We start from the raw sequence: 57,671 nt of genomic DNA, 5'->3' as shown, positions 1-57,671 counted from the left end.
TAAGTGACTTTCGGACATCTACACTTGAAGTCTTGGAGTACTTGCAAGGAGCAGGGCATACGAGAATAGGGTATATCGGCGGTGTTGAGTACCTTAATGGCACCGAGAAAATTAAGGATGAGAGAGAACAGACTTTCTTTGAATATATGTCCATGCGCAATTTATATAATCCTTCTTTTCTTCATACAGGTAAATTTACAGCAGAGGATGGGTATCGCCTTATGAAAGAGGCGCTTTCTATGTCCGAACGTCCCACAGCATACTTAGTTGGAAGTGATTCCATGGCGGTAGGATGCTTAAGAGCACTTCATGAAAAGATGGTAAGGGTTCCTGAGGAAATCTCCATTGTAAGTTTTAACGATATCCCTACTTCAGCATTCCTTCATCCACCATTAACTACGGTAAAAGTTCATACTGAGTTTATGGGTGAGACAGCGGTTGAACTTCTTTTAGAACGGATGAATACAAAGCGCTCCATTTCAAAAAAAGTGGTTGTTCCGACAAAATTGATGTTACGTGATAGTGTGAAGAACATAATAGAATAGATAGGAAGCCCACTGAATCGATCATGCAAAAAAACGATTCAGTGGGCTTTTTGTACTTTTAGGCGTGGAAATTCCTGGCGTGCATTTTTCCTTTGCATGGTAAATCACCCAGTAACCCATACTACACATACATAATAATTTGGCAGGGTGTGTTTGGAAAATGGAAAAACCGTTGTACATTCGCCTTCATCATCGGATTCAAGCTCGACCTGAGAAATTAGTAAGGTTGGAGGATATTGCACAGTTAGTAGCAGAGGAAGAAATCATTAATAAAGTTAGCGGATTAGAAATTTACAAGCTATCAGCCAAAGATAAATCGATAAAGGTGTTAGATGTGATGAAAGTCATGGAAAAGCTGCACCAATTAGATTCTAGCCTTGATATTCAAACATTTGGTCCTGCCCAAACAATTGTAGAAATTCCATACAAGTCAAAACAATTCCGACCGATGTTTTTCCTTGCTGTTTGGCTCCTATTATTTCTTGGTGCAGCGCTTGCCATCATGAATTTTCATGAGGATGTAAGTATGAGAGTCGTGCATCAAAAGATCTTCAAAACCATTACAGGTTTGGATGATGAAAAACCATTATTACTGCAAATCCCGTACTCTATCGGTTTGGGATTAGGAATGGTTTTGTTTTTTAATCATGTGTTTAGAAAAAGGATAAATGAAGAGCCAAGTCCCCTTGAAGTAGAAATGTTCAATTATCAACAAGACTTAGATCAATATGTCATCATGCATGAACAAAAGGAGAATTCAAAAAAAATTGATGACCATTAACATCATTTTTGTTGTGTTTTTAGGATTGGCAGGGGGGCTGGCTGTTGGTTCAGGGTTTGTTGCATTCTTAGCAGTGTTAGGTATCATCCCAAGGCTCACACAGCTTACCAAAACAGTGAAATTTCTGCATAGCTACGAATGGGGAGTGATTGGAGGGGCACTTTTTGGAAGCTGGATTAGTTTAAATCATGTTACATTTCATTTTCCCTCCTTTCTAGCTATCCCTATCGGTTTGTTTTGCGGCGTTTTTATTGGTCTCCTTGCAGCAGCTTTAACAGAAGTGCTCAACGTTTTACCGATTTTGGCAAAACGAATTGGAGTGGATGGTCAAATGGCAATTCTACTGATGGCCATCGTTTTCGGGAAAATTATTGGTTCTTTATATCACTGGCTCGTGTTTGTCAATTTGTAAAAGAAAGGAGCTGATTAGAGATTGGGAGCGAAAATGAAAAGAAATTATCAACAAAGCATCAAAAAGTTTCAACCGAAGCCTCCTTATCTTATTAATTGTATAAAGGCATTCGTAGTTGGCGGATTTATTTGTTTGATAGGGCAAGGAATCCAAAATTTTTATATGTTTGCCTTTGATTTTTCTGAAGAAAACGTCGGAAATCCAACAGTTGCAACTTTAATTCTTATCTCTGCCTTATTAACTGGCTTAGGAGTTTACGACAAACTCGGTCAATTTGCTGGTGCTGGCTCGGCCGTTCCGGTAACTGGCTTTGCTAACTCGATGACAAGTGCAGCATTAGAGCACCGAAGTGAAGGTTTGGTTTTAGGTGCTGCCACAAATATGTTCAAGCTTGCAGGTAGTGTCATTGTGTTTGGTGTTGTTGCTGCTTATGTTGTCGGTATTTTTCGGTATCTTATTCATCAAATTTTTGGTTAGGAGGACTCTTTATGCGGTTAGTTGGAAAGCAAAGCTGGGTGTTTGAAAATCCCGTTTATATCAATTCCAGTGGAACAGCAGTTGGACCGAAAGAAGCGGAAGGACCATTAGGCCAGCTTTTTGATAAAACCTATAAAGAGCTTCATTGCGGGGAGGATAATTGGGAGCTTGCTGAAAGAAGACTGATGGAGCAGTCTATTAACGAATGCTTGTCTAAAATGAACTTAGAATATCGTGACATCGATTTTTTTTTAGCAGGAGATCTGTTGAATCAAAATGTCACCGCCAATTATGTGGCAAGGCACCATCAAATTCCTTTTCTTTGTATGTTTGGAGCATGCTCCACCTCCATGGAAACGTTAGCCGTTGGAGCAGCAATGGTTGATGGAGGCTTTGCAAATAGAGTTCTTGCATCTACTAGCAGCCATAATGCCACGGCAGAAAGACAATTTCGTTACCCTACGGAATACGGCGGACAAAAACCAGCATCCGCAACCTATACTGTCACGGGTTCCGGTACCGCACTCCTAAGTAGGGAGCCTAGTCCCATTAGAATAACCTCAGCCACCATTGGTAGGGTGATTGATCTTGGCATCACCAACCCTTTTGATATGGGGGCAGCTATGGCACCAGCCGCGGCTGATACCATTCAAGCCCATTTTCAGGATTTACAGGAGCATCCTGACAGCTACGATTTAATTGTTACAGGTGACCTCTCAGGTGTCGGCAGCCCTATTGTAAAAGAACTGCTCAAAGAAGAAGGGTATGATATTTCCATTAAACACAGCGATTGTGGATTGATGATATACAGGCAAGATCAAAAAGTATTTGCTGGAGGCAGCGGCTGTGGTTGCTGTGCAGTTGTCACCTATGCACATTTACTAAATGAGCTGAGAACAGGCTTTATGAAAAAAATATTAGTAGTAGCAACTGGTGCCCTTTTAAGTCCAACCATGATTCAACAAAAAGAATCCATCCCAACCATTGCTCATGGGGTGGTGCTAGAAAGGGTGGAAACTTAAATGGAATACTTAATCGCATTTTTAGTTGGTGGATTAATTTGTGTGATTGGACAGGTTTTACTGGATGTTGCCAAATTGACACCAGCTCACGTTATGAGCTCCTTTGTAGTAGCAGGAGCAATCCTAGATGGATTTGGGTTATATGACAAGCTAATCGATTTTGCTGGAGCAGGAGCCACGGTTCCTATCACTAGCTTTGGACATTCTCTCTTACACGGTGCCATGCATCAGTCAGAAAAACATGGTTTTATTGGAATAGGAATGGGGATTTTTGAACTAACTTCAGCTGGTATTTCAGCAAGCATTCTATTTGCTTTTCTAGTGGCGCTTATTTTTAAGCCGAAAGGATAGGTCTTCATGATAAAAAAACGGGTCATCTTAGTTACAGATGGAGATGTTTATGCAAAAAAAACCATCCAATATGTTGCCACTCGTTATGGCGGGAGATGCATATCAGCTTCTTTTGGGAATCCAACCAGTTTAGGTGGAGAGGAGTTGGTTAAGCTTATCCTGCAAGCGAAAAGTGAACCTGTTTTTGTCATGTTTGATGATAGTGGTTTTTTAGGAGAGGGAGCGGGAGAAAAAGCTTTACGGTATGTCGCAACCCATCCTCAAATGGAGGTGCTCGGTGTTATTGCTGTTGCATCAAAGACACACCAGTCAGAGTGGACAAAAGTCCATCTGACCATTGACAGAGAGCTACATGTATCTTCCCATGGTGTTGATAAAAGTGGAATACAAGAGATGGATATAGGAAGAATAAACGGTGATACGGTCTATTGTCTGGATGAGCTTCATTTTCCTCTCATTGTCGGGATAGGTGACATTGGAAAAATGGCCAGAAGAGATGATGTGAAAATGGGAGCCCCCATTACATGTAAAGCAGTAGAAATTATTTTAGAAAGGAATGGGTATGATGTCTCACAATGGAATGGAAAAAACGCCGATATCACCGAAATTGACGAATAACGAAAAATTCTTTAAAGACCATGTTGGCCTTGATGTAAGCTTTGACCTTGGAGTTCGTAAAATTACCATTCTCAGTAGAGAGCTGAACATTTACTATGTGAATGGACTTTGCGACACGATGTACATTATTGAGCTGATGGAAGAGCTTTTGCACATAAATGATGTGGAACGAAAAACCTATAAGGTGAAGGAAATTGTTCAAAATCGTCTAGTGAATCAGCAGGTTCAATCCGTTGAATACTTGGATGAAGTAGTAGATCAGGTTTTAAGTGGCTTGATTGTTATCCTTCTTGAGGGAGAGGATAGTGGTTTTGTAATAGACACTCGTTCCTATCCTGGCAGAAACCCTGAGGAGCCTGATACAGAAAAAGTAGTCCGTGGGGCGCGCGATGGGTATGTTGAAAACATCATTGTGAACACAGCTCTTACTCGACGGAGAATTAGGGATGAACGTCTCCGTTATGAAATTTTTCAAGTTGGTGAGCGTTCTAAAACAGATATCTGTTTAGCATACATAAAGGATGTTGCAGATCCTGATCTTGTAGATGTTGTCCGAAAAGAAGCCAAGAACATTTCCATTGATGGTTTGACGATGGCTGATAAAACCGTGGAAGAGTTTATTGTAAAGCAAGGGCTTAATCCTTATCCGCTTGTAAGATATACAGAACGACCAGATATTGCTGCTACCCATTTACTAGAAGGTCATGTCATTATCATGGTCGATACCTCACCAAGTGTCATTATCACTCCCACCACATTTTTTCATCATATTCAGCATGTGGAGGAGTACAGACAGTCTCCGGCAGTTGGAACTTTCGTCCGTTGGGTACGTTTTTGTGGAATACTCGCTTCCTTGTTTCTCTTGCCGTTATGGTTTTTGATGATTTTAGAACCAAGTCTCCTTCCAGAACAGATCGCCTTTATTGGACCAAATGAAGAGTCCAACATTCCAGTTGTCTTTCAAATTTTCTTAGCGGACATAGGAATAGAATTTTTACGACTAGCTGCCATTCATACTCCAACAGCCCTTTCTACCGCTATGGGCTTGATCGCGGCAGTTTTAATCGGACAAATTGCCATTGATGTGGGCTTGTTTGTTCCAGAAGTGATTCTTTATGTTTCTGTTGCAGCCATAGGTTCTTTTACCACTCCAAGTTATGAGCTGAGTGTGGCAAATAAAATAGTCCGGCTTCTACTCCTAGTATCAGTTGCGTTATTTAAGGTTCCAGGACTAGTGATTGGAGTGACTGTCTACATTTTATTTTTAGCTGGTACGAGGTCGTTAAACACACCATATTTATGGCCATTCATTCCATTTAGTCCCAAAGCATTATTTATGATATTAATCAGGAGAAGTACTCCTGGAGCGAAATTGCGACCAAGCATTGTACACCCAAGGAATAGATTCCGTCAGCCACAATAACAATAGTGTGAATATTCACTTGATAGAGAAATGCAGTTGTGGTAAGTTTAGTTTAATCAAGTACAGAATAAAAGCACACAACAGCAGCTAAATATTCTTGTTTAGCTGTTGCTTGTAGTTGTGATAGGTACGCCTTTTTTTAAAAGCAGGGCTTATACACATTCGGAAAGTTTCCTTTTGGAATATGGTATCAGTAGAGCTACATACAAATAAATCGTAAGAGGGGAAAAGGCAAATGTTTTTTCATGGAACAAGCAGAGTAAATACTAAAGGACATCTGGAAATTGGGGGAGTGGATACTGTAGAGCTTGCTAAGCAATATGGGACACCACTCTACATTTATGACATTGCACTTTTTCGAGAGCGGGCAAGAGATTTTCAAAAAACTTTCAAGAATCTTGGCGTGAAAGCTCAAGTTGCATATGCGAGCAAAGCGTTTTCATCTGTAGCTATGTTTCAGCTTGTAAAAGAGGAAGGATTATCGCTTGATGTTGTGTCTGGTGGAGAGCTATACACAGCACTAGTAGCTGATTTTCCAGCAGAGCGAATTCATTTTCATGGAAACAACAAGAGTTTGGAAGAGCTAGAAATGGCCGTGAAAAATAAAATTGGTTGTGTGGTAGTGGACAACTTCTTAGAGCTGTCCATGCTGCAGGACGTTTGTGAAGAGTTTGGCTATGTGATGCCAATTTTGCTTCGTGTTACCCCGGGGATAAATGCGCATACTCATGATTATATTTTAACAGGCCAAGAGGATTCTAAATTTGGATTCGACCTACAAAGTGGTCAAGCTAGTGAAGCGATGAAACTTGCAATGACTGCCTCCCATTTAGATCTTTTAGGTATTCATTGCCATATCGGATCGCAAATCTTTGAAACCACTGGATTTAAGCTTGCAGCAGGGAAGCTTTTTGACACCTTAAAAGGGTGGAAGGAAACAGATGGCTTTGAAGCAAGAGTAGTAAACCTTGGTGGTGGATTTGGCATTCGTTATACAGAGGAAGACAACCCTCTTCCAGCTACTGTGTATGTAGAAGAGATAATTTCAGATGTGCAGGATTTTGTTACGGAGCATGAATTGAAGATGCCGGAAATTTGGATTGAGCCAGGGCGCTCCTTAGTCGGAGATGCCGGCACAACAATTTATTCTGTCGGCTCTAAAAAAGAAATACCCAATGTTCGTCACTACTTAGCGGTAGATGGTGGAATGACCGATAATATCCGACCGGCACTTTATCAAGCAAAATACGAGGCTGTGTTAGCAAATCGTGTGCACGATAAGGCTGATGATACCGTCTCTATCGCAGGAAAGTGCTGTGAATCAGGAGATATGCTTATTTGGGATCTCCCATTGCCTAAAGCAAATCATGAGGATTTCTTGGCAGTATTTTGTACAGGAGCATACGGATATGCGATGGCCAATAACTATAACCGAATCACAAGACCAGCAGTTGTGTTTGTAGAGGACGGGGAGGAACAATTGGTTATTCGCAGAGAGACTTTTGAAGACTTGGTGCGATTAGATATTCCTTATGAGAGTAAGAGTAAAGTTGGTAAATAAATATTTCGTACGCCGCTGGTAGAATGAGGACTGGCGGTTTTTTTTGTGGGGCGGAAAGAGGTGTTGAAGGGGAAGTTTTCGTGCGAAAAATGGTGACATGGTGGGTCTTGAAGGCGAAGATGTTCGACAAAAATGGTGACATAGTGGGAGAAGAGGTGATGAAGAGGAAGATATCGGACAAAAATGGTGTCATGGTGTGAAAAGAGGTCTTGAAGGCGAAGATATCGGTTCAACCCCCTAAGTTTGGACACATACTACTATTTACTAGGGTTATCTCATTATTTTAATCTTCTACCGCGCTTGCGCTTGGTTGCCCCGAGAAGAAAGGTTAAAGTGAATCGCTTTAACCTTTCTTCTCGGGGTAAACGTTACATCGTTAGCTCTACTGGATCCATGGATTTTGCCAACCATTTGGCATAATACTCACTTGGACTGTAGTCGTTTAAACTGCCGTGATACCTTCTATTATTATAAAATTCAATATAAGCATCCACAGTATTAAACGCATGATCAAAAGTTATAAATTCGTTTTTCTGATAACATTCTCTTTCAAGCACACTATGAAAAGACTCTATATAAGCGTTCATATTTGGTGATTTTGGTGGAATTCGTTCGTGTTCGAATTTATCCTCACTAAACTGTTGGAAATGGTTGCTGATAAACTGAGGGCCATTATCTGAACGAATAATGAGTCTACTTTCCCCTTGTCCAACTTCTTCAGCTGATGTCATTTTGACACCACGTTTCATCATAGCTTTCATCAACATCTTGGTAACTTTAGTCGCTTCACACGTCTTCCCAAGATAGTACCCCACAATCTTTCGATCAAACACATCTATTGCGCTCACAAGATAGAAAAAACGGCGAGAATTCATCACATATCCATATTTAATATCTACTTGCCACAACTGATTAGGACCTGTAATCTTACGATTCTTTGCGAGTCTGCGTAGGTGTTTCTGCTTCTTTTCCCTTTGAGGCATCAAGATATCAAGCTCTTTACATAGACGATACACTTTCTTTTTGTTGATAATGAGATGATGTTTTCTTCTTAAAGCTTTTGTTAACTTCCTATATCCGTATATCTCTTCTTCCCCTTCGATAAGCTGCATGAGATACACTTTGATTGACGTATCTTTTACTTTCTTTTTCGTCTTTCTGTTCAGGGAATAGCCAGGTATAGGTCTTCCCCCTGTAGGAACCTTAGCTTTTGGTGGATTGGCCAAACGGTAATAATAAGTAGAACGAGTAATGGAAGCATACTTTAATACACGGCTGGCAGGGAATCCCTCGTCAATCCACTCTTTAGCGAAAGTTATTTGTTCCGAAAGGTTGGTAAGTTTTTTTTTACCATTTGGCGAAGCATCGCTACCTCTAGTTCTTTTTCACCTAAAAGTTTCATGGCATGGTCATACTTCTTTTGAAGTTCTTGAGTAGAAGTAGACTCTGAAAGTGGCCTAACACCGTCTTTTTCCATCTCTGCTTCTATTTCATCGCGATACTGTCTTATCCAATTACCTAGAGTAGAACTGCTCACTCCAGTTTTCCTAGCGATAAAAGCAGTATTCCCAGATTCAAGTGCCATTCTCACATATTGCTTTTTTACATCTTCCATCGGTCCATTACGTTTACTCATTTGGACTCCTCCTTTGATACTTCTATGATAATATCTTTTGAAGTAGGTGTCCAAATCAGTTAGGGGGCTAAATAGATATCGGACAAAAATGGCGGCTTGGTGTGAAAAGAGGTCTTGAAGAGGAAGATATCGGACAAAAATGGTGACTTGGTGTGAAAAGAGGTCTTGAAGGCGAAGATATCGGACAAAAATGGTGTCTTGGTATGAAAAGAGGCCTTGAAGAAGAAGATATCGGACAAAAATGGCGACTTGGTGGGAAAAGAGGTCTTGAAGAAGAAGATATCGGACAAAAATGGCGACTTGGTGGGAAAAGAGGTCTTGAAGGCGAAGATATCGGACAAAAATGGTGTCATGGTGTGAAAAGAAGTCTTGAAGGCGAAGATATCAGACAAAAATGATGACATGGTGGGAAAAGAGGTCTTGAAGGCGAAGATATCGGACAAAAATGGTGTCTTGGTATGAAAAGAGGTCTTGAAGAAGAAGATATCGGACAAAAAATAGTGTCTTGTTGGGAAAAGAAGTCTTGAAGGCGAAGATGTCGGACAAAACGAGAGGCGAATGCAAATTCCTCGGACAAAACGATAGCTGCAAGGAATAGAGACTTCAAAGCTTAAAATAAAGGCCAGTAGTAACTACCACAACCGAAAAGTCTCCTCTCCACCCATCTTACTTCCTTTTCATTCAAGAATCATGTATGATAAAAGCTGGTTCATTTTAATAAAAAGGAGTGTTTTGAACATGGCAAAAACAGGTTACATACTAATGCAAAATGGCGAAAAAATTGAATTCGAATTATACCCAAATGAAGCGCCAAACACAGTGGCAAACTTTGAGAAACTAGCAAACGAAGGCTTCTACAACGGTGTAACTTTTCACCGTGTAATCCCTGGCTTTGTAAGTCAAGGTGGAGACCCAACTGGTACAGGTGCTGGCGGAAGCGGCACAACTATTAAGTGTGAAACAGAAGGAAACCCTCGTAAGCACGAAGCTGGAGCATTTTCAATGGCACATGCAGGTAAAGACACTGGTTCAAGCCAATTCTTTATTGTGCATCAGCCACAGCCACACTTAGATGGTGTTCACACTGTTTTTGGAAAAGTGACTTCTGGTCTTGAAACAGCTAGAAACATGAAAAACGGAGACACGATGGAAAAAGTGGAAGTAATGGATGCTTAATTAGCTCTATTATGAGAGAGCAGAGATGCTCTCTTATTTTTTTGGTAATTTTCAAGCGAAAGAAGGGTACCACCTATGAATAAAAAGAATTTAATTTTACTGGGATCTTTACTTGGTGCTTCCTTAATATGGGGCATTATTTACTGGTATTTTATTGTTTAAAATTTCTCTTTTGTAGAAGATATGCTAAGATAATAATGATAGATAAAAACTACATATAATGTCCTTCGGGGGTGGGTGAAATTCCCTACCGGCGGTGATGAAGCTATTGCTTCTTAGTCCGTGACCCGCAATTTTCGAATCGAAAATTGCGGTGGATCTGGTGAAACTCCAGGGCCGACAGTGAAAGTCTGGATGGGAGAAGGATTTAATTGCAAAACAGTGAAAATTTCCGTAACGGACACTGTTTATTTTCCTATACGCAATTTTAATCCACCAAACCTCTGAGGAACCATATTCTCAGAGGTTTTTTATATGTAAATCTTAAGGAAAGGGGGGAACGATCCTTTGAATGATCAGTACTATATGGACTTCGCAATTGACCTTGCAAAGCGGGTAAGTGGGCAAACCTCGCCCAATCCAGTTGTTGGTGCGGTAATAGTAAAACATGGGGAGATCGTTGGTTTTGGTGCTCATTTGAAAGCAGGAGAAGCGCATGCTGAGGTGCAGGCGATAAAAATGGCTGGATTAGAAAAAACCTCAGGTGCTACAGTATATGTCACGCTCGAGCCATGCAGCCATTTTGGCAAAACTCCACCATGCTCCAATCTTTTAATAGAGTCGAGAGTAAAACGCGTGGTGATTGCTTCGGTTGACCCGAATCCACTTGTCGCAGGAGAGGGGATTAAAAAGCTTCAGGATGCTGGTATTGAGACAGTAGTGGGAGTTTGTCAGGAAAAGGCGTTGGCCTTAAATGAGGTGTTTTTTCATTACATAAAAACAAACACACCCTTTGTTACATTAAAAACAGCAGCAAGCCTCGATGGAAAAACTGCCACTTATTCTGGTGAAAGCAAGTGGATAACTGGACCTGATGCTAGACTTGATGTTCATCATTACCGCCATAAGCATGATGCAATCCTTGTTGGAGTCGAGACTGTAATAAAAGACAACCCAAGTCTGACTACAAGACTGCCAAGCGGTGGGAAAAATCCAATAAGGGTTATCCTTGATACAAGTCTTAGAATTCCTATCCACTCAAATGTGCTAACAGATGGGCAAGCTGATACTTGGATCATTACAGGATGTAATCCAGACAATGAAAAATTAAAAGTATTAAAGGAACATAACAGCGTCCAAATTCACTCGTTGCCAACGGAAACAATTAATGTAAACGAGATGCTCAACTTGCTTGGAGAGCTAGGTGTAACATCATTGTTTGTAGAAGGTGGGGCAACAGTGAATGGAAGCTTTCTGAAAGCGAATGCTATGAATCAAGTTATCACGTATCTTGCTCCAAAGCTTATCGGTGGAAAGGAAGCACCAACTATGATTGCTGGTAAGGGCTTTGAAACTATGTCTGAGGTGTTAAACCTAGAGGTGAAAGAATTTTCTAAAATTGGTGAGGACTTAAAAATCGTTTCCGTCCCAAAAAAAGGGGAGGAGTAAGGCGAAATGTTTACTGGAATTATAGAAGAAATAGGAACTATTAAACAGATTATCCGCGGGGACCAAGCGATCATCCTGGAAGTGGAGGCAAAAAAAATACTGGAAGATGTAAAGCTTGGCGATAGCATTGCTGTTAACGGAGTGTGCTTAACGGTAACTTCATTCACCGTTAGCAAGTTTACGGTCGATGTGATGCCAGAAACAGTGAAAGCAACGTCACTAGCTTTCCTAAAAACTGGAAGTAACGTGAATCTAGAGAGAGCTATGCTTGCTAACGGAAGATTTGGGGGCCATTTTGTTAGTGGTCATGTAGATGGAACTGGCAAAATCATAGATAAAAAGCATGTTTCGAATGCGGTTTATTACACAATAGCTGTAGACGAAAACTTAACCAGATATCTAATGTATAAGGGATCGGTGACGGTAGACGGTACAAGTCTGACTATTTTTGGTTCAGCTGATGATTCATTTACCATTTCTCTCATACCTCACACCTTAAATGAAACCATTTTAGGTGAAAAAGGGAAAGGCGATATAGTTAATTTAGAAGTAGATATGTTGGCAAAATATATGGATCATTTGTTAAAACAGCAAAATAACACACCAGCTAAAAAGTCTGGTTTAACCTCGTCATTTTTAGAAGAGCACGGATACAAATAAGGGCGGTGAGAACATTGGATTCTATTTTTAATACAATTGAGGAAGCTTTATCTGAATTAAGGCAGGGAAACGTAATCATTGTATGTGATGATGAAGACAGAGAAAATGAAGGGGATTTTGTTGCACTGGCTGAAAAGGCAACACCAGAAGTGGTGAATTTTATGGCAACACATGGCAGAGGGTTAATTTGTGTTCCTGTTCAGGAAGAGACTGCTGATAGGCTGGAACTAGTGCCGATGGTAAATCACAATACAGACTCTCATGGTACAGCTTTTACTGTAAGTATCGATCACATCTCTACGACGACTGGTATCTCCGCCTTTGAACGATCTAAGACCATCCTCGAGCTATTATCATCAACTGCAAAGGCTGGGGATTTTAAGCGTCCTGGACATATTTTTCCTCTAGTAGCGAAAAAAGGTGGAGTCCTTCGCAGAGCTGGACATACAGAGGCTGCAGTAGATCTTGCACAAATGAGTGGCTCTTTCCCTGCTGGAGTAATCTGTGAAATTATGAACGAAGATGGTTCGATGGCAAGAGTACCTGAGCTATGCAAAATTGCCGAAAAGTTTGACCTAAAGATGATTACGATTAAAGACCTTATTCAGTATCGAAACAGAAAAGATAAGCTTGTACAAAGAGAAGTGGAAATCAAGCTGCCGACTGAGTTTGGAGAATTTAGAGCATTTGGGTATTCGAATGTTGTTGATGGTAAGGAGCATATTGCTTTGGTGAAAGGGGAAATCACAGCTGACACTCCAACCATTGTTCGGGTCCATTCTGAATGTTTAACAGGCGATGTTTTCGGTTCGAATCGCTGTGATTGTGGTCCGCAGCTTCATGCAGCGCTTGCGCAGATTGAAAAGGCTGGAAGTGGCGTTCTTCTTTATATGAGGCAGGAAGGACGGGGCATTGGCTTGTTAAACAAAATGCGGGCATACAAGCTGCAGGAAGAAGGCTTTGATACAGTGGAGGCGAATGAGAAGCTAGGCTTTGGGCCAGACCTAAGAGATTATGGAATTGGGGCACAAATTTTGCGGGACCTTGGAATCTCAAAAATGAAGCTGTTAACCAATAACCCGCGTAAAATCACGGGGTTAAAAGGCTATGACCTTGAAGTGGTGGACAGAATTCCACTGCAAATGCCTACCAAAGAAGCAAATGAGCATTACTTAAAAACAAAAAGTACGAAGCTTGGACATATGCTTCACTTTTAAAGGAGGAGACAAAATGGCAAAGATTTATGAAGGAAATTTAGTTGGAACAGGACTGAAGGTAGGAATAGTAGTTGGGAGATTTAATGAATTTATTACAGGAAAGCTACTAGGTGGTGCAGAGGATGCTCTTAGACGACATGGAGTAGAGGAAGACAATGTAGAGGTTGCATGGGTACCTGGAGCATTTGAAATTCCACTTGTTGCAAAAAGAATGGCGGACTCTGGAAAATACGACGCAGTCATCACACTTGGTACTGTTATTCGTGGATCCACGCCTCACTTCGATTATGTATGTAATGAAGCTGCAAAAGGGGTTTCCCAAGCTTCCATGACTTCAGGCATTCCCGTTATCTTTGGTGTATTAACAACAGAAACGATTGAACAGGCAATTGAAAGAGCTGGAACAAAGGCAGGAAATAAGGGTTGGGAAGCTGCTGTGGCTGCAATAGAAATGGCAAACCTTTTGCGTGAATTTTAAGATTTGTTTTAAAAGGGTGTACTTTACTACTCTGATTGGATAGAATGTATATTTAAGAGCATGGAAATCTTTCAATTTGGAACGTTTCAATACGGTTTCCTTATACTATTACTGTTGAAAGTTTTTCAATAATGAGGGGTTAAATATGTTAATTCGTTATAAGAAGAGCTTGGAAAAAATTGCGATGGGCCTCATGTCTTTTATGCCAACGGAAAAAGATTTGAAGAAGCTACAGCAATCCATGAAAGACTACGAAGAGAAAGAAAACTGGCAGCTATTCTTCTGGAAGGAAGAGGACATTATTGGCCTGATTGGCATTGAACTGGAGTCTGAAAGCTTTACTATTCAGCATATTAGTGTAATGCCTTCACATCGAGGGCAGGGATTCGGTAAAAAAATGGTGATTGCTCTCACAGAAACCTATCCAAACAAAGCAGTAAAAACGACGCAATATACAACAGCGTTTATTGAAAAATGTGATTTAGATGCAGAAGCTTGTCAAGAATAAAGTAAAAACGACGTGCCCATGTTACATGGTTCACGTCGTTTTTTTATTCCACATTTCTGTTTTTTTTCAAGGCTAATTGTCGCTGTCGTTCATGAATGACATCCGTTCGGTCACGAAGAGAGTGCCGGTGAATCAAGCTTTCATCCGCAAGGTTACTCTTAGTGCCCCAAACGAAATTCTTGTTAGTTGCCAGTCTCTCGCAGCTTATTTGAAGCTCGGAACTCGAAATTGGCAGATTCATGCTCGTATAAGGCTTCATTTGTTGGATAGCTTTTATTCTTTCATCCAATAAATTAATAAGTTTACAGCTATCAAGCCCGAGTGCCTCTAACTTACCTGTTGTTTTTTTGGTGATTGCCCTAGCATTTAACAGCATTTTCTTGGCACCATTGAAATTGCTCCTTCGATGATGATACAATCCCACTGCAATTTGTATAAGGCCAACCCAATGGATTTCCCGTTCCTCCACCGCTTTTTCCTTCCAATATTCCTCAAGTACTTCATGGCATTCAAAGTAATCCCGATCACAATGAAAATGATACAAATAATCAAGGTAAGCTTTTGGGTACATAATAATCCCCCTCTCTTTTAACTTTTGCTAACAATATTTTAACATAATCGTGAAAAGTCTATAAAATAATGCCCGAATACTCTATACTATTTTATAGTTTGATGAATATGTTAGGTGGATGAATGATCGTGCAGGAATATAATGTGAAAATTGAGGCCTTTGAAGGTCCATTGGATTTATTGTTACATTTGATTAATAGACTTGAAATTGACATATATGATATCCCAGTTTCTCAAATAACAGAGCAGTATTTAATCTATATACATACCATGAAAGAGCTTCAACTAGATGTAGCTAGTGAATATCTGGTTATGGCAGCAACGCTTATTGAAATTAAAAGTAAGATGCTGTTGCCAAAGCATGAAGAGATGATAGAAGATGACGGAGAGTTCGGAGATTATGAAGAGGATCCTAGAGAAGAATTGATGAAGCGGTTAATAGAGTATCGAAAATATAAAGAAGCAGCTGATGATTTGAAAGAGTTGGAAGAGGAGCGAAGTCAGCTGTTCACGAAGGCTCCAAGTGATTTGAGTGGACTTATGAAGGAGGTAGCTCCTGAGGAAATACAGCTAGATGTGTCTTTGTATGATATGCTAGGAGCCCTTCAAAAACTGATGCGCAGAAAAAAATTTCAAAAACCCCTTCAAACTAGGATAACAAGACAAGAAATACCGATTGAACGGAGAATGGAAGAGCTGCTATCTGATTTGAAAATGCATAGAGGCAGAAAACATTTCTATGACCTTTTTCCAGATTCAACAAGAGAATACATTGTCGTTACTTTTTTAGCTGTATTGGAACTGTTGAAAAAAAATCACATCCAACTTGATCAGGAAAATAATTTTTCAGATATCTATGTTAGCTACAAAGAGGGAGGAGATGAAGAGCTTGGATATTATTAATTGGACAGCCATTATTGAAAGCCTGCTTTTTGCAGCAGGAGACGAAGGATTATCCCTTAAACAGCTCTCTCTTGTTCTGGAAGTAGATGAGTCTGTAGTCCTGGATATTCTTACTGAACTAAAAAAGGATTATGAAAATAGTAACAGGGGAATAACCATAATAGAACTAGCAGGAGCCTATCAACTGACAACGAAAAAAGAGCATGCGTTGTATTTAAAAAGGCTGGTGGAATCCCCAAGTACACAAACCTTATCACAAGCTGCTCTTGAAACGTTGGCGATAGTAGCCTATAAACAACCGATTACTAGAACAGAAGTGGAAAGTATTCGCGGGGTAAAAAGTGAACGGCCTCTGCAAACCTTATCTGCCAAAGCACTCATTAAAGAGGTTGGTCGGGCAGAAGGGACAGGAAGAGCAATCCTTTATGGAACAACTAAGGAATTTCTCGATTACTTTGGTTTAAAAGATATTAAAGAGCTTCCTCCTTTATCAGATTCTCTAGAAGATGGAGATGATGAGGCTGATTTGTTTTTTGAAAAGTTTCAAGAAACCTTTGAATCTTAAGACTATTTCGTAAGGTTATGGTAAAATAGTAAGAAATACTTGAACCAAAGTTGGCTAACAGGTTGTCAGAAGGAGTGACCTTATTGAGAATAGTAGAAGCAAAAGGGTATGAATTAGAAAAAGCACAATCTAATACATCGGAGGACTTTTTTAACCGCTCTGAGGTAACCTTTGAAATGGACGGCAAAAAGAAAACCTTCCACGTCTTATATATTCGCTACTTTGACGAGACATTTGGGGAGTTTATTCCTTCTCTGTCTGGAAAAGTAAATCCCTTATTTAACATGGGAGAATTCTCTATTTTCTTTCGAGACATTGTTGCCGTAACATGCTTAATAAAGAATCCTGCTTTCCGCGACAGAAAACGCCTCTACATAAATACGAAGGAAGAGCTGGCTCGTTTTTTTGAAGGAGTTTCCATGCAAAAGCTGCAAGAGTTGCTGGAATCTCTTCATACAAAAGGAGAGGTTCATCTAAAGGATCCATTGCAGTTTTTAGAACCATCTTCCGCCTAATTCAATGTAGAATGGTAATACTTTCGACAAGGCTAACGTATTCTAGTAGCAAGCAAAAGATGAAAATATTTAATAGTTGGAGGTTCATATTTCAAATGGCAAATACGATTGTAAAATCTCAAACAGAACAAGTGGAAAGTTTTTTAGGAACAACGGTAAATCAACTGAACCAATTCTTGAATGAGACGACTTTATCCTCCCTAATGGAAGGGTCCTCTTGTAAAAAGGATTATGTAGAGCTATTGTTGTTGAATATTCGCAGACTTACTGTGTTTTGTGATGAGGGCTTAAATGCTTGTCAGGTGATACTTAAGGGTGAACCATTCCGAAAATCTGCTGCAGAAAAAGTGTTGTATACCATTTATCATCAATGCATCGAGGAGTTTTTTGCACCAAGAAACGATGCTTGGTATGAAGATAGCCGTTCCGCTTATACTGGAAAAAACTCTATTCAATTCCATCATGCGCCACCTGAATCCTTAAAGACCATCATTCGTGGACTAGAAGGAGAGTTTCAGGCAATTCGAGAAGAACTAGAATATTACGAAACAGATTATCGTACAAAAATTATCCAAAGTAATTGATGTAAAAAGCACCATTCTTATTATAAGAATGGTGCTTCTTTTTTTGTCCTTTTCTATTTTTTTTCAGCATAAGATATTACGATGAAGGAAAAGGGGGAGGAACTGAATCATGATCAATAAAAATCAACAAATTTTTAAGGAGTATTTATTGGAAGTAGAAGAATGGTGTCTGGATCTATTAACAAAAGCCAAGCCTAGTGCCTTAAAAAATCGACAACACTGGATAGATGAAATTAGAAATATTTTACGAAGCACTCAAGAGCTTCTGCAAGCAGCCTTTATTCATGAATCTGATGTCCATGAGCTGGAGAAGTGGATGAAGGATGCAGTCGAAAGAATGAATAATAGTAACATACGACCGAGTAATGGCAGAGTTCCAATTGGACAGCACACCCTTCCCCCACTACCTTATCCATACAATGCACTGGAGCCTTATATAAGTAGTGAAATTATGGAACTGCATCACCTCAAGCATCATCAAAGCTATGTGGATGGCTTAAATAAAGCCGAACGAAAAATGCTGGAGGCAAGAGAGACTGGCAACTTTGATATTATTAAGCATTGGGAGAGAGAAGCAGCTTTCCATGGATCAGGCCATTATTTACACACCATGTTTTGGGGCAATATGTCACCAAGTGGCGGAGGAAAACCTAGTGGTAGCTTCATGAAGCAAATCGTTCAGGACTTTGGCAGCTATGATAAGTTTAAGCAGCATTTTACGGAAGCGGCGGATAAGGTGGAAGGAGTTGGCTGGGCATTGCTTGTATGGTCACCACGCTCCCACCGTTTAGAAATCTTACAAACAGAAAAGCAACAGCTCTTTACTCAATGGGACACCATTCCCTTACTTGGGTTGGATGTTTGGGAACATGCCTACTATCTTCAATACAAAAACAATCGCAGAGATTATATTAATAAATGGTGGAATATTGTGAACTGGAAAGACGTCGAAAAGCGTTTTCAGGAGGCAAGTAAATTAAAATGGAAGCCATGGTAAAGGGAGAGAGTCTGGACTCTTTCTTTTTTTTGTGCTTTAGCCTTACCAAAAACCATTCATATTTTGGCCAAGCATCTGCATAGACTTGTACAAAAATAGGTAAGGGATGGGATTGGATGGCGCGAGAACAGATAAAGATTAGTATCATCATAGTGATGGTGCTGTTTATAAATATCACTTTACCTTCCTCTCTAAACGCAGAACCCATAGGTGTGAGTGCGCGAAATGCGGTTTTGATTGAACAGGAAAGCGGCAGAATTATCTATGAAAAAAATGCACATGACAAAGAAAGAATAGCAAGTATCACGAAAGTTATGACCGCAATCCTTGCAGTAGAATCCGGGAAAATGGATAGTATTGTCACCGTAAGCGAACGGGCAATAAAGGCAGAAGGGTCCTCCATTTACTTAAAGCCTGGAGAAAAGATAAAGCTAGAGCATCTAGTCTACGGTTTGATGCTCCGTTCTGGGAATGATTCTGCAGTAGCGATTGCGGAACATGTAGGTGGTAGTTTAGAAGGCTTTGTTTTTATGATGAATGAAAAAGCAGCGGAACTAGGTATGACAAACACAGTTTTTGCGAATCCTCATGGATTGGATGATCATGAAGAGCATTATTCGACCGCTTATGATATGGCGCTCATCACAAGATACGCCATGCAAAACGAGAAATTTAGGGAGATAGCAGGCACGAAAGTATATCGCGCACCAGCGGCTCCAGGGGAATCATGGGATAGAAGCTGGACCAATAAGCACAGGCTTGTTACAGGAATGTATGATTATGCGACAGGAGGTAAGACCGGCTATACAAAACGTGCAAAAAGGACCCTCATCACTACTGCCTCTAAAGAAGGACTGGATGTCATTGCAGTTACTTTAAATGGACCGGATGATTGGAAAGACCATATTTTTATGTTTAATCGCGCATTTGTAGATTATAAGCTCTATGACGTGGCAGAAAAAGGTAAGCTACAAGACATAACAGATAAGTTCTACAAAAACAAAGTCAGTCTTGCCCGAGATATAAAATATCCAATGACGATGAAAGAAAGAGAAAATGTGCGAATAAAAATTACGCTAGTGAAACCTCAGAGTAAATGGGAGAACGAAGAGTACATTCCTAAAATTGTTGGCGAGTATACGCTCATCGTGCAAGATGAAGCGGTAGTCGAGACACCAATCTATTATGAAAAGAATGTAAAAGATGATGGCGGGTTTTGGAGTATGTTTAAAAACCTCTTTTTCATTGGGGCAGGAAAACTTCCATGGTAAATATCATATGGGTAATCATGACTGTCATAGGGATTATCTTTGCGATGATCAATGGTACGATGGATAAAGTGAATGAAGCCATTTTTTCTGGGGCGAAAGAAGCTGTGACTATTTGTATTGGCTTTATTAGCATTCTTGTTTTTTGGTTAGGGTTGATGAGAATTGCACAAGAAGCAGGATTATTAGAGAAGATTGCTATATTGTTTAAACCCATAGTGAGAAGAGTTTTTCCTGAGGTGCCTCCAGATCATCCGGCAATGGGATATATGCTTTCAAATATGATTGCCAATATGTTTGGACTTGGCAATGCTGCAACGCCAATGGGAATAAAGGCTATGGAACAGCTTCGCGAGCTAAACGGAGGAAAGATAGAGGCGAGTCGCTCGATGATTACATTCCTAGCAATCAACACTTCTAGCATCACACTGATTCCAACAACCGTCATCGCAATTAGGATGAATTATGGCTCTGTTTCTCCAACTGAAATTGTTGGTCCAACATTAGTTGCTACGCTTTGTTCCACGATAGCCGCTATTTCCATCGACCGGCTATTCTATTATCGAAGAATGGCCAGAAGGAGGTAAAGGATGCAACTAATTTCGCTCATCTCACTCTGGTTAATTCCTGTCTTGATTGGTTTTATCCTTCTTTATGCCACCTTCAAAAAAGTTCCAACCTACGAGATGTTTGTGGAGGGAGGCAAAGAAGGAATTCGTATATCTATATCCATTATTCCATTTTTAGTTGGAATGCTTGTCGCAATTTCGATTTTTCGTGCATCAGGTGCACTTGATTTTTTAGTAGAATTTGTTCGTCCATTCATGAATGCAATTGGAATTCCTGCTGAAATTGTTCCCTTATCCATCATCAGACCCATATCTGGGACAGCAGCACTTGGGATGACCTCGGATATTATCGCTACATACGGACCAGATTCCTTCATGGGAAGACTTGCATCAGTCCTCCAGGGAAGTACAGATACAACACTTTATGTGATTACTGTCTATTTCGGGGCTGTAGGCATTAAGAAAATGGGTGATGCACTGAAGGTTGGCTTACTAGCAGATGTAGTCGGAATTATCGTGTCAATAGTAGTTGTTACTTTCTTTTTTGCACTATAAGGTAAAAAACCGGGGGAATTATCTCCCGGTTTTTTTACATGAACCCAAACTATTCATTTTAGCGAATAACCTGTATAATTAGAGATTGTGATTATTGGCAAACATAAAAATAGAGCAATCTTGGATTTTTATTATAAAGTCAGGTAAGATGTTGATGAGGTGAAAGAGATGGAACGGCTACAAAAAGTAATAGCACATGCAGGAATAGCATCTAGAAGAAAAGCAGAAGAATTAATAACTGAAGGAAAAGTAAAAGTGAACGATAAACAGGTTCGTGAGCTAGGAGTTAAAGTAGGTCCAAATGACAAAATTGAAGTAGAAGGAGTTCCTATTGAAAGGGAAGAACCTGTCTATTTTATGCTCTACAAGCCACGAGGAGTTATCTCAAGTGTGAGTGATGATAAAGGAAGAAAAGTTGTCACAGATTTCTTCCCTTATATTGAAGAACGAATTTATCCGGTTGGTCGTCTTGATTATGATACATCCGGCCTGCTTCTAATGACCAATGATGGCGAGTTTGCAAATACACTTATGCACCCTAAATCTGAAGTGGAAAAAGTGTACGTTGCAAAACTAGAAGGTTTTCCAACTAAGGAAGCGATTAAAAAACTTGAAAAGGGAATTAAGCTTGAAGATGGAAAAACAGCTCCAGCTAAAATCAAGCTCATTTCTCATGATAAGAAGAAAAACACTTCCATATTTGAAATGACCATTCATGAAGGACGAAATCGCCAGGTTCGTCGTATGTTTGAAGCCATTGGTCATCGCGTGATGAAACTAAAGCGGGAGCGTTATGGATTCCTAACGTTACAAGGTTTATCTGCAGGAGATGCTAGGGAACTCACTCCTCATGAAGTGAAGCAATTGCGAGTAATGGCAACAAAAACGAAATAATGCAGATGCGGAGGAAGCTTAATAAGCAGCTTCCGCTTTTGTTCTTTTTTGAGTACTTATGGTATGGAAGCAACGTGCAACTTCATGCGCCAGCAACTAGACAAAGTTTGTACGTCGCAAAACGGGCGCATTGCGCTTTTGTTCTTTAGAAATACTCATGGTAGCAGCGTCCAGCTCCATGCGCCAGCGACTAGCAAACTTCCCTCGCCTCCTTACGATAAGGCAACACGAAAAAGCTAACGCTCTTCGTGTTTTCTTTATCTCATACGGCTCAGTGCCACGAAAAGTGAAGCGGCTCGTTTAGCTCCGACAAGCATAAGACAGCTTTTTGCAGGAGGCTGTACTTGCCTACGGAGTAAAGATGGCTTATGACTCGAGGAGCTAGCCGCTGCAACTAGACAAAGTTTGTACGTCGCAAAGCGGGCGCATTGCGCTTTTGTTGGGTGTCACAAAACCTTCATAATCTATAATCTAAGCGAAAAGTAGTAAATGTTATAATAACAAGGATGAAATGTCTCAGTTTTAGGAGAGATGAGGATGAAAAAAAAGCAACGTTTAGTGATGCGATCGGTAATTTTAGTCATCATGTTGGCTGCAATAGGCTATACCATGTACATAAACTTCTTTCAATCAAAAGAGATTGTCGAGGTAGGAGAGAAGGCTCCAAATTTTGTGTTAACGGACCTTGAAGGAAATGAAATCATGCTTTCCGACTATGAAGGAAAAGGCGTGTTTTTAAACTTCTGGGGAACATGGTGTAAGCCGTGTGAACGTGAAATGCCATTTATGGAAAGCCAATATCAGAAATATAAGGATCAGGGTGTAGAGATTATCGCCGTTAATATCCAAGAAACCAACCTTGCAGTAGAAAGATTCAGAGATCGTCATGGATTATCCTTTCCAATACCAATGGATAAAAGAGATCAGGTAAGACAAGCGTATGGAATTATGCCGCTGCCGACAACGATCTTATTAGATGAAAATGGAACGGTTGTGAAAAAGAGTTCTGGAGAGTTATCAGATGCCGAAATACAAGCGTTCATGGAAAGTATCAAACCTGACTAGTAGGGAGTTTTATTTATGAAGGAACTGACATGTGAATGTGGACACCTGAACCCAGAAGGTACGATCCTTTGTGAAGCCTGCGGAAAACCGACAGAAAACGAACAGAGTGATGAAAAGCTTCTGGATATGAAATATGAAGGTAGTGCACGGAGGTCACAAACATACAACACAACGATCATAGATAAAGTGTGGAATTTCTTCTCTTCTGTAAAAGTAGGAATTTGGATTATTTTTTTAATATTAGCCACTTCGTCCATTGGGACTATTTTTCCTCAAAATGATTTTATAAATCAACAAATTCCTGCAAATATCTATTACGAGCAGGAATATGGATTTGTTGGGAAAATGTACTATACATTCGGATTTCACGACTTATATGGCTCATGGTGGTACATGCTGTTAATAGCAGCACTAGGAATTTCCTTAGTCATTGCTAGTCTGGACCGTTTTATTCCATTGCGCAAATCGTTACAAACGCAACGTGTAACAAGACACGAAAGTTTTATGAAACGTCAGCGTGTTTTTGGAGTAACGGATGCACCTGCAGATATCGAAAAGCAAATAGAATTTGCTAAGCAAGGTCTCCTAAAAAGAAAATATAAGGTTCGTGAGGAAAACGGCAACCTGTTAGCTGAGAAGTATCGATTCTCGCGCTGGGGCCCGTATGTCAATCATATTGGAATTATTATTTTCTTAATCGGTGCGATGCTACGGTTTTTCCCTGGAATGTATGTAGATGAAGTAGTCTGGGTACGTGAGGGGGAAACAAGGCTTATTCCTGGTACAGATGGTCAATACTATGTTAAGAATGAAGGTTTTATATTTGAAACCTATGATTCTGAGAACTCCGATGATGTGTTTAATCAAGCAATTTCAAACGCTGGGGAAGGGTCTATTGCTAGTAACTTCCAAACCAATGCCGTTCTTTATGAAAGAGAAGATGAGTATATTGTTGGTGCTGAGCCAGAGTTGAAAAAAATAAAAGACCATGCCATCAAAGTGAATCAGCCATTAAAGCATAACTACTATGCCCTGTATCAAGTAGACTATAAGTTAAACGAGTTTAAGAGTATGTCTTTTAACTTGGATAACAAAGAAACTGGTGAGAGCGTTGGCAATCTTACAGTGGATTTGCTGAATCCTGAAAGCACCTATGATCTTGGTAATGGAAACTCCGTGGAACTTCTAAACTATTTTCCTGACTTTGAGTTAGTAAATGGGGAGCCAAGAACGAAAACAAGAATACCTGATAATCCTGCATTTGTTTTCCGAATGATTACGCCAGACACTCCTGAAGGAGAGATTGCACTTGTCGCCATCCGACAAAATATTGAACCAAATGGGACGAATGAGTATAAAATGAGCTTTGCTGGTGTAGATACCAGGAACGTATCAGGCTTAACGGTTCGTAGAGACCTAACATTATGGATTCTCGGAACAGGTGGAGCAATATTTATGATTGGTGTAATCCAAGGGATGTACTGGAACCATCGAAGAGTATGGATTCGAAAACAAGGAAATGAAATTTGGGTTGCAGGTCATACCAATAAAAACTGGTTCGGCCTGAAGAATGATATAAACAAAGCGTTGGAACAAACAACCATTTCTGTTCCTGTTGATCAAGTGGAAGAGGAGAAACAAGAGAAAAGGAAGAAGGAGGAGGTTTAATAATGGCAGAGCTTAGTGGGAATTTGCTGTATGCAGCGTTTATCCTGTATCTGATAGGAACGGCCTTCTTTGGCGGATCGATAAAAGCAAAGCAAGGTAGTAAAGCAGCCAAAATAGCTATATCGTTAACTATTTTAGGTTTTATTGCTCAGTTGGGCTATTTTATAACAAGATGGATTGCTGGTGGACATGCTCCTGTAAGTAATTTATTTGAATTTACTACATTCTTTGGCATGATGATGGTATTAGCCTTTATTGTAATCTATTTTATTTATAAAACAAGTACACTTGGTGTGTTTACCCTGCCAATCGCCTTATTATTAATCGCCTATGCGGCAATGTTTCCAAGTGAAATCACACCGTTAATCCCTGCACTGCAAAGCCACTGGCTGGCGATTCATGTATCTACCGTTGCCCTTGGAATTGCTATTTTATCTGTTAGCTTTGCAGCGGGTTTAATTTATTTGGTGAAAGTGGTAGATTATAGTAAAAAAGGACAAAAACCGTTTTGGGTGGAATTTACGCTTTATGTACTTATCTCCTTCTTAGGCTTTATTACGGTTTCTCTTGGTTTTGGTGCAGTAGATTACCAAGCTGAATTTTCTTATATAGACAAAAAAGGGGCAGAAGCAACAGTAGAATACCTCATGCCTCCGCTGGTTGGTCCTAATGAAGGTGCTCTTTTAACTGATGGAAGAATGGACTCATTGGTTAATCTCTCACCTTGGGTGAACACCATAAAATTAAATACCGTCATTTGGTCGTTATTAAGCGGAGCGCTAATTTATCTCTTGCTTCGCCTTATTTTGAGAAAACCTATTGGACAAGCATTAAAGCCAAGTGTGAAAAAAGTAAATTTAGATTTAGTGGACGAAATTGGATACCGTGCAGTAACCATCGGGTTTCCTGTTTTTACGCTTGGAGGACTAATTTTTGCAGCGATTTGGGCACAGCTTGCCTGGTCGAGATTTTGGGCCTGGGATCCAAAAGAGGTTTGGGCATTCATCACGTGGCTGTTCTATGCTGCCTATCTTCACCTCCGTCTGTCAAAAGGATGGGAGGGTGAGAAGTCAGCTTGGTTGACTCTTATCGGCTTTGCCATTATTCTATTTAATCTGATTGGGGTCAACTTAATTATCGCTGGCCTTCATTCATACGCAATGTAACAAAATAAAGCCTTCACAGTGTTGTGAAGGCTTTTCCTACAGATAAAAGAGAGAAAGGGGCATAATGCAATGGGAAATGAAGTGAAAATACTTGTAGTAGATGATGAGGATCGTATCCGAAGACTTCTAAAAATGTATTTAGAAAGAGAAAACTATTCGATTGAGGAAGCTGACAATGGGCATACAGCTCTAGAGCTTGCATTGGAAAATGAATATGATGTTATTCTACTAGATATTATGATGCCAGGTATGGATGGAATGGAAGTGTGTAGGGAAATCAGGGAAAAGAAAGCGACTCCGATTATCATGCTTACGGCCAAGGGCGAAGAAACAAATCGCGTTCAAGGCTTTGAAGTAGGTACAGATGATTACATAGTAAAACCGTTTAGTCCAAGAGAGGTTGTCTTACGGGTGAAAGCGCTGTTACGACGTTCTTCTAGTACAACATTTTTGTCTACCGATACAACCACGAAGGATGTTATTGTTTTTCCACACTTGACGATTGATAATGATGCACACCGAGTCACATCCGATGGGAAAGAAGTCAATCTTACTCCAAAAGAATACGAGCTTCTCTATTTTCTTGCAAAATCCCCTGATAAGGTTTTTGACAGAGAACAACTATTAAAAGAAGTGTGGCAATATGAATTCTTTGGCGATTTACGGACAGTGGACACTCATGTAAAACGCCTGCGTGAGAAGCTCAATAAAGTATCTGAACCTGCATCCAAAATGATTGTGACGGTTTGGGGTGTGGGTTATAAATTCGAGGTTGGCAATGAATCATGATTTGGAGAAGTGTTGTTGGTAAGCTTTGGATTACTGTTTTGCTATTAGTTTCATTTGTCTTGTTTGTTTTAACAATCCTTCTACTAGAGTTTTTTGAAAACTTTCATGTTCAAGAAGCAGAAAAGGATCTTACACAAACGGCAAAAAAAATCTCCCTTATTATGGAGCAGCACGATAATATTGAAATCTCTAAGTCGATTGCATGGGAACTTGTTGACGAAGTATCTAGGGTCGTTATTTTTACGGACAAGAATGAATTCGAACATTCTCCTCATCGAGATACAGGTCATCTTCCAGCTGATTTTTTTACAAATGACCCAGAACTATCTCTTGTTTTTAAAGATCAACCCATTGTAACGAAAAAAACGTATATTCCTGAAATACATTCGACAGATGAAATGCAAGGGGAAATTATGATGGTTGGCATACCTTTGCACATAAATGAGGAAAAAGATGGAGCAGTTTTTGTTTACCAATCCTTACTTGCCATTAAAGAGACAACGAAACAAACGACAAAGCTTATCTTACTTGCAGCAGGCTTTGCTATTTTTCTTACGACCATTTTTGCGTTCTTTTTATCAACTAGAATAACAGCACCGCTTAGAAACATGAGAGAAGCCGCATTTGAAGTGGCAAGAGGAAAATTTGATACGAAAGTGCCAATACTAACCTCCGATGAAATAGGGGAGCTTGGAATGGCGTTTAATCAGATGGGTAGACAGCTGAAGTTCAATATTAATGCACTGAACCAAGAAAAAGAACATTTAGCCAATATTCTTAGCAGTATGGCAGATGGTGTTATTACCTTAAGTAAAGATGGTACAATCCTTGTAACAAACCCCCCAGCAGAAAAATTCTTGCAGGCTTGGTTTTATCAAGAAGGAAATGCTAGTGGAGAAGACCTCCCAGAAGAAGTGAAGACTATGTTTCAGCGCGCAGTTTCAGTTGAGAAAGAACAAAGCATCGAGTTAACCTATCAAGGGCGAACATGGGTTATTGTGATGAGTCCGCTTTATACGAACACACATATCAGGGGAGCTGTTGCAGTTATCCGAGATATGACAGAGGAAAGAAGACTTGATAAACTGCGAAAAGACTTTATTGCTAATGTTTCCCATGAGCTACGTACACCAATAGCAATGCTTCAAGGATATAGTGAAGCAATTGTAGATGATATCGCGGAAACTGCCGAAGAGAAAAAAGAGCTTGCCTCCGTCATTTATGATGAGTCTTTACGAATGGGCAGGCTTGTCAATGACCTATTAGATCTTGCGCGAATGGAAGCCGGTCATCATTCTCTAAACTATGAAAACGTCGATTTGGTCTGGTTCATAGAAAAAATCTCTAGAAAGTTTCAAGGGTTAGCAAAGGAAAAGTCCATACGTCTTCAAACAGAAATGGATGGATCACGGGAAATAGAGATAGATGTTGACCGTATGGAGCAGGTAATGACCAACCTAGTTGACAATGCAATTCGTCATACTGAAGATGGCGGCAGTATTTTGATCAAAGTAAAAGTTTTAACGCATGGTGTGAAAATTGATGTGAAAGATTCTGGACAGGGTATACCTTCTGAGGATCTTCCATTTGTTTTTGAACGTTTTTATAAAGCAGATAAAGCCCGAACTAGAGGAAGAGCAGGAACCGGTCTTGGCCTAGCTATTGTGAAAAACATCATTGAAGCACATAAAGGAAATATTACCGTTCATTCCAAATTAGGTGAAGGTACGACATTTTCTCTGTTTATTCCCTGTGAAAAATGAAGGAGCTTGGGGATAGATAGCGAAAAATCTTGTTTTCTATGAAACATTCTCTTGTCACTAGCAGGAATATCTTGTAATATGAAAAAGAATAAAATTGAATAGCAAATGAGTAATTGGTGTCACTTCGGTGACTTAAAAGGGAATTTGGTGAAAAGCCAAAACTGTCCCCGCAACTGTAAATGTGGACGAAATGAGATGACCACTGTATGAATGGGCTGTAATTAACGGTCCCCATATGGGAAGGCTCAAAGTAGGAGGAAGCATGAGTCAGTAGACCTGCCAGTTATACCATGAACAGTTTCAATGCTTCGGGGGTTGAGAGGAGAAACGGCATATTCTTTTTGTTAGCATTGCTTATTATGCCGCTTTTTTCCTCATCCGACGTCGTTGGATGGGGTTTTTTATTTGCTGTTACACCATTACATAAAGGGGAAATGACACATGAAAAAAGCTTGGATTAGTTTATTTGCAGCACTACTTTTGGTACTTGGAGGTTGTTCTGAGACAACAAACGAAACAAATACAAATACAAATAATGCTGCACCATCAGAAAATCAGTCTCAATCGGAGGAAAGTTCTCTTTCTACTAAAATTACACTCACAGATGAAGATGGTGAAGTGATAAGTGAAGACAGCATGGAGTTTGAAGAAGGCGAGTCCTTGATGGATGTGATGGACCGTAATTTTGACCTTACAACAGGGTTTGGCGGCGGTTTTATTGTTGGAATAGATGGGAAGGGTTCTGAAGAAGAATCAGATTATTACTGGCATATTAAAGTAAACGGGGAAGACTTAATGGTTGGAGCCAATGAGCACATATTAGAGGAGAACGACGAAGTTCATTTTACCTACACAAAGGTGGAGTAAAAATGGCAACAAAAAAAATTGCGCTGCTTGGAATGCTAATTGCACTTTGTGTAGTAGGAAGAATTGCATTTGCCTCCATTCCTAATGTCCAACCTGTAACGGCAATCATCATTATTTGTTCCTTTTGGATGGGGCCCTTTGCAGGGGTTGTGTTAGCTGCTGGAACCACTTTTGCTTCCAATCTGGTTCTTGGTAGCGGAATGTGGACGTTGACACAAATTTTTGCATGGTCCGCCATTGGGTTGATGAGTGGCATGCTTGGGTTGTGGAAAAGAAAAATTCCTGTCTTTCTGCTTTCGATTTTTGCAGGAGCTTGCGGGCTGCTATTCGGAGTAGTGTTTGCTATTCAAAATATGGTAGTTGGTAATGCACCGTTTTTGCCATATTATCTTGCAGGACTACCTTTTGATATTAATCATGCAGTCGGAAATGTCGTCTTTTTTATCGTGCTCTACCCAATTCTCTCTAAACTGCTGCAATCAAAAGCAGGGTTTATGTTGAAAAGAAAAGAAGAAACACCAAATTTTCAGATGGAAAGCTTTTCAAAAAAATAGCTTAATCATGCCGCCACTCTCTCCTGATGTGGCGGTTTTTTCTGACTTTTTCATGAAAATCCTACCATATTCCCCTATAATCTGCAGAAAACTTTTATTATAATGAGAAAAATAAAGGAATTTTGTCACAAAAGCACAAGAAAAACCTTCCAAAAATAGCTGTTCAAATTGTAATTTTTTTAATATATTTGTAATGTAACTTTTTTACTATAATATACGACTAATAAAATGAACGGAGGGAAATGATGAAAACCGTTTTTCAAGAGCTCTATGAAAAATATCACCAGGATCTATACCAATTCTTGTTTTATATGGTGAATAATAAAGAGCAAGCGGAGGACCTCGTTCAAGAAGTTTATATAAAGGTTTTGCGTTCTTATGATAGTTTCGAAGGGAAAAGCAGCGAGAAAACCTGGCTCTTTTCGATAGCAAAGCATGTAGCAATCGATTCCTTCCGTAAACAAAAAGGATGGAAAAACAAACTACTTGAGACCTTTGACTGGAACAAACAACAGGTAAAGGATAGTTCTCCATTGCCAGAAGAAATTGCCTTACAAAATGAGCAAGTACAACAAATGTACCGATGTCTCGATAAATGCAAGGTCGATCATCGACTAGTGCTGGTACTGAGGTACATACAGGCTTTATCTATTCAAGAAACAGCAAGTGTCCTAGGTTGGACAGAAAGCAAGGTGAAAACAACGCAACACCGAGCGTTGAAGGTATTAAAGACGTCTATGGAAGAGCTTCAAGAGAAAGGAGGTAACAGCAATGCGTCATAAAGACGACGAGCAAGTGGAGAAACTATTAAGGCAAATGCCAAAAATAAAAGATGATCGTGAAGTAAAAGATATATATCGAAACATTCAACCAGAGATAACAAGAATGCCAAAAAAATCAAAAATAATGCCATCGATCGCGTTAGTTGCAGCTTTAATGCTTTTAGCAATAGCGGTACCGATGTTTATGAATCAAATGAACACAGACTTAGGATTTAGTGGCTCTAATACTAGCTTTGATTCTACTAATGAAAGTAGTGGAAAAGATAAGGCGACGATGAGCGAAGAAGAGGAAAGTGCAGATGCTAACGTAGCCATGGAAACAACACATAAAGAGGAAGAAGTAGAGTCTTCTATAGGTGACGGCGAAAAAGAAGGGAAGTTTGCCGCTGCGGAAATGAATCAACCTGATGAAAAAACGTTTCTTGTCACCGCTTTAGATGATACAACACAAATGACGGTCACAGTTGGTGTTTCTACCGCTGAAACAGACGGAGATGGTCCTTTCATAGTTCCACTCACCGTCATTCATCCAAAAGAAAAAGACACAACCTATATACAGGCATTAAATAATGTGCGGAAAAAGATAGATTACGATCGGTATGGAACAATTTCTCCTATGATGAATGATGGAGGAGAAGTGAGCGAACAATCAGGAGGTAGTTCAGGTCCAGTGATTGATATTGCAGGCATGAACAAAGGTTTATCTTCTCTGCAAAATACGGCCTTTGAACGGGAGTTGAAGGAAACATTCCGATGGAACTATCAACGAATTGTGATAGCAAATAATGGTTCTACCAAGAATGTAGAGATAGGTAATCATGTTTATAATGAACCGCTTCTAATAGAACCACTTCCTAGAAGAGCGTACTATAAATATCAAGTAGGTGAGGTACCTTTATTAGTACCATCGCAAATGCATTACAAGGCGATTGGAGATACCCTCAATGCCATGAAAACGGTACCTGAGCAAGCGAGTTACAGTAGAGTAGAACCGTCTATTCCAGCTTCCATCATAGTCGAGGGTGTGAGAGTAGAAGATAATGTAGTTATCATAACTTTTGCCAATTCTTCCATACTAGAAGACAATGAGGAAACCATTTTCGCACTTGAGGCCATGATGATGGTAGCGAAGGAATTTAACATGAATGGGATAATATTTGAATCTGAACAAAATGGTAAGATTGGCAATATCATATTGAATGAGCAACTAGATGTGCCGATTGCAGCAAACTTCATTCCATACAATGAATAAAATATTAAGCGTACACAATGGTGTGCGCTTTTTGTTTTTGTACATATTCCCTTTTTTAACAGTAAATACTACTCCATATCTGCATTTTCTCCCAGATAAAGGAGGGTATTTATGTTAAGTATTATCGTTGGTCTTGTACTACTAATGGTTCTTGCTTACTTTGGTTGGTCCATCATTTGGATCGCGCCGCTTGTCTCTGCTGTGGTTGCGTTGTTAAGTGGTCTAGAGCTACTTCCTGCATACACCAATACATATATGACAGGATTCGTTGACTTTGCTAAACAGTGGTTTCCTGTTTTTTTATTAGGAGCTATTTTTGGGAAGCTGATGGAAGACACGGGTGCAGCGCAAGCAGTAGCATACAAAATTACAAAGGTGCTCGGGAAAAAACGCGCCATACTAGGAGTGCTCATAGCCGCAGCGGTTTTAACCTATGGTGGTGTTAGTCTATTCGTAGTGGTTTTTGCGATTTACCCTCTGGCCATTGCTCTGTTTAGAGAGGCTGATATATCCAGAAAGCTGTTGCCAGGAACATTTGCGCTAGGTGCCTTTACATTTACGATGACTGCGCTTCCCGGAACACCACAAATTCAAAATTTAATTCCCATTCCATACTTTAAAACAACCCCATTAGCTGCCCCAATAATGGGAATTGTCGCAGGTCTTATTATGGCTGTGGGAGGATATTTTTATCTTAAATGGAGAGAAGGTAGACTGACAAAGTCTGGGGACACCTTTGATGAACCAAGTAATGGGAAAGAAGTGAAGAAAATTAAAGAAGAGGAATTGCCAAATTGGATTCTATCTTTCATCCCATTAGTGATTGTGGTGGTCACATTAAATGGGTTGAAGTGGGATATCATTCCTTCTTTGATAGTTGGAACGCTTGCCATTATGATCTTTAACATCAAAAAATTTAAAGGCTTTATCAAAGCGATTAACAGCGGTGCTGCAGGGTCTGTCATGGCAATTATCAATACAAGTGCAGCCGTTGGATTCGGAGCAGTGGTTACTGCCGCCCCTGGCTTTGAAACTTTAACAGATATGTTGCTTGGCATAAAAGGGAATCCGCTCATTTCAGAGGCTCTATCCATTCAAATAATGGCGATGATAACAGGCTCTGCATCTGGTGGAATGGGAATCGCTCTAGAAGCCTTAGGAGATCAATACTATCAATTAGCACAAGCAACTGGAATGAATCCAGAAGCATTTCACAGAATTGCTTCCGTTGCCTCTGGGGCATCTATTCTCCCGCATAACGGTGCGTTGCTCACACTTTTTGCTGTAACGGGATTAACTCATAAAGATTCGTATATAGATATCGCATTTGTTGGCTTATTAATTCCAACCATTGCCGTTGTAGTATCCATCATTATGGCAAGTATAGGGATTATGTAAAATATTTTAACTGGAGGTTGGAAACATGGTAGAAAACAAAGTCGTTTTTATCACAGGTGCAGCACAAGGGATAGGTTATGAAATCGGAGAGCGATTTGCCGAAAACGGAGCAAAGGTTGCCATCTCAGATATCAATGAAGAAGGAATTGAAAAAGCAGTAAAGGAGCTAAGTGGCAAAGGCCATGAAGTATTTGGTGTGAAGTGTGATGTCACAAATGAAGAAGAAGTAAAAGTCGCACTAGATAAAACAAACAAGCATTTCGGATCTCTTGATATATTAATCAATAATGCAGGTATGCAGCATGTAGCTCCTATCGAGGAATTTTCGACTGAAAAATATGAGCTTCTTTTAAAAATCATGCTAATTGCACCATTTATTGCGACCAAACACGTTTTTCCTATAATGAAAAAGAATGGCTTTGGACGAATATTAAATATGGCTTCCATTAACGGACTCATAGGTTTTGCGGGAAAAGCAGGGTACAATAGCGCTAAGCATGGTGTAGTTGGATTAACAAAAGTTGCTGCGCTTGAAGGAGCCGAACATGGAATTACCGTAAATGCTCTATGCCCAGGTTATGTAGATACACCCCTTGTCCGCAATCAACTACAAGATTTAGCAAACACGAGGAATATCCCATTAGAAAAAGCGTTAGAACAAGTAATTTATCCTCTTGTCCCACAAAAAAGGCTATTATCGGTAGATGAAATTGCAGATTATGCGTTATTTTTAGCGAGTGATAAAGCAAAAGGGGTAACTGGACAGGCAGTTGTGATGGACGGAGGATATACTGCTCAGTAATATAAGCGCTTTTATAATGTATTGAAATAAAGTGTCCACAAACTCTCCTTAAGGTAGTATAATAAGCAACAAATGAGGAGAGGGTGAACAGGCTTTGCTGACAGACTATCATAATCATTTAGAGCGAGGAACACTTACATTAGACTATTTAAAGAAGTTTACGACAATGGCACGTCAAAAAGGGATAGAGGAGTTTGGGATTTCTGAACACGCCTATCATTTTTATCAAACGAAGGATATCATAAGTAATCCTTGGATGGAAGAACGAAGATATTATGATATGCAAGATTACCTAAAGCTCTTCCATGAGGCATGGAATGAAAATATCCCTGTGAAAATGTCAATTGAAATGGACTATACTCCTGGAAAGCATGCAGAAATGAAGAGGTTTATCGACGCTTATCCTTTTGATTATGTGATCGGTTCTATACATTGGGTAGAGGACTTTGGGATTGATTTAGCGGAGTTTAGAAAAGAGTGGGACCTTCGAGATACATATGAAGTTTACACCAAGTACTTTGATCAAGTAGTTACGTTAGCACAGTCAAATTTGTTCGATATTATCGGACATTTAGATTTGGTGAAAATTTTCAAGTATGTACCGGAAGATGAATCTTTTTTGTTAGAGCAATATGACCGTGCAGCCTCAGCGTTATCAGATTCTAAGACATGTGTAGAGATTAGTACCGCAGGTCTCAGAAAGCCAGTAGGGGAGCTTTATCCTGATAAAAGGCTTTTGCAAATGTGTTATGAGAAAGGTGTACCGATTGTTCTATCCTCAGATGCACATGTTCCAGAGCACGTAGGGGCAGATTATGACAAGGCAATTGAGTTGGCAAAGTCCGTTGGTTATTCTAAAATTATGACGTTCTCTAAAGGAGAGCGAACAGAACACGAATTGGGATAATAACTACTGAAGTAACCCCTTTTGGACTAATCTAGCTAGGAATTTGTAATAATCCAAATAAAACCGTGAGGAAAATGATTTTCCTCACGGTTTTTTGAACTTTTGCAATAAATTAACGATGTTTTAGACGGATTTTAACACGTTCGTCTGAAAAAGAGTAGAGTTGATGCCGAAATGCCTCGAGGTCACGACAAAAACCCCTAAGTTCATGCCAAGCTAATGTATCGATTTCTAAAATCGGTGTTAGCCGACATCCTCCTTATAAATCTAAAGTAATTGCAGATGAAATGTCCGGTATAAGAAGAATTTCATCAACGAGTTTTCTATCGATAGGTTGGTCAAAAGATAGCATCATGACAGCTTTTCCACCTTGAAGCATTCGTCCCACATGCATGGTGGCAATATTTGTTTCATGCTTCCCGAAAATATTTCCGAGCTGGCCAATTACTCCAGGTCGATCTTTGTGCTGCACATATAATAGGTGACCGCTTGGTGCAAAGTCGATGTCAAAGCCATTCATATGCACAATCCTAGCACCATACCCATCAATAAATGTGGCGCGTACAACCATGTTTATATCTTTGCCATTTGCCTCGACTTGAATGATGTTTGAGTACCCGTGACTTTCATCCGTATGCTTTTCTCCATAAGAAATTCCCCGTTCTTTCGCTATTGTAGCTGCATTCACTTCATTGACCGTAGTATCTACTCGATTTCTCAAGAATCCAGCAATAATACTTTTAGTCAAAATAGAGGTTTCCCACTCCGTGATTTTTCCTGCATAAGTAGCAGTAATATCTTCCACAGGTGTTTTCATGGCTTGAGAAAGAATAGAACCAACTGTTTTTCCCAGCTGATAGAACGGTTGGATTTTTTGGTAAACTTCTTTTGGAATGGTTGGTAGGTTGATACTTGTATGAACAGATTCGCCATTTAAATAGGCTAGCACATCCTTAGAGACCTGAAAGGCAACATTATATTGTGCTTCTTTCGTCGATGCCCCAAGGTGCGGAGTCACTATGACTCTTTCGTGCTGAATGAGATTATAGTTGGTTGGTGGTTCCACCTCAAACACATCTAAAGCGGCACCTGCCACATGTCCACTATTTAAATTGTTCAATAGAGCCTCTTCTTCAATTATTCCCCCACGTGCACAATTGACCAAATAGACTCCCTTTTTTAGTTGTGGAATCGTTTCTTTGTTGAATAATCCTTTTGTATCCTTTGTTAAGGGAGTATGCACAGTAATGATATCAGCACAAGACATAACCTCAGGTAGGGAAAGGGAAGTAACATTTAACTTTTCTGCCCTGTTTTCTGTTAAAAATGGATCATATACGACCACCTTCATTTGGAAGGCTTTCGCTCGTTTGGCAATTTCACTACCGATTCTTCCAAACCCAACAATCCCAAGTGTTTTTCCAAACAATTCTGTTCCGATATATTTTTTCCTATTCCATTCAGAACCTTTCACATTCATATTTGCTTGGGGGATGTGGCGGACCAATGAAGAGATCATCGCAAATGTATGTTCAGCCGTGGAAATGGTATTTCCATCAGGAGCATTAATGACCACCACCCCACGTTTGGTAGCTGCCTGAATATCAATATTGTCTACACCAACACCAGCTCTTGCAACTACCTGAAGGTTAGGAAGACTATTTAGAAGTTCATCATCTACGTTAGTAGCACTTCTAACTAACAGGGCATGAATATCTTCAGAAGGGTAATTTTCTTTATTTCGATATACTTTTACATTTTCTGCGCTTAATAATGGAGCGAGCCCATCCGCACTTATAGCATCAGCAACTAACACATGAAACATTGTGGCAAAACCTCCATATTTCATAAAATTTCTGATAATTTAACATCTTAACGCGTTAGTGTCAATAAGAAAAGGAAAGGTCATACCTTTGTAAGCGCTTATTGTTGCGTTTTCCCTATATAAAATGAGTAGTTATTCATTTCTCTTCCCTTTTTACTATTTTTTGAGTATAATAAAGTCGTAACTAAATATGATCTATCTTCGGGGCAGGGTGAAATTCCCGACCGGCGGTGATGAGGAAAGTATCTCTAAGCCCGCGAGCCTTCTTATGGGGGCAGGATTTGGTGTGATTCCAAAGCCGACAGTATAGTCTGGATGGGAGAAGATGGAGGTTCAAGGCTGTTAAAATTTATATATTTTAACGCTTGTTTGTTGATGCCTTCAAAAGTTCCCGTTTGTTTCGATAACAAACGGTTTTTTTGTGTCATCAATAGTAAGCAGCTACTTGAATTCTCTTCTTTGTACGAGGTGGATCTCCATTAAAAAGGAGAGAGAAGAATGAATCAATCAAAACGCATCAAAAAAATGGTAACAGTGGGGATGTTAAGTGGGATATCCTACATGCTTATGTGGCTGAGTTTTCCTCTACCGCTTTTACCTCCATTTTTATCGGTAGACTTTAGTGATGTACCCGCTTTACTTGCAGCTATTCTATTTGGACCAGTTGCCGGAATTACCGTAGAAGCAATAAAAAATATCTTGCATTATATTGCTCAAGGGAGTTTAACGGGAGTTCCTGTCGGACAGCTCGCTAATTTTACTGCTGGATTGCTATTTATCTTGCCAACTTACTTCGTATTTAATAAAATTCGTTCCACAAAAGGGTTAGGAATTGGCCTTATTACAGGAACGTTTTCTATGGCACTGTTAATGAGCATCCTCAATTATTTTGTATTTTTACCTGCATTTACGTACTTTCTGGGAATTCCATTCGGAACTTCCGCTGATGTCATTAAGTTAGTGGTAACTGGAATTCTTCCGTTTAATATTATAAAAGGATTAATTGTTACGGTGTTATTCTTGATTGTTTATAAAAAATTAGCAGTTTGGATGAACCGTCAGCTTGAAGTGAAAAATATATAAATAGAAAAAAACCGTGGACCAGGATGGTTCACGGTTTTTGTGTACTATTCAAATTTTAGTGCGTCGCCATCGAATGGCTCGTCAGCAATTTTGATGGAGTCTGTAGGACATCCTTCAAACGCATCCATCATATCTTCTTCAAGAACATCTGGAATTTCAACAATACCTTGGTTGTCATCAAGGGTTACAAATGCAATACCCTCATCATCGTAGTCGTAAATGTCTGGTGCTGCAGCGCCACATGCACCGCAAGCGATACAAGTATCTTTGTCAACAATCGTATACTTTGCCATGAAAAAACCTCCCAATTTTGTAACTAGTCCATAGGATGAACTTTTTCGTTATTCCAATAAATGGTTGAAAAAGTGTACCTCATACTACATATTGTAAAGCTGTTTTCTCAACATTTCAATAGGAAAGTCATTGAGAATGCTTATCATACAAGGGTTTCTGCACATATCGTTAGAGTACCCGAGGAAAAGATGGGATAAACATGTCGCAAGTGACAAATTTTTGATAAAATGTCTTTAGGGGAAGAAAGGTGTAGAATTTTGATGAAATCCTTTGAATATTTATGTTTGTTTTGTATCCAATCCTTTCGAGGAGAAAGAAGTATTTCTGCAATTTATCATCTTTTCCGAGGGAAAAAATCTTCGCAAACGATTCAGGACACAAACATTTTTTCCTTACAGCTATTGTATGGAGTATTCCCAGAAATGCAACGAGAATTTCTTGAAAACACCATCTATAACTTAGAACATGCTGAAATGATAAAAGAGGTCGAAGTTGGACACTATCGGCTCACACATATTGGGAAATTAACCTTAACGGAAAATGCCTCTCGCTTTCCTCTTGATCCATATTTAAATGGTTACAGATACAAAGATAGCAGTGCAAAGTTTTGGGAAAGGTATGCATTGCTGATTCAAACCCTGTCTAATCTAGAAGGAAATGAAAAATCTTTTATCCCTATTACATACGACGAACCTGTACAAAGCTGGGTAAAGGGTTTTCTTCTCCAGTATCGAGGCAAAACGAAAAAACAGCTTCTTGACGTCTTATATGAAGAAACGTCAACGATACTAGAGCAGGTCCCCACTCTACAGTCAGAGGTTTTGGTGCTTCAGTTGTCAGGGTATCAGCGGGCGGGATTAACGCTCTCACAGCTAGCCAAGCTCTTACAAAAGGATCCTGTATGGATTCAAATTCAATTTTTAAGTGTACTTCATTATTTTGTTCAAATACTTGAACAAAAAGAGGCGATAACCTCTTTCCCGATACTTTTTTCTATATGTAGAGATTTACTGTCACGTCCTCATCTTACAGAAACAACACAAAAAACGTTACATTATTTAAAAATGGGCTTTTCTCTTTTTGAAATTGCACAAGCTAGGAGCTTGAAAATCAGCACCATTGAGGACCACATTGTCGAGCTAGCAATGCAAAAAAAAGGATTTTCCATTCTGCCGTATGTTTCTGATGAGGAGATAGCTGAAATAAAAACAGTCATTGATAAGTGTCAGACTCATCAGCTTAGAAAGATTAAAAGCGAATTGCAAAATGAGACAATCTCCTATTTCCAAATCAGACTCGTACTGACGAGAATGGAGGATAACAATGGATCTAGAAAAACTGTTACTAGCTAAGACTGGATTTTCTTCTTTTAAGTCAGGACAAAAGGAAATCATAGAGGATGTTCTTCACAAAAAGGATGTCATGGCCCTTCTCCCAACAGGAGGAGGTAAATCCCTTTGTTATCGTCTTGCTGCTTACGGACTGGAAGGTTCGGTTGTCATTGTCTCACCACTTCTATCTCTAATGGAAGACCAAGTTCAGCAGTTTAAAGCACAAGGAGAGAAAAGTGTAATTGCCATAAATTCCTTTCTTACGTACCAAGAAAAAGAGCGACTGCTACGTGAAGACCTTTTTAATTTCAAATTTATCTTTGTTTCTCCTGAGATGTTGCAGGTGGATAAATGGATGAAAAAATTGCAGGCATTAAGAATTGCGCTTTTTGTTGTAGATGAAGCACATTGTGTTTCTCAGTGGGGGCATGATTTTCGTACCGATTATTTAAAGCTGGGGAGAGTAAAAGAAGCACTTGGCTCTCCCCCTGTCCTCGCACTAACAGCAACAGCAACCTTCGCGGTGCTTGAGGACATGAAGACTATTTTGTGTATGAAAAATCCCATCAAGCATATCCACTCTCTTGACAGACCAAACATAGCACTGCAAGTAGAAGAGGTAGAAAGTAACGTTGATAAGCGTGACAGGCTATTGGAACTAGTGCAAAATCTGCAGTCTCCGGGGATTGTTTATTTTTCAAGCCGGACAAAGGCAGAGGAGGTTTGTGCTTTTCTAGAGGAACAAGGGGTGAACAAAATTGCTTTTTATCATGCAGGTTTACCGCAGGAACAAAGAATTCTATTGCAGCAACAATTTATTTTAGATCAGCTAGACATTATCCTCTGTACAAGTGCATTTGGAATGGGAATAAATAAAACAAATGTACGCTATGTCATTCATTATCATCAACCAACCCAGCTAGAGTCATACGTGCAGGAAATTGGTCGGGCAGGTAGAGGTGGAGCGGAGAGTATCGCCATTCTTCTAAGAAGCGCAGAGGATTATAGAATGCCAGCTTTTATGATAGAAAATGAACTGCCAGACCCTGCGTGGGTTCAGAACATTTTGCAAGAGCTATTGACTGGCGAGGAGGAAATCACGGAAGCTCCTGAGTCCCTTTTGAAGGAGTGGATTCAAAGGTTTCCAGATCAAGAAGCACACTGTCGGTATTTAAAATATCAGCTGGATGTTATCCTTGAAAAGCTTGGACCACTTACTCAAACATCATTCTCCTCCTTTATGGCATTACTTTCAGGTAATATAGAGAGTCGTACGATTTCTAAATTAGAGAAGTTGGAATTTTTTAACGGTTGGATTGATTCCACTGATTGTAGAAGGAAGCAATTATTAAGTTATTTTGATGAAATAATGAATTCAAGCCCTATGAAATGTTGTGATAGATGTGGGTTAGAACTAACACACTATTTTCACAAGGAAAGGGAAGAACGTGGGAAAAACGTGCAAATGAAATGGCGTGACCTTTTAAAAACGATATGTTGGCAGGAAGTTGAACCGTGAAAAATAATCAAGCAGAATTAGTAAAACAAATGTCACCAAAAGAGCTTCTTTTTCACCTATACTTATCACAGCTTGTGTTTTTAGTATTAGGCATCATAGCAGCATTTTTCCTCTTTGACGACTATAGAGCTTTTATTGGGATCCTGCAATGGCATGTTTGGGACATTTTTGTACTAGGTACAGCACTAGCATTCACCGTTGTTCTTTTGGATATCATGGTGATGAAATTTGCCTCAAAAGAGCTCTTTGATGATGGTGGAATTAATGAGAAGATGTTTCAAACTAGAACCATTCCTCATATCCTTTGGCTAGCATTTATCATTTCGGTATCTGAGGAGCTATTATTCCGAGGGGTGATTCAGACTCATGCAGGTATCTGGATTGCAAGTGTTCTTTTTGCAATCCTTCATATACGTTATTTGAATAAGTGGTTTCTATTTTTATCAGTTCTAGTTGTTAGTTTTCTTTTAGGTGTGATTTATGAATGGACCAACAATCTCCTTGTAACAATTTGGGCTCATTTCTTAATTGATGCTTTGTTGGCTGTGAAAATAAGAATAGATTATTTAAGGAAACAAAACGGAATTTATAATCGGCCTTCTATACAAGAAGAGCGTGATGAAAATAGGAGTGGACAGAATGAACAGTAATAAAGGATATGACCAGGCAGATGGATTAAGGGAAGAAGTACAAAGAGAAGCAGAAAGGCTACCTTCTAGAAGTGAACTACATGCGCACAAACATAGAAAATCCACCAAAACCAAATGGAAGGTGAGTTTTCCGTTTGTTCGCTTAATGGGGATCCTTTTCTTACTTATTCCTATCACGATCTTGGCCATCCACTTTAATGGCCAGGACTCCAATGTGTTAAGTAAGCTATTTACACCACCTGTAAAGAATGTAGAGCCAATTTCCATGCCGGTGACAGCAGCAGCTGAAACGGATCAGTCGAAAGAGGAAGATATTCAAGACACCGAGGAAGAACCTGTGAAGGAAAGTAATGATGTTGAAGACGAAGTAACTACTGTTAGCGATACTGATACAAATAATAAATCCTCACAAGAAGAAACGGAAACAACTACTAGCAACGAGACCGTCACTGAATCTGAAGAAGAATCAGAAACGTCAACAGAAGAAGTGGAAGAGGAAGCTCATCAAGAATCGAACGTTGAATATATAGAGCATCTTGTACAAGAAAATGAAACCCTTTATCGAATATCTATGAAATACTATGGATCAAGAGAGGGAGAACAAATCATTATCGATCATAATAACTTAACAAATGGACAAGTTAATGTGGGTCAAACGTTGATAATTCCAAAGAATAGATAATAATAAAGAAGGTGCTCAAGATGTTGAGCGCCTTTTTTTGTGTCTATTCCTCAATCATAGATTGTCCCATTAAAGCATAGTGTACTAATAGGATTGGGATGAAAGAAGGGATGAAGATGGAACCAACGATAAGTTCACTAAACCATCATACAGACGAGGCGACAAAACGAACACTCCAGCTGTTAGTCGAAAAAAAAAGAAAGTTTGATGGATTTAAAAAAAGAGAATACAGGTGGCGCATAGCATGCTGTGTGACACTTGGGATCTTTATTATGTATATCTACATTTTTATCGTACAAAATGCGTACTCAGCAGCAAACGGGTTCTCTTATTTTTTTGATCGTTCCATTCACTTTTGGGTGGTTATGTTTATTGGTTTTCAGCTTGGAATGATAAAATACCTTCTTTACAAAAAAGACAAATCAGAAAAAGAGTATCATGAACTTAGGAAGGAATTAATTCGTCGAAGTGATGATTACTGGCCAATTCCAAGTGATTGGAAGCAAAGGCATCAGGTATTTGATATGATGAAAAAACAATTTGATATTAACCTCTATCATGAAACGAAGTAAGGATTGTAGCAGGGGATGCTGCCATTGTGGTATAGTACCGTTTAGAGAAAAGTTCTTGCCATAAAGGGGAAGTTATCTAATGATATTGACACTTGTTGCCTTTGCGATAGGAGTTCTAGGTTTAATACTGCTCTTATACATGTATCAGTTAGCAAAACAAGAAAATATAAAAAAACATACCTTGTCATTTCCGGAGTTTCCAAAAAGCTTTGGTAGTGTTACTATTTTTTTTATTTCTGATATTCATAAACGGTCTATTTCAGAAAGCTTTATCGACAGCATAAAAGATAAAGTAGATGTGGTCATTATTGGAGGAGACCTTACAGAGAAAAATGTTCCTCTTGAGCGGGTGTCAGAAAATATTAACAAGTTAAAACAACTCGGTCTAACGTTTTTTGTCTGGGGCAACAATGATTATGAAATAGATTATCATGAGCTCGATGCACTGCTACTCCAAAATGGAGTGAAGATTCTTGATAACAGTAGTTATTTATTTGAATCAGAAGCAGGAGATAAGTTAGAGCTTATTGGAGTGGATGACCTTGTACATCAACGAGATAGACTGGATCTCGCGATGGAAAATACTAGTGATGACAGCTTTAAAATCTTAATAAGTCATGAACCTCAAATAGTAACGAAGTTCTCAAAAGAAGCAGGGATTAGCTTAGTACTTTCCGGTCATACCCATGGAGGACAGATAAGAATCTTTGGATTTGGTCCTCATGAAAAGGGAGGCATTAAACACCTCTCCCACACAACGTTACTTGTAAGCAATGGTTTTGGAACTACCCTTGTTCCTTTTAGATTAGGAGCGGAGCCTGAAACCCACTTGATAAAAATAACGACAAAATAAGGATTAAGTATGCACCTGTTTAAACAGCAGGTGTTTTTATGTTCTTATAATGTTATTCAAAACCTATCCAAAATTTACACAGCGGCTTTCTTTTTATATAATCCATGGTAAGGATTATGTTATGGAAGAAAGGGATTCGTATGGCAAATAATGAAGGCAAGTACAATATTAAAGCAGCATCAAAAAAATTAGGTATACAACCAGGTACGCTTCGGGCATGGGAACGCAGATATCAAATCATTGCTCCTGTAAGAAATGAGTCTGGTCACCGTCTATATACCGAGGAGCATATGAGAATTCTCACATGGCTCATCCAAAAAGTAAACAAAGGCTTTACCATTAGTCAAGCAGTAGCATTGTTAGAGAAAAATAATTATGCTCTAATAGATGCTGATACTGCGAGCGCCAACGATAAACAGGAGGACCTTTCCTCAGACTTGTTACACCAGCTTCTTTCTGCACTCTTGGAGTTTGATGAGGGTACTGCCCACGAGTTAATGGATAGAATTTTTAGCCTCTATTCCGTTGATAAAGTATTGGTAGATATTCTTGGGACGCTTTTAGTAAAAATAGGTGATATGTGGGAAAAGAATGAAATTACAAGTGCTCATGAACATTTTGCTTCTGCTTTTTTACGCTCGCGAATTGGAATCATTTTACACGGGTTACCTGTTAATGGATTTTTACCTAAAACCGTTTCGGTATGCGGACCTGGAGAATGGCATGAGCTCGGCTTATTAATCTACACACTTTTTGTAAGAAGGAAGGGTTTTGAAACCATCTATTTAGGTACAAGTATCGCTGATGATGATATTCACATCGTATTGGAAGAAGTGAAGCCTAAATTTCTCTTTTTATCTTGCACGCTTTCAAGCAACCTGCCTAAAACCTTGGAACTTGTTGATAAATTAGGTCAGCAATATAAAGACCTCATCATCGGATTAGGTGGACATGCGGTTGATATGATGTCACAAGCAAAGAAAACAGCGTATCAGAAACATTTAATCGGCAGTTCTATGAAGGAATGGGAAGAGTGGTTAAGAGTTAGAGTGAATTAATATAAGTTTCTGCCAGTTCGTCAAGAACCAACCGGATTACTTTTTCATAAAATGTAAGAAGCTAGCGGGTGTAATGGTTGGGAGGAGTCTTTCATGCGGCTGGAACGCTTAAACTATAATAAGATTAAGATTTTCCTTACATTTGATGACTTGGAAGAGCGTGGGTTGACGAAAGAGGATCTCTGGAAGGATTCGCATAAAGTTCACCAGCTGTTTCGGGATATGATTGATGAGGCAAGTGAGGAACTTGGCTTTGAAGTAAATGGCTCCATCAATGTCGAGGTATATGCCTTACAAGCACAGGGGATGGTCGTGATTGTGACCTCTTCTGATGAAGAAGACATGGATGATGAATTTAGTGAAGAATATATTGAAATGCAAGTTACAGTAGATGAAAGTCAAGAGTTATTCTATGTGTTTCAATCCTTTGATCATCTTATTGATTTAGCTAAAAGGCTAAAGAGTTTTCAGGTGAATGGTGGAACAATTTTTTCCTACGAAGGTATGTTTTATCTGTTATTTGAGGAACAATTGGATTTGGGTTTAGAAATTGATACTATGATTGCTCTTTTATCCGAGTATGGGACGCCTTCAACAATGACGACTCATAGAATTGAAGAGTATGGGAAGACAATAATGAAAGAAAATGCGATGAAGCAATTGATTACTTATTTTGGGTAAAACAACAACCTATGCACTGGATATTTGGGTGTCATGGGTTGTTTGTATTTTCAGAGAATTCCTACTTTTTGTAAACGGTTTCATTTTTTCAATAAAAGTTTATTTTCTATCTTTGCATAAGAGTACGGAAGGTGTATACTATGTCATGAAGATGGACTATTTTTATATTACTATTGTGAGACAATCTAGGAGGTTTACTTATGGTAGCCGAAAAAAGCAATGAACAGAAAAACTCTAACGAAGATAAGTTAGATGTATTGAAATCGACACAAGTTGTGATACATAAAGCATTAGAGAGGCTAGGCTATCCTGAAGAAGTTTATGAACTGCTAAAAGAACCAATGCGTTTACTTACCGTGAAAATTCCAGTAAGAATGGATGATGGCTCTGTCAAAATCTTTACGGGGTACCGTGCTCAGCACAATGACGCTGTCGGACCTACAAAAGGTGGCATTCGTTTTCATCCAAACGTTACGGAAAAAGAAGTGAAAGCTCTTTCTATCTGGATGAGTTTAAAATGTGGTATTGTGGACCTTCCTTATGGAGGAGGGAAAGGCGGTATAGTATGTGATCCGCGTGAAATGTCCTTCCGTGAATTGGAAAGACTAAGCCGAGGATATGTACGTGCGATTAGTCAGATTGTAGGACCGACAAAGGATATTCCAGCACCTGACGTATTCACTAACTCGCAAATTATGGCTTGGATGATGGATGAATATAGCAGAATTGATGAATTTAACTCTCCTGGATTTATTACTGGTAAACCTTTAGTATTAGGAGGTTCTCATGGTAGAGAATCTGCAACAGCAAAAGGGGTAACCATTTGTATACGAGAAGCAGCAAAAAAGAAAGGCATCAGCATTGAAGGAGCACGTGTTGTCGTTCAAGGCTTCGGAAATGCTGGAAGTTACCTAGCAAAATTCATGCATGATGCAGGAGCAAAAGTTGTTGGAATTTCCGATGCCTACGGTGGTTTATATGATCCAAATGGTCTTGATATAGATTACCTCCTAGACCGTCGTGACAGCTTTGGAACAGTAACGAAACTATTTAATAATACTATTACAAATAAAGAGTTATTGGAGCTTGAATGTGATATTTTAGTTCCTGCAGCAATTGAAAACCAAATTACCGAAGATAATGCACACAACATCCGTGCAAAAATCGTTGTAGAGGCTGCTAACGGTCCAACGACAATTGAAGCTACTCAAATTTTGACAGACCGTGGTGTGCTTTTAGTTCCTGATGTGCTAGCTAGTGCTGGTGGTGTGACGGTATCTTACTTTGAATGGGTACAAAACAACCAAGGTTTCTACTGGACTGAAGAGGAAGTAGAAGAAAGACTGGAAAATGTAATGGTTAAATCCTTTAACAATGTTTACGAAACAGCTCAAAGCCGAAGAGTGGATATGAGATTATCTGCTTATATGGTTGGTGCTCGAAAAATGGCAGAAGCCTCCCGTTTCAGAGGCTGGATTTAAAAATTTGCACATCATCACCCAATCCCCTATCATATTGGATAGGGGATTTTATATTTGACTATATTTTTTACAAAATGGTGTTAAATAGCAGTATTTAGCTGTTAATTGGAGCATATTGATTCCCGCGGGAAGGAAGCGGAGCATTTTGCGAAAATTACAGCCGTATTATAGAGCCCTTATTATTTAAATCGGAGTTGAAACTACATTGATCCAAAGAGATATCATCATCGTAGGAGGAGGTCCTTGCGGGCTTGCTGCAGCAATAGCCCTTAAGGAAAAAGGTTATTCCCCGCTTGTAATAGAAAAAGGCAATATTGTAAATGCCATTTATCATTACCCAACACATCAAACCTTTTTCAGCTCAAGCGAAAAGCTTGAAATTGGAAACGTACCATTCATTACAGAAAACAGAAAGCCTGTCCGCATGCAGGCCTTAACGTACTATCGGGAAGTCGTAAAGCGTAAAGAGATTGAAATAAACAGCTATGAAAAAGTAGAGAAAGTGGAGAAACAAGAGGACGGGAGGTTTATTGTCATTACCTCTAAAGAGAGCTATGTGACTTCTAACGTCATTATCGCTACTGGCTACTATGACAACCATAATAAGCTTAACGTGCCAGGGGCTGATTTAAAGAAGGTTTCGCATTACTTTAAAGAGGGTCATCCTTACTTTCATAAAAAAGTGGCAGTCCTTGGAGGGAAAAACTCAAGCGTTGATGCAGCCATTGAATTGGTAAAGGCGGATGCTGATGTAACGGTTATCTACCGAGGAGCTTCTTACTCTCCTAGTGTAAAACCATGGATACTTCCTGAATTTGATGCACTAGTTCGCAATGGCACGATTCGAATGGAATTTGAAGCTAATATTAAAGAAATAAAACAAAAAGAACTCACTTTTATCAACAAAGAAAAAGAAGAAGTTACGATTGAAAATGATTATGTCTTTGCTATGATAGGCTACCACCCAGACCATTCTTTTTTAACAAAAATGGGAGTAAAGATTGATGAAGATTCTGGTCGACCTTCCTTTAATGAAGAAACAATGGAAACAAATGTGGAGGGTATCTTTATTGCTGGTGTTATTGCAGCAGGTAACAATGCAAATGAAATCTTTATTGAAAATGGCCGTTTCCATGGTGGAATGATTGCCGAATGTATACAAAAAAGAGCAGCCCACTCATAATGGCGCTGCTCTTTACTTTATTAATGGGTTGTTTTCGTAAACTTTGTTGCAACTGTGTATAGATAAGACACCCGAAATCAACCTTGCTGTCGTGCTCTTTTCGTGGAAGTTGGATTAAGGTTGGAAAAAGCCTTCAAGCCGACTTTTCCTTGGTAAAAGCCACAATTTATTAGAAAAGAGCTATTTAAGAAATAGCTTCTGAAGGTTATGGGTATCTGTTGTACTTTCTAGGGCAATCATTAGTTTTATTCTTGCTTTTTGGCCATTCAAGCCGTTAGAGAAAATGACGCCTAGCTCTTTAAGCTTCCGTCCACCGCCATCATAACCATAGATATCCTGTACAATTCCATTAAAGCAACGCGAAACCATCACAACAGGAATGCCTGCTTCTTTCAGCGCTTTGATTCCATCCACTGCTTTAGGAGGGACATTTCCTTGTCCTAATGCCTCAAGGACTACACCATCTACTTTCATTTCTTTTAATAAATGAAAAATGCTTGCGTCCATTCCTGCATATGCTTTTAAAAGCATCACTTTTTTTTCTATGGAAGAAACTTGATATTTATCCTCGTTTACCGGAGAGTGATGGAAAAAAACACCTCGTTTCGTTACGATTCCAATTGGTCCGTATTGAGGGCTTTGAAAGGTTGCGATATTGGAGGTGTGTGTCTTCGTTACGTTTTTGGCTGTGTGTATTTCATCATTTAATACAACCAATACTCCTTTATTACTAGCTTCCGGGCTTGCAGCAACCTTTAGGGCTGAAAGTAGATTATATGGGCCATCTGAACCAATTTCATTGCTCGATCTCATGGCTCCAGTTAAAACAATGGGCAAACGTGTTTGCACCGTCAAATCAAGAAAAAAAGCAGTTTCTTCCAGTGTATCCGTCCCATGAGTGATGACAAATCCTTCAATTTCTTTTTCAACAGCAGCCTGATCGATAAATTGAGTAAGCGTTAACATATGATTGCTTGTAATATGTGGGGAAGGGAGATTAAACAATTCATGACTTTCCATTTCAATATGCTCATCAACGATTAAAGGGCTTGTAATAAGTGGGTTTTGATTCCCAGGTGATACAGATCCGGTTTGTTCATCCTCTGACATTGAAATCGTTCCACCTGTATGAATAATCATCAATTTCTTTTTCAAATTTGGTCACCTCGATAATTTCAAACAATTTCCAAAAATTTTAGACATTTTATTTCATTAAATACGATAACATGATACGATAAAAAAAAACAGATTGAAATGAGGCTTTTGTATGCTGGCAGTTTTCTCCGCCGGAATTGCACCTGGTTTGGCATTATTGTCTTATTTTTACTTAAAAGATACGTTTAAAAAAGAACCAATAACTTATGTGTTTAAAATCTTCTTGTTTGGTGTCTTACTGGTGTTTCCACTAATGTTTATTCAATATATCATCGAGCTTGAGCTCCATGTCACCTCTCAGTTTGTAAAGGCCTTTCTCCTATCTGGACTCTTAGAAGAATTCTTTAAATGGTTCATTTTAATATACTTAGTTTACCAGAACATACACTTTGATGAACACTATGATGGTATTGTTTATGGAGTTGCTGTTTCCCTCGGCTTTGCTACAGCAGAGAATATTCTGTTTCTCCTTGCAAATGGGATAGAACTCGCATTTGGAAGAGCAGTTTTGCCAGTTTCTAGTCATGCTCTCTTTGGTGTTATTATGGGATATTACTTAGGGAAGGGTAAGTTTCATGTCAGTATAAAACAAAAAAGAGTATGGATTCTCTTTTCTTTGATGATACCAATATTTCTTCATGGGATGTACGACATGATTATTTTATCTCAAAAGTACTGGGGTCTTTATATGGTGCCTTTTATGATTTTCTTATGGTGGCTGGGACTTCGAAAAGTAAAGCTCGCCAATACAGTGGAAATATAACTCCTACACAGAGTAAAGATTTATTCTGCGTGGGAGTTTTTATTTTTTTTGTCTTCGTTAAAGTGGATTGCTGAGATAACATAGCTGTTAATTGGAGCAAAGGCTTGTGACCCCACAGGATTGCCGAGTAGTCTTACAAATCGCCCAGCGGACGCGGAGCCATTTGCGGAAATCAACAGCGGAGTTTAATGGAGCTTATTTTAGGAGTGTCATCGTTATACCATAATATGGAATACCTCTTTTCTCCAATGGAATCTGCATAAAATGGCAACATCTACAGAAAATACATTGTAACAATTGTTTAAAGAAGTCAAAGGAGGAAATGTAAGGTGAAACGGATACTGTTCATTTCATGTATGTTTCTAATTAGCACATGTATGTTGTTTTCGATAAATCAGAATGTGGCAAATGCCTTTTCTGAGCAGATTATCCAAAAAGGGGCAACAGGAAATGATGTTGTCGAGCTGCAAGCACGCCTCCAATACAATGGCTATTATCATGCGAAAATTGATGGAGTGTATGGCTGGTCAACCTATTGGGCTGTTAAAAATTTTCAACAAGAATTTCGTTTAGATGATGTAGATGGACTTGTTGGCCCAAAAACAAAAGACATGTTAGAAAGAGCGACCAAGTTTAATAAGCAATGGGTTCATCAACAAATAAAATCTGGTAAAAGGTTTACTCATTATGGTGGCATGCCATTGAAATACCAGGTTGCGCCATCTGAGGTAACCCTTCAAAAAGCAAAGCAAGGGGCTCAAAATAAATGGCAGCAGCAAAAAGCACAGTTTAAGCAACCTGCAAAGCAACAGCAGCAACAGCCTGGTCAGCAGAAGCAACCACAACAACCACAGCCATCAGAACAACCAAAGCAACCTGAGCAGCAACCAGCACCAGCTCCACAAGAACAAGCACCAGAGGAGCAACAGCAAGCACCTGAGGAGCAGCAAGCAGAGGATGAGGGGGAAGCTCAAAGTGCAACAAACATGCCTGGTGGATTCTCTGAAAATGATATTCAACTGATGGCAAATGCTGTGTATGGCGAATCACGTGGTGAGCCTTATGAAGGTCAAATTGCTGTAGCTGCAGTAATTCTAAACCGCATCAATTCTCCTACTTTCCCAAATACAGTTTCTGGTGTAATTTTTGAGCCACTAGCATTTACAGCAGTGGCGGACGGACAGATTTGGTTAACGCCAAATGACACTGCAAAACGAGCAGTAGTAGATGCTATCAATGGAATGGATCCTTCTGAGGGGGCAACCTATTATTTTAATCCTAATACTGCAACTAGTGGTTGGATTTGGGGTCGTCCACAAATTAAGCGGATTGGAAAACATATATTCTGTGAATAAGAAAGAGGGTGAAGATTTATGTTAAGACTTATTATTATCGCAGTATTGGCAATTGCAGTAGTAGGTACAGGTTATTGGGGCTACCAGGAGCATCAGGACAAAAATGCTGTTCTGATTAATGCCGAAAATAACTACCAGCGTTCCTTTCATGATCTTGTTTACCATATAGACCTTCTGCATGATAAGATTGGGACTACCTTGGCTATGAGTTCTAGAAATCAGCTATCCCCATCCTTTGCAGAGGTGTGGAGAATAACATCAGAAGCCCAAAATGATGTAGGTCAACTACCTTTAACATTGCTCCCTTTTAATAAAACAGAAGAATTTTTGAGCAATACTGGTGAATATACGTACCAGGTAGCAATAAGAGATTTAGACAAAAATCCTTTATCAAGTGATGAATATGGGACATTGCAAGCTTTGTATCAAAAATCCGATGAAATTCGTCAAGAACTTAGAAAAGTTCAAAGCATGGTTATGAGTAATAATCTTCGTTGGATGGATGTAGAGCTTGCTCTTTCTGCTAAGGATCAGCCTCAGGATAATACGATCATTGACGGATTTAAAACGGTAGAGAAAAATGTCGAGGGATATGAAGAGGCAGACTTTGGTCCTACCTTCACATCTATGAATCAACAGAAGGATAAGAATTTCAGTCAGCTAACAGGGAAAACGATTACCGAAGAAGAAGCTAAAAAGATTGCTGATAAATATTTAGAGTTAGAAGGTAATGAGAAAATCACCATTACGGAAAGTGGAGAAGGCTCTAAATTTGGCTTTTATAGTTTAAAAATAGTAGATAAGAATCAGGTAGACACCTACATGGATATCGCTAAAAAAGGGGGCATCCCAATTTACCTGGTTCAAAACAAGGAAGCTAAGCAAAAGAATATCAGCTTAAATGAAGCAACAGATAAAGCGAGAAACTTCTTAAAACAAAATAAGTTTGATACGCTTGATCTTTATGAGAGTGTGGAATACAATAAACTCGGTATTTTCACATTTGTCTCAAATATAGACGGGGTTAGAATATACCCAGATTCCATAAAAATGAAAGTTAGCCTTGAAACTGGGGAAATTGTTGGATTTTCAGCGAAAGATTATCTAATGTCCCAACATGTTAGAGAAATACCAAAACCTGGTATTTCCTATGAAGAAGCAACAACAAAAATTAATGATAACGTGATGATTATGGAGGATTACCTGGCTATCATCAACAATGACCTTGGCGAAGAAGTTTTGTGCTATGAGTTTTTAGGAACCATTGATAATGACACATATCAAATTTTTATTAACGCAAATGACGGAACAGAAGAAAAAGTAGAAAAGCTGAAAAACCCAGAAATGCTCTATGACTTATAGAATCAAATAAGCAAGTATGAAGAAAAAAAAGGAAAAGTCAAAAATTGACTTTTCCTTTTTTTCGTAAAGTGGTTTAATAGAAATAAATAGAAAAAATCGTTGCGCAAACACTTTTGTGCAAATCAACAGCGTATTTTACCAGCGCTTAATTTTAGGAACAATGGCTTTTGTAAGGGGGCAATTTCTTGTTAAAACCAGGGGTCGTACTAACACTTCAAGTACGAAATGACGATAAAGTGGAGAAATATAGATGTAAAGTACAAGAAGTAGGTGACCGTGAGTTTTTTGTAGACTATCCTTCCCATTATAAAAATGGAAAAACCACATACATATTAAACGGTACACAGCTTTTTATTTCCTATGTATCTGACGATGGAGTCGCTTATACATTTGAAAGTGAGGTGCTTGGAAGAGCGATTCAAACCATTCCAATGGTGCAGTTGTCTTTTCCAGGCTATGAGCAGGTTACTAAAGTCCAAAGAAGGCAATATGTTCGAGTCGAAGGAACGCTAGATGTCGCGGTACATCCATTGAATACCCAATTTTTACCTTTTGTCTCTATTACTCATGATATTAGTGCAGGCGGTGCAGCGGTTATTCTTCCAAAGGGGTGTACGCTACCAGTAAGAGAGCACATCCTTACTACTTTTGTTCTTCATTCAAGTAATGGAGAGCTACATTATCTCAAGCTTAAAAGTAAGGTAATCAGACTAGTCGAATTAGATACAAACAGGGTCCGCGCCTCGCTGCAATTTGATCCAATTAATGAGCATGAAAAGCAAATAATTTTGAGATATTGTTTCGAGCAGCAACGATTACTAAAAAAAACCTTAGTTACCTAGGATAACAGTTTCTATTTTCACCTATAATAAAAATAGGTGAAATGGAGGGTGTTTGACTTGAAAAGGCTAGAAAGAATCATTATTAAACTTATCATGATCCAGATTGGTTGTCTTCTAATCGCTCAAGCTATACTTCTATATACTGACGCTGCGCCATTTATTAGCAAGGTTCCTCAGTATGAAGGAGTTGGAGGAATGAAGCTTGAGGAGCATATAGAAACATTCGACCAACAATAAACGATATGGTAAAATAAATATAAGTTTTTTGTAAATCGCAGGGGATACCTGCTTTTTTTATGGAAGCAGTTAGTTCTTACTGCTCATAAAGTGAAAATAAAGCATACGTATGGAGGAACTATGAAACAATTTTCAATTGCAATTGATGGTCCTGCTGCTGCAGGAAAAAGTACCGTTGCCAAGATTGTGGCAGGAAAACTAGGCTATTTGTACATCGACACAGGGGCAATGTACAGAGCTATAACATTTGAAGCAATGAAGCATGGAGTTAATTTAGAAGATGAAGTGAATCTTTATGCCTTATTGAAAAAAACGGAGATAGATTTGCGTCAGGCCGATAACCAAAACCAATATGTTTACATAAACGATGAGGATGTAACCGAGCAAATCCGTAAAAATGATGTGACCAATAACGTTTCTATTGTGGCAAAACATAAAACGGTTCGTGAGGAAATGGTAGCACGACAACGAGTATTCGCCGAAAGAGGCGGTGTTGTAATGGATGGTAGGGATATTGGAACACATGTACTTCCTGATGCAGAGGTAAAGGTATTCTTATTAGCTTCTGTTGATGAAAGAGCACAAAGAAGACATGCAGAAAATATTTCAAAAGGGTACGACTCTGATTTGGAAGTTCTTAAAGAGGAAATTGCCCGCAGAGATAAGCTTGATTCTGAACGAGAAATCGCTCCCTTACAAAAGGCGGAAGATGCTGTTGAATTGGATACAACCTCATTATCTATTAATGAAGTTGTCGAAAATATTATGGGGCTTGTAATGGAAAAGGAAAGGAATAGGTAATAATGACTTTTTACTCATTTGCCAAGTTTATTGTTTCTACTATTTTAAAGCCCTTATATAGAATAAAGGTGGAGGGCTTAGAAAACGTTCCAAAGGATGGAGCCGTTTTGTTATGTGCCAATCATATTGATAATCTAGATCCACCGGTTGTAGGGATTACTTCACCAAGAACGGTTCATTTCATGGCAAAAGAAGAAGTGTTTCGTGTGCCTATTCTTAAAACAATTCTCCCAAAATTACACGCTTTTCCTGTTAAAAGAGGCATGAGCGATAGAGAGGCCTTAAGAAATGCGCTTAAAGTATTAAAAGAAGGCCATGTTTTAGGACTTTTTCCCGAAGGTACGAGAAGTAAAAATGGAGAACTAGGAAAAGGTCTTGCTGGTGCTGGCTTTTTTGCACTTCGATCGGATGCAGTTGTGGTTCCTTGTGCGATTATTGGCCCCTACAAAAGGTTTCAACCGCTAAGGGTTGTTTACGGAAAGCCATTAAACTTTGATGAGCATCGCCAGAATAAGATTTCGGCTGAGGAAGCAACCATTATAGTGATGAACGCTATTAGAGAATTGATTGAAAAAAACAAATAGTTTAAGAGTTTTGACTTGACAAAATGTAGTATTTATTAGAAGTTAGTAGAAGGAAACTAAAATTTTGTAGTAATTTGTTTCAATCGACAGTTCTAATTGATCTGTCTGTTCAATCAAATAAATTAATGTACATTAGTTTATTAATTATTACACAAAACAAAATCAACTCATGTTAAGTACGTATGTTTTGGCATTTAATTTGCCTTTACTTACATAAATAATGGATTAGCTGGTTTGTACAGAGGAGGTAATAATGATGGCAGAAGACATGAATCAAGTAGAAATTAATAATCTCGAAGTTGGCGACAAGGTGACTGGTACGGTTACCAAAGTCGAAGAAAAGCAAGTATTAGTATCAATTGAAGGCAGTAAATTGGACGGAATCATTCCAATTAGTGAACTGTCTAGTCTCCACGTGGAGAAAGCAACAGATGTGGTTAGCGAAGGTCAGGAACTGCAATTGAAAGTAACAAAGGTGGAAGAAGAGCTTTTAGTACTTTCTAAAAAAGCGGTAGATGCTGACTTAGCATGGGAAGATTTGCAAAAGAAATTTGAAACAAAAGAAGTTTTCGAGGCAGAAATTAAGGATGTTGTAAAAGGCGGACTTGTGGTAGATCTAGGAGTTCGAGGATTTGTACCAGCCTCTCTTGTTGAAAACTATTTTGTAGATGATTTTTCAGATTATAAAGGCAAAACTCTAACCTTTAAAGTAGTAGAATTAGAAAAAGAAAAGAATCGTGTCATTCTTTCGCACCGTGCTGTGGTGGAAGAAGAAATGCAGAATAAAAAACAACAATTGCTAGAAACTATACAAACAGGTCAGGTTTTAGAGGGAACAGTTCAACGTATCACAGATTTCGGTGCATTTGTTGATATCGGTGGCGTTGACGGATTAGTCCATATTTCTCAATTGTCCTATGAGCATGTTGGCAAGCCTTCGGAGGTAGTTACAGAAGGTCAAAAGGTAAATGTAAAGGTGCTTAGCGTGGATCGCGATAATGAGAGAATCTCCTTGTCCATTAAAGAAACTTTACCTGGACCATGGTCTCAAGTATCTGAAAAGCTTTCTACAGGCAGTGTTACAGAAGGTGTAGTGAAACGACTTGTTTCCTTTGGTGCCTTTGTTGAAGTGTTGCCTGGCGTAGAAGGACTTGTTCATATATCTCAAATATCAAATAAACACATTGGTACTCCTCACGAGGTATTATCCGAAGGGGACACTGTAAAGGTAAAGGTACTTGATGTGAACGAAGCGGAACAACGGATCTCTTTAAGTATCCGTGAATTAGAAGAACCTGAAGAAGAAGACTACAGTCAATACAATCAACAGGATGATTCCGGTGGTTTTCAGCTTGGTGAGATGATTGGCGATAAATTAAGCAAGCTAAAAAAATAATTAACAATAATCAGGTGATGATAAGGTGAGCAGAGCCAAAAGGAAAATGGATCATATCCAGCATGCATTATCAACTGGTCAGCTTCGGCAGACTGGTTTTGATGATGTTAAGTTTGTACATCAAAGCCTGCCTGATAGTTCTGTTGCAGCAATACAGCTAAATACAAAAGTAGGCGAACTTTCCATGAGTTCGCCTATTTTTATCAACGCCATGACAGGCGGAGGCGGGCAGAAGACGTACGAAATTAATAAAGGGCTTGCAGAGGTCGCAAAAATTTGTGATGTTGGGTTGGCAGTAGGATCTCAAATGTCTGCTATTAAGGACGAAAGCGAAGCATCAACCTATAAAGTAGTCCGTAAAGTAAATCCAAATGGCATTATATTTGCTAATCTAGGAAGTGAAGCAACGGTTGAGCAAGCGATGAGAGCAGTTGACATGATTGAGGCTAATGCCCTACAGATTCACCTAAATGTGATTCAAGAGCTTGTGATGCCTGAAGGTGACAGGGATTTTTCTGGAGCGCTACGAAGAATAGAGGCCATCACAACAGCCTTGCCTGTGCCTGTAATTGTAAAGGAAACAGGTTTTGGGATTAGCAAAGAAGCTGCGGAAAAGCTAAAGAATGCTGGTGTGCAAGTGATAGATGTAAGTGGATTTGGTGGAACGAATTTTTCCAAAATCGAAAATGAAAGACGCTTTGAAAAGCTGCAGTTTTTTGATGAGTGGGGAATTTCGACTGCTGCAAGTATTGCCGAAGTGAAGAATTCTGTGGAGAATATCTCAATCATAGGCTCAGGTGGAATTCAAAGCTCGATGGACATTGCAAAATCTATTGCATTAGGGTCATCGGCAGTTGGGATGGCAGGGTATTTTCTAAAGTGCTACATGGAAGATGGTCCCAATGCACTTGTTGAATTAATGAAAAAAACTCATGATGAATTAACGGTTATTATGACAGCTGTTGGTGCATTAACCATAAAAGAATTACAGAATGCGCCACTTGTAGTTTTTGGAGAAACATATCATTGGCTCACACAACGAGGTATCGATTGTAAGG

General features: G+C 39.2%; 63 protein-coding genes and 3 riboswitches (2 of these 66 running past the window's edge). Of the genes, 57 read left to right on the top strand and 6 right to left on the bottom strand.

From position 1 onward, the window contains the following. The 9 genes from FIU87_RS12215 to lysA all read left to right on the top strand — a co-directional run. A protein-coding gene (locus FIU87_RS12215; protein ID WP_152444850.1) for a LacI family DNA-binding transcriptional regulator crosses the window boundary here: on the top strand, positions 1-545 show its 3' portion. Its footprint begins 475 nt before the window's first position; 545 of the gene's 1,020 nt are visible here — the last part of the coding sequence; its start codon lies off the left edge, out of view; its stop codon occupies positions 543-545. Positions 546-705: 160 nt separating this feature from the next. After that, positions 706-1,326: a stage V sporulation protein AA gene (locus tag FIU87_RS12210; RefSeq protein WP_152444849.1), complete on the top strand. Its 621-nt coding sequence runs from the start codon at positions 706-708 to the stop codon at positions 1,324-1,326. Beyond that, positions 1,316-1,738: a stage V sporulation protein AB gene (locus tag FIU87_RS12205; protein ID WP_152446539.1), complete on the top strand. Its 423-nt coding sequence runs from the start codon at positions 1,316-1,318 to the stop codon at positions 1,736-1,738. Before FIU87_RS12210 ends, FIU87_RS12205 begins: the two co-directional genes overlap by 11 nt. Before the next feature lie 33 nt (positions 1,739-1,771). Further along, positions 1,772-2,215 (top strand): stage V sporulation protein AC, encoded by a 444-nt coding sequence (gene spoVAC / locus FIU87_RS12200; protein WP_152444848.1) that lies wholly within the window; start codon positions 1,772-1,774, stop codon positions 2,213-2,215. Positions 2,216-2,226: 11 nt separating this feature from the next. Further along, on the top strand, positions 2,227-3,237 hold the full coding sequence (spoVAD, locus tag FIU87_RS12195; protein ID WP_152444847.1) for a stage V sporulation protein AD: 1,011 nt from the start codon (positions 2,227-2,229) through the stop codon (positions 3,235-3,237). Then, entirely contained in the window at positions 3,238-3,588 is a 351-nt protein-coding gene (gene spoVAE, locus FIU87_RS12190; protein WP_152444846.1) for a stage V sporulation protein AE, read from the top strand. It abuts the gene before it with no gap. A 6-nt stretch (positions 3,589-3,594) separates the two neighbouring features. Further along, positions 3,595-4,206 carry a stage V sporulation protein SpoVABEA gene (locus tag FIU87_RS12185; protein ID WP_152444845.1) on the top strand — a complete coding sequence of 204 codons (612 nt, stop codon included), beginning with the start codon at positions 3,595-3,597 and terminating at the stop codon, positions 4,204-4,206. Further along, a complete protein-coding gene (locus FIU87_RS12180; RefSeq protein WP_152446538.1) occupies positions 4,154-5,629 on the top strand; it encodes a spore germination protein in 1,476 nt (491 codons plus the stop codon). Before FIU87_RS12185 ends, FIU87_RS12180 begins: the two co-directional genes overlap by 53 nt. Before the next feature lie 235 nt (positions 5,630-5,864). Then, positions 5,865-7,190, top strand: coding sequence for a diaminopimelate decarboxylase (gene lysA, locus FIU87_RS12175; RefSeq protein ID WP_152444844.1), 1,326 nt, complete (start codon positions 5,865-5,867; stop codon positions 7,188-7,190). A gap of 368 nt (positions 7,191-7,558) precedes the next feature. Here lysA and FIU87_RS12170 read toward each other — a convergent pair whose 3' ends face one another. Together FIU87_RS12170 and FIU87_RS12165 are read right to left on the bottom strand one after the other, a co-directional pair. Then, positions 7,559-8,488 carry an IS3 family transposase gene (locus tag FIU87_RS12170; RefSeq protein WP_253905560.1) on the bottom strand — a complete coding sequence of 310 codons (930 nt, stop codon included), beginning with the start codon at positions 8,486-8,488 and terminating at the stop codon, positions 7,559-7,561. A gap of 17 nt (positions 8,489-8,505) precedes the next feature. After that, positions 8,506-8,826, bottom strand: a complete 321-nt coding sequence (locus FIU87_RS12165; protein ID WP_152443397.1) for a transposase — start codon at positions 8,824-8,826, stop codon at positions 8,506-8,508. 152 nt (positions 8,827-8,978) lie between these two features. Here FIU87_RS12165 and FIU87_RS12160 point away from each other — a divergent pair, with 152 nt between their 5' ends. The 7 genes from FIU87_RS12160 (at position 8,979) to FIU87_RS12130 (ending at position 14,473) form a co-directional block, all read left to right on the top strand. After that, on the top strand, positions 8,979-9,224 hold the full coding sequence (locus FIU87_RS12160) for a hypothetical protein (protein ID WP_152444843.1): 246 nt from the start codon (positions 8,979-8,981) through the stop codon (positions 9,222-9,224). Positions 9,225-9,564: 340 nt separating this feature from the next. After that, a complete protein-coding gene (locus FIU87_RS12155) occupies positions 9,565-10,002 on the top strand; it encodes a peptidylprolyl isomerase (protein WP_152444842.1) in 438 nt (145 codons plus the stop codon). Between the two features lie 219 nt (positions 10,003-10,221). Then, a riboswitch (FMN riboswitch) is annotated at positions 10,222-10,372 on the top strand. Between the two features lie 137 nt (positions 10,373-10,509). Continuing rightward, complete coding sequence (ribD, locus tag FIU87_RS12150; RefSeq protein ID WP_152444841.1) at positions 10,510-11,610, top strand: bifunctional diaminohydroxyphosphoribosylaminopyrimidine deaminase/5-amino-6-(5-phosphoribosylamino)uracil reductase RibD; 1,101 nt, start codon at positions 10,510-10,512, stop codon at positions 11,608-11,610. 6 nt (positions 11,611-11,616) lie between these two features. Beyond that, a complete protein-coding gene (gene ribE, locus FIU87_RS12145) occupies positions 11,617-12,270 on the top strand; it encodes a riboflavin synthase (protein ID WP_152444840.1) in 654 nt (217 codons plus the stop codon). A 23-nt stretch (positions 12,271-12,293) separates the two neighbouring features. After that, positions 12,294-13,487 carry a bifunctional 3,4-dihydroxy-2-butanone-4-phosphate synthase/GTP cyclohydrolase II gene (locus FIU87_RS12140; RefSeq protein ID WP_152446537.1) on the top strand — a complete coding sequence of 398 codons (1,194 nt, stop codon included), beginning with the start codon at positions 12,294-12,296 and terminating at the stop codon, positions 13,485-13,487. Between the two features lie 13 nt (positions 13,488-13,500). After that, complete coding sequence (ribE, locus tag FIU87_RS12135; RefSeq protein ID WP_152444839.1) at positions 13,501-13,965, top strand: 6,7-dimethyl-8-ribityllumazine synthase; 465 nt, start codon at positions 13,501-13,503, stop codon at positions 13,963-13,965. Positions 13,966-14,110: 145 nt separating this feature from the next. Further along, positions 14,111-14,473, top strand: coding sequence for a GNAT family N-acetyltransferase (locus FIU87_RS12130; protein ID WP_152444838.1), 363 nt, complete (start codon positions 14,111-14,113; stop codon positions 14,471-14,473). 43 nt (positions 14,474-14,516) lie between these two features. Here the strand turns inward: FIU87_RS12130 and FIU87_RS12125 are convergent, their stop codons facing one another. Further along, entirely contained in the window at positions 14,517-15,044 is a 528-nt protein-coding gene (locus FIU87_RS12125) for a DUF309 domain-containing protein (RefSeq protein ID WP_152444837.1), read from the bottom strand. A 122-nt stretch (positions 15,045-15,166) separates the two neighbouring features. Between FIU87_RS12125 and FIU87_RS12120 the strand changes: the two genes are divergently transcribed. From FIU87_RS12120 to FIU87_RS12020, 21 genes are all read left to right on the top strand, one after another. Then, complete coding sequence (locus FIU87_RS12120; RefSeq protein WP_152444836.1) at positions 15,167-15,946, top strand: segregation/condensation protein A; 780 nt, start codon at positions 15,167-15,169, stop codon at positions 15,944-15,946. Next, complete coding sequence (gene scpB / locus FIU87_RS12115) at positions 15,933-16,511, top strand: SMC-Scp complex subunit ScpB (RefSeq protein ID WP_152446536.1); 579 nt, start codon at positions 15,933-15,935, stop codon at positions 16,509-16,511. Before FIU87_RS12120 ends, scpB begins: the two co-directional genes overlap by 14 nt. An 83-nt stretch (positions 16,512-16,594) precedes the next feature. Next, positions 16,595-17,026 (top strand): hypothetical protein, encoded by a 432-nt coding sequence (locus tag FIU87_RS12110; protein ID WP_152444835.1) that lies wholly within the window; start codon positions 16,595-16,597, stop codon positions 17,024-17,026. Between the two features lie 95 nt (positions 17,027-17,121). Next, positions 17,122-17,610 (top strand): YpuI family protein, encoded by a 489-nt coding sequence (locus tag FIU87_RS12105; RefSeq protein WP_152444834.1) that lies wholly within the window; start codon positions 17,122-17,124, stop codon positions 17,608-17,610. Positions 17,611-17,719: 109 nt separating this feature from the next. After that, complete coding sequence (locus FIU87_RS12100; protein ID WP_152444833.1) at positions 17,720-18,607, top strand: superoxide dismutase; 888 nt, start codon at positions 17,720-17,722, stop codon at positions 18,605-18,607. Positions 18,608-18,723: 116 nt separating this feature from the next. Then, positions 18,724-19,878, top strand: a complete 1,155-nt coding sequence (locus tag FIU87_RS12095; protein ID WP_152444832.1) for a D-alanyl-D-alanine carboxypeptidase family protein — start codon at positions 18,724-18,726, stop codon at positions 19,876-19,878. After that, the gene (locus tag FIU87_RS12090) at positions 19,872-20,462 is read left to right on the top strand and encodes a nucleoside recognition domain-containing protein (protein ID WP_152444831.1); all 591 of its coding nucleotides are present in this window, start codon (positions 19,872-19,874) and stop codon (positions 20,460-20,462) included. The genes FIU87_RS12095 and FIU87_RS12090 overlap by 7 nt, the downstream gene beginning before the upstream one ends. Before the next feature lie 3 nt (positions 20,463-20,465). Beyond that, positions 20,466-20,999 (top strand): spore maturation protein, encoded by a 534-nt coding sequence (locus FIU87_RS12085; RefSeq protein ID WP_152444830.1) that lies wholly within the window; start codon positions 20,466-20,468, stop codon positions 20,997-20,999. Positions 21,000-21,167: 168 nt separating this feature from the next. Next, positions 21,168-21,893 (top strand): 23S rRNA pseudouridine(2605) synthase RluB, encoded by a 726-nt coding sequence (gene rluB, locus FIU87_RS12080; protein ID WP_152444829.1) that lies wholly within the window; start codon positions 21,168-21,170, stop codon positions 21,891-21,893. A 537-nt stretch (positions 21,894-22,430) separates the two neighbouring features. After that, positions 22,431-22,958, top strand: coding sequence for a thiol-disulfide oxidoreductase ResA (gene resA / locus FIU87_RS12075; RefSeq protein ID WP_152444828.1), 528 nt, complete (start codon positions 22,431-22,433; stop codon positions 22,956-22,958). Between the two features lie 15 nt (positions 22,959-22,973). Continuing rightward, entirely contained in the window at positions 22,974-24,626 is a 1,653-nt protein-coding gene (locus tag FIU87_RS12070) for a cytochrome c biogenesis protein ResB (RefSeq protein ID WP_152444827.1), read from the top strand. Between the two features lie 2 nt (positions 24,627-24,628). Further along, a complete protein-coding gene (ccsB, locus tag FIU87_RS12065) occupies positions 24,629-25,792 on the top strand; it encodes a c-type cytochrome biogenesis protein CcsB (protein WP_152444826.1) in 1,164 nt (387 codons plus the stop codon). Between the two features lie 69 nt (positions 25,793-25,861). Then, on the top strand, positions 25,862-26,581 hold the full coding sequence (locus FIU87_RS12060; protein WP_152444825.1) for a response regulator transcription factor: 720 nt from the start codon (positions 25,862-25,864) through the stop codon (positions 26,579-26,581). Then, positions 26,575-28,344, top strand: a complete 1,770-nt coding sequence (locus tag FIU87_RS12055) for an ATP-binding protein (RefSeq protein ID WP_152444824.1) — start codon at positions 26,575-26,577, stop codon at positions 28,342-28,344. Before FIU87_RS12060 ends, FIU87_RS12055 begins: the two co-directional genes overlap by 7 nt. 97 nt (positions 28,345-28,441) lie before the next feature. Continuing rightward, a riboswitch (cobalamin riboswitch) is annotated at positions 28,442-28,643 on the top strand. 142 nt (positions 28,644-28,785) lie between these two features. Beyond that, entirely contained in the window at positions 28,786-29,211 is a 426-nt protein-coding gene (locus tag FIU87_RS12050) for a DUF4430 domain-containing protein (RefSeq protein WP_152444823.1), read from the top strand. A gap of 2 nt (positions 29,212-29,213) precedes the next feature. Further along, entirely contained in the window at positions 29,214-29,765 is a 552-nt protein-coding gene (locus FIU87_RS12045) for an ECF transporter S component (protein ID WP_152444822.1), read from the top strand. 245 nt (positions 29,766-30,010) lie between these two features. Then, positions 30,011-30,547: an RNA polymerase sigma factor SigX gene (gene sigX / locus FIU87_RS12040; protein ID WP_152446535.1), complete on the top strand. Its 537-nt coding sequence runs from the start codon at positions 30,011-30,013 to the stop codon at positions 30,545-30,547. Next, positions 30,537-31,799, top strand: a complete 1,263-nt coding sequence (locus FIU87_RS12035) for a hypothetical protein (protein WP_152444821.1) — start codon at positions 30,537-30,539, stop codon at positions 31,797-31,799. Before sigX ends, FIU87_RS12035 begins: the two co-directional genes overlap by 11 nt. A gap of 111 nt (positions 31,800-31,910) precedes the next feature. Then, on the top strand, positions 31,911-33,197 hold the full coding sequence (locus FIU87_RS12030; protein ID WP_152444820.1) for a GntP family permease: 1,287 nt from the start codon (positions 31,911-31,913) through the stop codon (positions 33,195-33,197). Positions 33,198-33,222: 25 nt separating this feature from the next. Further along, positions 33,223-33,999: a 3-hydroxybutyrate dehydrogenase gene (locus FIU87_RS12025; protein ID WP_152444819.1), complete on the top strand. Its 777-nt coding sequence runs from the start codon at positions 33,223-33,225 to the stop codon at positions 33,997-33,999. Between the two features lie 94 nt (positions 34,000-34,093). Beyond that, positions 34,094-34,906 (top strand): histidinol-phosphatase, encoded by an 813-nt coding sequence (locus FIU87_RS12020; protein WP_152444818.1) that lies wholly within the window; start codon positions 34,094-34,096, stop codon positions 34,904-34,906. Positions 34,907-35,165: 259 nt separating this feature from the next. Here FIU87_RS12020 and serA read toward each other — a convergent pair whose 3' ends face one another. Next, on the bottom strand, positions 35,166-36,731 hold the full coding sequence (gene serA, locus FIU87_RS12015; RefSeq protein ID WP_152444817.1) for a phosphoglycerate dehydrogenase: 1,566 nt from the start codon (positions 36,729-36,731) through the stop codon (positions 35,166-35,168). A 193-nt stretch (positions 36,732-36,924) separates the two neighbouring features. Continuing rightward, positions 36,925-37,062, top strand: a riboswitch (FMN riboswitch). A gap of 167 nt (positions 37,063-37,229) precedes the next feature. Between serA and FIU87_RS12010 the strand changes: the two genes are divergently transcribed. Further along, on the top strand, positions 37,230-37,814 hold the full coding sequence (locus FIU87_RS12010; protein WP_152444816.1) for an ECF transporter S component: 585 nt from the start codon (positions 37,230-37,232) through the stop codon (positions 37,812-37,814). A gap of 44 nt (positions 37,815-37,858) precedes the next feature. On the opposite strand, the gene FIU87_RS12005 is transcribed toward FIU87_RS12010, so the two are convergent. Next, positions 37,859-38,107 (bottom strand): ferredoxin, encoded by a 249-nt coding sequence (locus FIU87_RS12005; RefSeq protein ID WP_010194489.1) that lies wholly within the window; start codon positions 38,105-38,107, stop codon positions 37,859-37,861. 261 nt (positions 38,108-38,368) lie between these two features. Here FIU87_RS12005 and FIU87_RS12000 point away from each other — a divergent pair, with 261 nt between their 5' ends. The 10 genes from FIU87_RS12000 to FIU87_RS11955 all read left to right on the top strand — a co-directional run bounded on the left by FIU87_RS12000 (position 38,369) and on the right by FIU87_RS11955 (position 48,118). Then, entirely contained in the window at positions 38,369-39,460 is a 1,092-nt protein-coding gene (locus tag FIU87_RS12000) for a YpbB family protein (RefSeq protein WP_216647463.1), read from the top strand. After that, positions 39,432-40,958, top strand: coding sequence for a RecQ family ATP-dependent DNA helicase (locus FIU87_RS11995; protein ID WP_152444814.1), 1,527 nt, complete (start codon positions 39,432-39,434; stop codon positions 40,956-40,958). Before FIU87_RS12000 ends, FIU87_RS11995 begins: the two co-directional genes overlap by 29 nt. After that, positions 40,955-41,608 carry a CPBP family intramembrane glutamic endopeptidase gene (locus FIU87_RS11990; protein WP_253905401.1) on the top strand — a complete coding sequence of 218 codons (654 nt, stop codon included), beginning with the start codon at positions 40,955-40,957 and terminating at the stop codon, positions 41,606-41,608. Before FIU87_RS11995 ends, FIU87_RS11990 begins: the two co-directional genes overlap by 4 nt. Beyond that, the gene (locus FIU87_RS11985) at positions 41,598-42,290 is read left to right on the top strand and encodes a LysM peptidoglycan-binding domain-containing protein (RefSeq protein ID WP_172971045.1); all 693 of its coding nucleotides are present in this window, start codon (positions 41,598-41,600) and stop codon (positions 42,288-42,290) included. The genes FIU87_RS11990 and FIU87_RS11985 overlap by 11 nt, the downstream gene beginning before the upstream one ends. Positions 42,291-42,400: 110 nt before the next feature. After that, the gene (locus FIU87_RS11980; RefSeq protein ID WP_172971044.1) at positions 42,401-42,862 is read left to right on the top strand and encodes a DUF2663 family protein; all 462 of its coding nucleotides are present in this window, start codon (positions 42,401-42,403) and stop codon (positions 42,860-42,862) included. Between the two features lie 79 nt (positions 42,863-42,941). Then, the gene (locus FIU87_RS11975; protein WP_152444811.1) at positions 42,942-43,715 is read left to right on the top strand and encodes a metallophosphoesterase; all 774 of its coding nucleotides are present in this window, start codon (positions 42,942-42,944) and stop codon (positions 43,713-43,715) included. A 140-nt stretch (positions 43,716-43,855) separates the two neighbouring features. Then, the gene (locus FIU87_RS11970) at positions 43,856-44,773 is read left to right on the top strand and encodes a MerR family transcriptional regulator (RefSeq protein ID WP_152446533.1); all 918 of its coding nucleotides are present in this window, start codon (positions 43,856-43,858) and stop codon (positions 44,771-44,773) included. Positions 44,774-44,866: 93 nt separating this feature from the next. Then, positions 44,867-45,454, top strand: coding sequence for a genetic competence negative regulator (locus FIU87_RS11965; protein ID WP_152444810.1), 588 nt, complete (start codon positions 44,867-44,869; stop codon positions 45,452-45,454). 200 nt (positions 45,455-45,654) lie between these two features. Next, positions 45,655-46,935: a Glu/Leu/Phe/Val family dehydrogenase gene (locus tag FIU87_RS11960; protein ID WP_152444809.1), complete on the top strand. Its 1,281-nt coding sequence runs from the start codon at positions 45,655-45,657 to the stop codon at positions 46,933-46,935. A gap of 205 nt (positions 46,936-47,140) precedes the next feature. Then, entirely contained in the window at positions 47,141-48,118 is a 978-nt protein-coding gene (locus tag FIU87_RS11955; RefSeq protein WP_152444808.1) for a YpdA family putative bacillithiol disulfide reductase, read from the top strand. A gap of 180 nt (positions 48,119-48,298) precedes the next feature. Here the strand turns inward: FIU87_RS11955 and FIU87_RS11950 are convergent, their stop codons facing one another. Continuing rightward, the gene (locus FIU87_RS11950; protein ID WP_152446532.1) at positions 48,299-49,258 is read right to left on the bottom strand and encodes an asparaginase; all 960 of its coding nucleotides are present in this window, start codon (positions 49,256-49,258) and stop codon (positions 48,299-48,301) included. A gap of 127 nt (positions 49,259-49,385) precedes the next feature. Here FIU87_RS11950 and prsW point away from each other — a divergent pair, with 127 nt between their 5' ends. The 9 genes from prsW to fni form a co-directional block, all read left to right on the top strand. Continuing rightward, positions 49,386-50,036 (top strand): glutamic-type intramembrane protease PrsW, encoded by a 651-nt coding sequence (prsW, locus tag FIU87_RS11945; protein ID WP_152444807.1) that lies wholly within the window; start codon positions 49,386-49,388, stop codon positions 50,034-50,036. A gap of 356 nt (positions 50,037-50,392) precedes the next feature. Next, positions 50,393-51,391: a spore cortex-lytic enzyme gene (gene sleB / locus FIU87_RS11940; protein WP_152446531.1), complete on the top strand. Its 999-nt coding sequence runs from the start codon at positions 50,393-50,395 to the stop codon at positions 51,389-51,391. A gap of 18 nt (positions 51,392-51,409) precedes the next feature. Then, a complete protein-coding gene (gene ypeB, locus FIU87_RS11935; RefSeq protein WP_152444806.1) occupies positions 51,410-52,753 on the top strand; it encodes a germination protein YpeB in 1,344 nt (447 codons plus the stop codon). A 185-nt stretch (positions 52,754-52,938) separates the two neighbouring features. Continuing rightward, positions 52,939-53,595 (top strand): flagellar brake protein, encoded by a 657-nt coding sequence (locus FIU87_RS11930; protein WP_152444805.1) that lies wholly within the window; start codon positions 52,939-52,941, stop codon positions 53,593-53,595. Between the two features lie 57 nt (positions 53,596-53,652). Next, the gene (locus FIU87_RS11925) at positions 53,653-53,832 is read left to right on the top strand and encodes a DUF5359 family protein (RefSeq protein WP_152444804.1); all 180 of its coding nucleotides are present in this window, start codon (positions 53,653-53,655) and stop codon (positions 53,830-53,832) included. 120 nt (positions 53,833-53,952) lie between these two features. Further along, positions 53,953-54,633, top strand: a complete 681-nt coding sequence (gene cmk, locus FIU87_RS11920) for a (d)CMP kinase (RefSeq protein WP_152444803.1) — start codon at positions 53,953-53,955, stop codon at positions 54,631-54,633. 2 nt (positions 54,634-54,635) lie between these two features. Beyond that, on the top strand, positions 54,636-55,217 hold the full coding sequence (locus FIU87_RS11915; protein WP_152444802.1) for a lysophospholipid acyltransferase family protein: 582 nt from the start codon (positions 54,636-54,638) through the stop codon (positions 55,215-55,217). Between the two features lie 256 nt (positions 55,218-55,473). After that, positions 55,474-56,613, top strand: a complete 1,140-nt coding sequence (gene rpsA / locus FIU87_RS11910; RefSeq protein WP_152446530.1) for a 30S ribosomal protein S1 — start codon at positions 55,474-55,476, stop codon at positions 56,611-56,613. Between the two features lie 25 nt (positions 56,614-56,638). Then, positions 56,639-57,671, top strand: the 5' portion of a protein-coding gene (gene fni / locus FIU87_RS11905; protein WP_152444801.1) for a type 2 isopentenyl-diphosphate Delta-isomerase. It continues 23 nt past the right edge of the window; only the first 1,033 of its 1,056 coding nucleotides appear in the window; the start codon lies at positions 56,639-56,641; its stop codon lies off the right edge, out of view.

This window comes from Bacillus sp. THAF10 (assembly GCF_009363695.1).
GTDB lineage: Bacteria > Bacillota > Bacilli > Bacillales > Bacillaceae_I > Sutcliffiella_A.
The sequence above is the reverse complement of the archived record's forward strand: the minus strand, read 5'-3'. Positions and strand labels throughout refer to the sequence as shown.

Excerpts from the sequence above, each read along its gene's own strand:
- FIU87_RS12210 (WP_152444849.1), top strand. The coding sequence starts at position 706 with ATGGAAAAACCGTTGTACATTCGCCTTCATCATCGGATTCAAGCTCGA.
- FIU87_RS12205 (WP_152446539.1), top strand. The coding sequence starts at position 1,316 with ATGACCATTAACATCATTTTTGTTGTGTTTTTAGGATTGGCAGGGGGG.
- spoVAC (WP_152444848.1), top strand. The coding sequence starts at position 1,772 with ATGAAAAGAAATTATCAACAAAGCATCAAAAAGTTTCAACCGAAGCCT.
- spoVAD (WP_152444847.1), top strand. The coding sequence starts at position 2,227 with ATGCGGTTAGTTGGAAAGCAAAGCTGGGTGTTTGAAAATCCCGTTTAT.
- spoVAE (WP_152444846.1), top strand. The coding sequence starts at position 3,238 with ATGGAATACTTAATCGCATTTTTAGTTGGTGGATTAATTTGTGTGATT.
- FIU87_RS12185 (WP_152444845.1), top strand. The coding sequence starts at position 3,595 with ATGATAAAAAAACGGGTCATCTTAGTTACAGATGGAGATGTTTATGCA.
- FIU87_RS12180 (WP_152446538.1), top strand. The coding sequence starts at position 4,154 with ATGTCTCACAATGGAATGGAAAAAACGCCGATATCACCGAAATTGACG.
- lysA (WP_152444844.1), top strand. The coding sequence starts at position 5,865 with ATGTTTTTTCATGGAACAAGCAGAGTAAATACTAAAGGACATCTGGAA.
- FIU87_RS12165 (WP_152443397.1), bottom strand. The coding sequence starts at position 8,826 with ATGAGTAAACGTAATGGACCGATGGAAGATGTAAAAAAGCAATATGTG.
- FIU87_RS12155 (WP_152444842.1), top strand. The coding sequence starts at position 9,565 with ATGGCAAAAACAGGTTACATACTAATGCAAAATGGCGAAAAAATTGAA.
- ribE (WP_152444840.1), top strand. The coding sequence starts at position 11,617 with ATGTTTACTGGAATTATAGAAGAAATAGGAACTATTAAACAGATTATC.
- ribE (WP_152444839.1), top strand. The coding sequence starts at position 13,501 with ATGGCAAAGATTTATGAAGGAAATTTAGTTGGAACAGGACTGAAGGTA.
- FIU87_RS12130 (WP_152444838.1), top strand. The coding sequence starts at position 14,111 with ATGTTAATTCGTTATAAGAAGAGCTTGGAAAAAATTGCGATGGGCCTC.
- FIU87_RS12125 (WP_152444837.1), bottom strand. The coding sequence starts at position 15,044 with ATGTACCCAAAAGCTTACCTTGATTATTTGTATCATTTTCATTGTGAT.
- FIU87_RS12120 (WP_152444836.1), top strand. The coding sequence starts at position 15,167 with ATGATCGTGCAGGAATATAATGTGAAAATTGAGGCCTTTGAAGGTCCA.
- FIU87_RS12105 (WP_152444834.1), top strand. The coding sequence starts at position 17,122 with ATGGCAAATACGATTGTAAAATCTCAAACAGAACAAGTGGAAAGTTTT.
- FIU87_RS12100 (WP_152444833.1), top strand. The coding sequence starts at position 17,720 with ATGATCAATAAAAATCAACAAATTTTTAAGGAGTATTTATTGGAAGTA.
- FIU87_RS12095 (WP_152444832.1), top strand. The coding sequence starts at position 18,724 with ATGGCGCGAGAACAGATAAAGATTAGTATCATCATAGTGATGGTGCTG.
- FIU87_RS12090 (WP_152444831.1), top strand. The coding sequence starts at position 19,872 with ATGGTAAATATCATATGGGTAATCATGACTGTCATAGGGATTATCTTT.
- FIU87_RS12085 (WP_152444830.1), top strand. The coding sequence starts at position 20,466 with ATGCAACTAATTTCGCTCATCTCACTCTGGTTAATTCCTGTCTTGATT.
- rluB (WP_152444829.1), top strand. The coding sequence starts at position 21,168 with ATGGAACGGCTACAAAAAGTAATAGCACATGCAGGAATAGCATCTAGA.
- resA (WP_152444828.1), top strand. The coding sequence starts at position 22,431 with ATGAAAAAAAAGCAACGTTTAGTGATGCGATCGGTAATTTTAGTCATC.
- FIU87_RS12070 (WP_152444827.1), top strand. The coding sequence starts at position 22,974 with ATGAAGGAACTGACATGTGAATGTGGACACCTGAACCCAGAAGGTACG.
- ccsB (WP_152444826.1), top strand. The coding sequence starts at position 24,629 with ATGGCAGAGCTTAGTGGGAATTTGCTGTATGCAGCGTTTATCCTGTAT.
- FIU87_RS12060 (WP_152444825.1), top strand. The coding sequence starts at position 25,862 with ATGGGAAATGAAGTGAAAATACTTGTAGTAGATGATGAGGATCGTATC.
- FIU87_RS12050 (WP_152444823.1), top strand. The coding sequence starts at position 28,786 with ATGAAAAAAGCTTGGATTAGTTTATTTGCAGCACTACTTTTGGTACTT.
- FIU87_RS12045 (WP_152444822.1), top strand. The coding sequence starts at position 29,214 with ATGGCAACAAAAAAAATTGCGCTGCTTGGAATGCTAATTGCACTTTGT.
- sigX (WP_152446535.1), top strand. The coding sequence starts at position 30,011 with ATGAAAACCGTTTTTCAAGAGCTCTATGAAAAATATCACCAGGATCTA.
- FIU87_RS12035 (WP_152444821.1), top strand. The coding sequence starts at position 30,537 with ATGCGTCATAAAGACGACGAGCAAGTGGAGAAACTATTAAGGCAAATG.
- FIU87_RS12030 (WP_152444820.1), top strand. The coding sequence starts at position 31,911 with ATGTTAAGTATTATCGTTGGTCTTGTACTACTAATGGTTCTTGCTTAC.
- FIU87_RS12025 (WP_152444819.1), top strand. The coding sequence starts at position 33,223 with ATGGTAGAAAACAAAGTCGTTTTTATCACAGGTGCAGCACAAGGGATA.
- serA (WP_152444817.1), bottom strand. The coding sequence starts at position 36,731 with ATGTTTCATGTGTTAGTTGCTGATGCTATAAGTGCGGATGGGCTCGCT.
- FIU87_RS12010 (WP_152444816.1), top strand. The coding sequence starts at position 37,230 with ATGAATCAATCAAAACGCATCAAAAAAATGGTAACAGTGGGGATGTTA.
- FIU87_RS12005 (WP_010194489.1), bottom strand. The coding sequence starts at position 38,107 with ATGGCAAAGTATACGATTGTTGACAAAGATACTTGTATCGCTTGCGGT.
- FIU87_RS12000 (WP_216647463.1), top strand. The coding sequence starts at position 38,369 with ATGAAATCCTTTGAATATTTATGTTTGTTTTGTATCCAATCCTTTCGA.
- FIU87_RS11995 (WP_152444814.1), top strand. The coding sequence starts at position 39,432 with ATGGATCTAGAAAAACTGTTACTAGCTAAGACTGGATTTTCTTCTTTT.
- FIU87_RS11985 (WP_172971045.1), top strand. The coding sequence starts at position 41,598 with ATGAACAGTAATAAAGGATATGACCAGGCAGATGGATTAAGGGAAGAA.
- FIU87_RS11980 (WP_172971044.1), top strand. The coding sequence starts at position 42,401 with ATGAAGATGGAACCAACGATAAGTTCACTAAACCATCATACAGACGAG.
- FIU87_RS11975 (WP_152444811.1), top strand. The coding sequence starts at position 42,942 with ATGATATTGACACTTGTTGCCTTTGCGATAGGAGTTCTAGGTTTAATA.
- FIU87_RS11970 (WP_152446533.1), top strand. The coding sequence starts at position 43,856 with ATGGCAAATAATGAAGGCAAGTACAATATTAAAGCAGCATCAAAAAAA.
- FIU87_RS11965 (WP_152444810.1), top strand. The coding sequence starts at position 44,867 with ATGCGGCTGGAACGCTTAAACTATAATAAGATTAAGATTTTCCTTACA.
- FIU87_RS11960 (WP_152444809.1), top strand. The coding sequence starts at position 45,655 with ATGGTAGCCGAAAAAAGCAATGAACAGAAAAACTCTAACGAAGATAAG.
- FIU87_RS11950 (WP_152446532.1), bottom strand. The coding sequence starts at position 49,258 with ATGATTATTCATACAGGTGGAACGATTTCAATGTCAGAGGATGAACAA.
- prsW (WP_152444807.1), top strand. The coding sequence starts at position 49,386 with ATGCTGGCAGTTTTCTCCGCCGGAATTGCACCTGGTTTGGCATTATTG.
- sleB (WP_152446531.1), top strand. The coding sequence starts at position 50,393 with ATGTTTCTAATTAGCACATGTATGTTGTTTTCGATAAATCAGAATGTG.
- ypeB (WP_152444806.1), top strand. The coding sequence starts at position 51,410 with ATGTTAAGACTTATTATTATCGCAGTATTGGCAATTGCAGTAGTAGGT.
- cmk (WP_152444803.1), top strand. The coding sequence starts at position 53,953 with ATGAAACAATTTTCAATTGCAATTGATGGTCCTGCTGCTGCAGGAAAA.
- FIU87_RS11915 (WP_152444802.1), top strand. The coding sequence starts at position 54,636 with ATGACTTTTTACTCATTTGCCAAGTTTATTGTTTCTACTATTTTAAAG.
- rpsA (WP_152446530.1), top strand. The coding sequence starts at position 55,474 with ATGGCAGAAGACATGAATCAAGTAGAAATTAATAATCTCGAAGTTGGC.